Origin of the sequence: Marinobacter algicola DG893 (genome assembly GCF_000170835.1) — a bacterium.
In the GTDB taxonomy this organism is placed as follows: Bacteria; Pseudomonadota; Gammaproteobacteria; order Pseudomonadales; family Oleiphilaceae; genus Marinobacter; species Marinobacter algicola.
Window position 1 is genome coordinate 1 of the sequence record NZ_ABCP01000019.1, and the last position, 57671, is coordinate 57671.

The 57671-nt window shown below is 58.9% G+C and carries 48 protein-coding genes (1 of these 48 running past the window's edge); 37 read left to right on the top strand and 11 right to left on the bottom strand.

What is annotated here, in order from left to right:
* Positions 1 to 16 precede the first annotated feature (16 nt).
* On the bottom strand, positions 17 to 1552 hold the full coding sequence (gene ilvA, locus MDG893_RS12510) for a threonine ammonia-lyase, biosynthetic (RefSeq protein ID WP_007154153.1): 1536 nt from the start codon (positions 1550 to 1552) through the stop codon (positions 17 to 19).
* A gap of 139 nt (positions 1553 to 1691) precedes the next feature.
* Here ilvA and rpiA point away from each other — a divergent pair, with 139 nt between their 5' ends.
* The 3 genes from rpiA (at position 1692) to ppa (ending at position 4358) form a co-directional block, all read left to right on the top strand.
* The gene (rpiA, locus tag MDG893_RS12515; RefSeq protein ID WP_007154154.1) at positions 1692 to 2372 is read left to right on the top strand and encodes a ribose-5-phosphate isomerase RpiA; all 681 of its coding nucleotides are present in this window, start codon (positions 1692 to 1694) and stop codon (positions 2370 to 2372) included.
* A gap of 216 nt (positions 2373 to 2588) precedes the next feature.
* Positions 2589 to 3728: an acyl-CoA dehydrogenase family protein gene (locus tag MDG893_RS12520; RefSeq protein ID WP_007154155.1), complete on the top strand. Its 1140-nt coding sequence runs from the start codon at positions 2589 to 2591 to the stop codon at positions 3726 to 3728.
* Positions 3729 to 3830: 102 nt separating this feature from the next.
* Positions 3831 to 4358, top strand: coding sequence for an inorganic diphosphatase (gene ppa / locus MDG893_RS12525; protein ID WP_007154156.1), 528 nt, complete (start codon positions 3831 to 3833; stop codon positions 4356 to 4358).
* A 77-nt stretch (positions 4359 to 4435) separates the two neighbouring features.
* On the opposite strand, the gene MDG893_RS12530 is transcribed toward ppa, so the two are convergent.
* Positions 4436 to 5485 (bottom strand): DUF2333 family protein, encoded by a 1050-nt coding sequence (locus tag MDG893_RS12530; protein WP_007154157.1) that lies wholly within the window; start codon positions 5483 to 5485, stop codon positions 4436 to 4438.
* Between the two features lie 129 nt (positions 5486 to 5614).
* Positions 5615 to 7603: a bifunctional diguanylate cyclase/phosphodiesterase gene (locus MDG893_RS12535; protein WP_007154158.1), complete on the bottom strand. Its 1989-nt coding sequence runs from the start codon at positions 7601 to 7603 to the stop codon at positions 5615 to 5617.
* Positions 7604 to 7802: 199 nt separating this feature from the next.
* On the opposite strand from MDG893_RS12535, the gene MDG893_RS12540 reads away from it, so the two are divergent.
* The 13 genes from MDG893_RS12540 to MDG893_RS12600 all read left to right on the top strand — a co-directional run bounded on the left by MDG893_RS12540 (position 7803) and on the right by MDG893_RS12600 (position 22041).
* Positions 7803 to 9416, top strand: coding sequence for a diguanylate cyclase (locus tag MDG893_RS12540; RefSeq protein WP_007154159.1), 1614 nt, complete (start codon positions 7803 to 7805; stop codon positions 9414 to 9416).
* 272 nt (positions 9417 to 9688) lie between these two features.
* Positions 9689 to 10129, top strand: a complete 441-nt coding sequence (aroQ, locus tag MDG893_RS12545; protein ID WP_007154160.1) for a type II 3-dehydroquinate dehydratase — start codon at positions 9689 to 9691, stop codon at positions 10127 to 10129.
* Between the two features lie 28 nt (positions 10130 to 10157).
* A complete protein-coding gene (accB, locus tag MDG893_RS12550; RefSeq protein WP_007154161.1) occupies positions 10158 to 10616 on the top strand; it encodes an acetyl-CoA carboxylase biotin carboxyl carrier protein in 459 nt (152 codons plus the stop codon).
* A gap of 16 nt (positions 10617 to 10632) precedes the next feature.
* Positions 10633 to 11979, top strand: coding sequence for an acetyl-CoA carboxylase biotin carboxylase subunit (gene accC / locus MDG893_RS12555; RefSeq protein ID WP_007154162.1), 1347 nt, complete (start codon positions 10633 to 10635; stop codon positions 11977 to 11979).
* A 33-nt stretch (positions 11980 to 12012) separates the two neighbouring features.
* Positions 12013 to 12909 carry a 50S ribosomal protein L11 methyltransferase gene (gene prmA / locus MDG893_RS12560; RefSeq protein WP_007154163.1) on the top strand — a complete coding sequence of 299 codons (897 nt, stop codon included), beginning with the start codon at positions 12013 to 12015 and terminating at the stop codon, positions 12907 to 12909.
* 62 nt (positions 12910 to 12971) lie between these two features.
* On the top strand, positions 12972 to 14225 hold the full coding sequence (locus MDG893_RS12565) for a DUF3426 domain-containing protein (RefSeq protein ID WP_007154164.1): 1254 nt from the start codon (positions 12972 to 12974) through the stop codon (positions 14223 to 14225).
* Between the two features lie 219 nt (positions 14226 to 14444).
* Positions 14445 to 15440, top strand: coding sequence for a tRNA dihydrouridine synthase DusB (gene dusB, locus MDG893_RS12570; RefSeq protein ID WP_244264428.1), 996 nt, complete (start codon positions 14445 to 14447; stop codon positions 15438 to 15440).
* A complete protein-coding gene (gene fis / locus MDG893_RS12575) occupies positions 15437 to 15754 on the top strand; it encodes a DNA-binding transcriptional regulator Fis (RefSeq protein WP_007154166.1) in 318 nt (105 codons plus the stop codon). Before dusB ends, fis begins: the two co-directional genes overlap by 4 nt.
* Before the next feature lie 85 nt (positions 15755 to 15839).
* Positions 15840 to 17420 carry a bifunctional phosphoribosylaminoimidazolecarboxamide formyltransferase/IMP cyclohydrolase gene (gene purH, locus MDG893_RS12580; RefSeq protein ID WP_007154167.1) on the top strand — a complete coding sequence of 527 codons (1581 nt, stop codon included), beginning with the start codon at positions 15840 to 15842 and terminating at the stop codon, positions 17418 to 17420.
* A gap of 21 nt (positions 17421 to 17441) precedes the next feature.
* Positions 17442 to 18728 carry a phosphoribosylamine--glycine ligase gene (purD, locus tag MDG893_RS12585; RefSeq protein WP_007154168.1) on the top strand — a complete coding sequence of 429 codons (1287 nt, stop codon included), beginning with the start codon at positions 17442 to 17444 and terminating at the stop codon, positions 18726 to 18728.
* Positions 18729 to 18772: 44 nt separating this feature from the next.
* Entirely contained in the window at positions 18773 to 19714 is a 942-nt protein-coding gene (locus MDG893_RS12590) for an alpha/beta fold hydrolase (protein WP_007154169.1), read from the top strand.
* A gap of 111 nt (positions 19715 to 19825) precedes the next feature.
* A complete protein-coding gene (locus MDG893_RS12595; RefSeq protein WP_007154170.1) occupies positions 19826 to 21400 on the top strand; it encodes a cation:proton antiporter family protein in 1575 nt (524 codons plus the stop codon).
* Positions 21400 to 22041, top strand: a complete 642-nt coding sequence (locus tag MDG893_RS12600) for a methyltransferase domain-containing protein (RefSeq protein WP_007154171.1) — start codon at positions 21400 to 21402, stop codon at positions 22039 to 22041. Before MDG893_RS12595 ends, MDG893_RS12600 begins: the two co-directional genes overlap by 1 nt.
* Here MDG893_RS12600 and MDG893_RS12605 read toward each other — a convergent pair whose 3' ends face one another.
* The 3 genes from MDG893_RS12605 to MDG893_RS12615 all read right to left on the bottom strand — a co-directional run bounded on the left by MDG893_RS12605 (position 22042) and on the right by MDG893_RS12615 (position 26089).
* On the bottom strand, positions 22042 to 22785 hold the full coding sequence (locus MDG893_RS12605) for a putative 4-mercaptohistidine N1-methyltransferase (RefSeq protein WP_007154172.1): 744 nt from the start codon (positions 22783 to 22785) through the stop codon (positions 22042 to 22044).
* 10 nt (positions 22786 to 22795) lie between these two features.
* Positions 22796 to 24172: a selenoneine synthase SenA gene (senA, locus tag MDG893_RS12610; RefSeq protein ID WP_040474576.1), complete on the bottom strand. Its 1377-nt coding sequence runs from the start codon at positions 24170 to 24172 to the stop codon at positions 22796 to 22798.
* A gap of 102 nt (positions 24173 to 24274) precedes the next feature.
* Positions 24275 to 26089, bottom strand: coding sequence for an SLC13 family permease (locus MDG893_RS12615; protein WP_040474573.1), 1815 nt, complete (start codon positions 26087 to 26089; stop codon positions 24275 to 24277).
* A gap of 194 nt (positions 26090 to 26283) precedes the next feature.
* Between MDG893_RS12615 and MDG893_RS12620 the strand changes: the two genes are divergently transcribed.
* From MDG893_RS12620 to MDG893_RS12630, 3 genes are read left to right on the top strand one after another with little or no spacing between them, the layout of a single operon-like run.
* Positions 26284 to 27606, top strand: a complete 1323-nt coding sequence (locus tag MDG893_RS12620) for a YjgN family protein (protein WP_007154175.1) — start codon at positions 26284 to 26286, stop codon at positions 27604 to 27606.
* Complete coding sequence (locus MDG893_RS12625; RefSeq protein ID WP_040474577.1) at positions 27584 to 28654, top strand: M48 family metallopeptidase; 1071 nt, start codon at positions 27584 to 27586, stop codon at positions 28652 to 28654. Before MDG893_RS12620 ends, MDG893_RS12625 begins: the two co-directional genes overlap by 23 nt.
* A gap of 41 nt (positions 28655 to 28695) precedes the next feature.
* A complete protein-coding gene (locus MDG893_RS12630) occupies positions 28696 to 29190 on the top strand; it encodes an acyl-CoA thioesterase (RefSeq protein WP_007154177.1) in 495 nt (164 codons plus the stop codon).
* A 123-nt stretch (positions 29191 to 29313) separates the two neighbouring features.
* On the opposite strand, the gene MDG893_RS12635 is transcribed toward MDG893_RS12630, so the two are convergent.
* Together MDG893_RS12635 and MDG893_RS12640 are read right to left on the bottom strand one after the other, a co-directional pair.
* Entirely contained in the window at positions 29314 to 30903 is a 1590-nt protein-coding gene (locus MDG893_RS12635; RefSeq protein ID WP_007154178.1) for an isocitrate lyase, read from the bottom strand.
* A 190-nt stretch (positions 30904 to 31093) separates the two neighbouring features.
* Positions 31094 to 33040 (bottom strand): CASTOR/POLLUX-related putative ion channel, encoded by a 1947-nt coding sequence (locus MDG893_RS12640; RefSeq protein ID WP_007154179.1) that lies wholly within the window; start codon positions 33038 to 33040, stop codon positions 31094 to 31096.
* 193 nt (positions 33041 to 33233) lie between these two features.
* On the opposite strand from MDG893_RS12640, the gene MDG893_RS12645 reads away from it, so the two are divergent.
* From MDG893_RS12645 to MDG893_RS12675, 7 genes are all read left to right on the top strand, one after another.
* On the top strand, positions 33234 to 35276 hold the full coding sequence (locus MDG893_RS12645) for a TonB-dependent receptor plug domain-containing protein (RefSeq protein ID WP_040474574.1): 2043 nt from the start codon (positions 33234 to 33236) through the stop codon (positions 35274 to 35276).
* Between the two features lie 28 nt (positions 35277 to 35304).
* Positions 35305 to 36471: an HmuY family protein gene (locus MDG893_RS12650; RefSeq protein WP_007154181.1), complete on the top strand. Its 1167-nt coding sequence runs from the start codon at positions 35305 to 35307 to the stop codon at positions 36469 to 36471.
* 13 nt (positions 36472 to 36484) lie between these two features.
* Positions 36485 to 37582: a hemin-degrading factor gene (locus MDG893_RS12655; RefSeq protein WP_007154182.1), complete on the top strand. Its 1098-nt coding sequence runs from the start codon at positions 36485 to 36487 to the stop codon at positions 37580 to 37582.
* A complete protein-coding gene (locus MDG893_RS12660; protein ID WP_007154183.1) occupies positions 37573 to 38430 on the top strand; it encodes a heme/hemin ABC transporter substrate-binding protein in 858 nt (285 codons plus the stop codon). The genes MDG893_RS12655 and MDG893_RS12660 overlap by 10 nt, the downstream gene beginning before the upstream one ends.
* A complete protein-coding gene (locus MDG893_RS12665) occupies positions 38420 to 39457 on the top strand; it encodes a FecCD family ABC transporter permease (protein WP_007154184.1) in 1038 nt (345 codons plus the stop codon). Before MDG893_RS12660 ends, MDG893_RS12665 begins: the two co-directional genes overlap by 11 nt.
* A 7-nt stretch (positions 39458 to 39464) precedes the next feature.
* Entirely contained in the window at positions 39465 to 40370 is a 906-nt protein-coding gene (locus tag MDG893_RS12670; protein WP_157132836.1) for a heme ABC transporter ATP-binding protein, read from the top strand.
* A gap of 118 nt (positions 40371 to 40488) precedes the next feature.
* Positions 40489 to 41421, top strand: coding sequence for a ChaN family lipoprotein (locus MDG893_RS12675; RefSeq protein ID WP_007154186.1), 933 nt, complete (start codon positions 40489 to 40491; stop codon positions 41419 to 41421).
* A 3-nt stretch (positions 41422 to 41424) separates the two neighbouring features.
* Here the strand turns inward: MDG893_RS12675 and MDG893_RS12680 are convergent, their stop codons facing one another.
* Positions 41425 to 41976 carry a macro domain-containing protein gene (locus MDG893_RS12680; protein WP_007154187.1) on the bottom strand — a complete coding sequence of 184 codons (552 nt, stop codon included), beginning with the start codon at positions 41974 to 41976 and terminating at the stop codon, positions 41425 to 41427.
* 21 nt (positions 41977 to 41997) lie between these two features.
* Positions 41998 to 42981, bottom strand: a complete 984-nt coding sequence (cra, locus tag MDG893_RS12685) for a catabolite repressor/activator (protein ID WP_007154188.1) — start codon at positions 42979 to 42981, stop codon at positions 41998 to 42000.
* Positions 42982 to 43115: 134 nt separating this feature from the next.
* Here cra and ptsP point away from each other — a divergent pair, with 134 nt between their 5' ends.
* The 4 genes from ptsP (at position 43116) to MDG893_RS12705 (ending at position 49459) form a co-directional block, all read left to right on the top strand.
* On the top strand, positions 43116 to 45944 hold the full coding sequence (gene ptsP, locus MDG893_RS12690; RefSeq protein ID WP_007154189.1) for a phosphoenolpyruvate--protein phosphotransferase: 2829 nt from the start codon (positions 43116 to 43118) through the stop codon (positions 45942 to 45944).
* Complete coding sequence (gene pfkB / locus MDG893_RS12695) at positions 45944 to 46936, top strand: 1-phosphofructokinase (RefSeq protein ID WP_007154190.1); 993 nt, start codon at positions 45944 to 45946, stop codon at positions 46934 to 46936. Before ptsP ends, pfkB begins: the two co-directional genes overlap by 1 nt.
* Positions 46933 to 48672 carry a PTS fructose-like transporter subunit IIB gene (locus MDG893_RS12700; RefSeq protein ID WP_007154191.1) on the top strand — a complete coding sequence of 580 codons (1740 nt, stop codon included), beginning with the start codon at positions 46933 to 46935 and terminating at the stop codon, positions 48670 to 48672. The genes pfkB and MDG893_RS12700 overlap by 4 nt, the downstream gene beginning before the upstream one ends.
* A 79-nt stretch (positions 48673 to 48751) precedes the next feature.
* Complete coding sequence (locus tag MDG893_RS12705; protein WP_007154192.1) at positions 48752 to 49459, top strand: SIMPL domain-containing protein; 708 nt, start codon at positions 48752 to 48754, stop codon at positions 49457 to 49459.
* A gap of 8 nt (positions 49460 to 49467) precedes the next feature.
* Here the strand turns inward: MDG893_RS12705 and MDG893_RS12710 are convergent, their stop codons facing one another.
* Positions 49468 to 50541 carry a beta-N-acetylglucosaminidase domain-containing protein gene (locus tag MDG893_RS12710; protein ID WP_007154193.1) on the bottom strand — a complete coding sequence of 358 codons (1074 nt, stop codon included), beginning with the start codon at positions 50539 to 50541 and terminating at the stop codon, positions 49468 to 49470.
* Positions 50542 to 50703: 162 nt separating this feature from the next.
* Between MDG893_RS12710 and MDG893_RS12715 the strand changes: the two genes are divergently transcribed.
* The 7 genes from MDG893_RS12715 to MDG893_RS12745 all read left to right on the top strand — a co-directional run.
* Complete coding sequence (locus MDG893_RS12715) at positions 50704 to 51168, top strand: hypothetical protein (protein ID WP_007154194.1); 465 nt, start codon at positions 50704 to 50706, stop codon at positions 51166 to 51168.
* Positions 51169 to 51250: 82 nt separating this feature from the next.
* Positions 51251 to 52312: a PA0069 family radical SAM protein gene (locus MDG893_RS12720; RefSeq protein ID WP_007154195.1), complete on the top strand. Its 1062-nt coding sequence runs from the start codon at positions 51251 to 51253 to the stop codon at positions 52310 to 52312.
* A gap of 29 nt (positions 52313 to 52341) precedes the next feature.
* Positions 52342 to 53259 carry an alpha/beta fold hydrolase gene (locus MDG893_RS12725; protein ID WP_279625878.1) on the top strand — a complete coding sequence of 306 codons (918 nt, stop codon included), beginning with the start codon at positions 52342 to 52344 and terminating at the stop codon, positions 53257 to 53259.
* A 159-nt stretch (positions 53260 to 53418) separates the two neighbouring features.
* Positions 53419 to 54495, top strand: a complete 1077-nt coding sequence (locus MDG893_RS12730) for a TRAP transporter substrate-binding protein (protein WP_007154197.1) — start codon at positions 53419 to 53421, stop codon at positions 54493 to 54495.
* Between the two features lie 100 nt (positions 54496 to 54595).
* Complete coding sequence (locus MDG893_RS12735) at positions 54596 to 55141, top strand: TRAP transporter small permease subunit (protein ID WP_007154198.1); 546 nt, start codon at positions 54596 to 54598, stop codon at positions 55139 to 55141.
* Entirely contained in the window at positions 55138 to 56433 is a 1296-nt protein-coding gene (locus MDG893_RS12740; protein ID WP_007154199.1) for a TRAP transporter large permease, read from the top strand. Before MDG893_RS12735 ends, MDG893_RS12740 begins: the two co-directional genes overlap by 4 nt.
* Before the next feature lie 286 nt (positions 56434 to 56719).
* On the top strand, positions 56720 to 57671 hold the 5' portion of the coding sequence (locus MDG893_RS12745; protein ID WP_007154200.1) for an SAM-dependent methyltransferase. 368 nt of this gene lie beyond the right edge of the window; the window shows 952 of its 1320 coding nt (coding positions 1-952); its start codon is at positions 56720 to 56722; the stop codon falls past the right edge of the window.

Genomic DNA, 57671 nt, shown 5'->3' on the forward strand with positions numbered 1-57671 from the left:
CCAATCCTGATCCGCGTTACCCAGACTTATTGTTTCCGGCTCCCAAAAACAGCTGATAAGCCTCGTTATCAGTCATGTTCTCGTAGCGGAAGCCAACCTTGTCGAGCATTTTCTCGAAGTCCTTCACTTCGTCGTCTTCCACCTGGGCACCCAGCAGAACACGGCTGTAGGCCGCACCGTGGTTGCGGTAGTGGAACATGGAGATATTCCAGCGGGTGCCAAGCGACATCAGGAACTTCAGCAAGGCGCCCGGGCGCTCCGGGAACTCAAACTGGAAAACCTTCTCGTTGGTTATCGTCGGGGCGTGGCCGCCTACCATATGACGAATATGCTGCTTGGCCAGATCGCTCTCAGTCAGGTCTATGACGGAATAACCGGTTTCCCGCAGATCCTGGATCAGATCTTCACGACCGTGTCCGCCTGCCGCAATCTGGATGCCCACGAATATGGTCGCATTGGTGGCGTCGGCGTAGCGGTAATTGAACTCGGTGATGCTGCGCTTGTGCAGAGCATTGATGAACGTCTTGAAGGCCCCCGGTTTCTCCGGGATGGTCACCGCGAGGATGGCTTCACGCTTTTCACCGATCTCCGTGCGCTCCGAGATATAGCGCAGGCGATCAAAGTTCATGTTGGCCCCACTCAGGGTGGCCACCAGGTTTTCGTTCTCGATCTGCTCGCGCTCGATGTACTTCTTGATGCCAGCCACGCCGAGCGCACCGGCCGGCTCGGCGATGGAGCGGGTGTCTTCGAACACATCCTTGATGGCGGCGCAGATTTCGTCGGTGGAGACGGTGATCACCTCATCCACGTAGTCCTTGCAGATCTCCCAGGGGTATTTGCCGATCTGCTTGACAGCCACGCCGTCGGCGAAGATGCCGACTTCGTCCAGCACCACCCGCTTGCCGGCCTTCATGGCCGCCTGCAGACAATTGGAATCCTCAGGCTCAACACCGATCACCTTGATTTCCGGGCGCAGGTACTTGATGTAAGCCGCCATGCCGGCAATCAGTCCGCCGCCGCCAACGCAGATAAAGACGGCATGAATGGGTTTGCTGAACTGCCACATGATTTCCATGGCCACCGTGCCCTGCCCGGCGATCACGTCAGGATCATCAAAGGGCGGGATATAGGTGTAGCCGTGTTTTGCGATCAACTCCTGGGCATGGGCTGCGGCTTCGTCAAAAGCATCGCCTTTGAGAACCACTTTGGCGCCGTGATCACGCACCGAACGTACTTTGATCTCTGGCGTGGTCTGAGGCATGACGATGACCGCCTTGATGCCCAGGTTCTTGGAAGCCAGGGCCACGCCCTGGGCATGGTTGCCAGCAGACGCACAAATCACACCCTTGGCTTTCTGCTCTTCAGAGAGCTGCGCAATCCGGTTGTAGGCACCGCGAATCTTGAAAGAAAACACCGGCTGAAGGTCTTCGCGCTTGAGCATAATGTTGTTGCCAAAGCGCTTGGAGAGGCTGCGGGCCTCGGTCAGCGGGGTCTCGATGGCCACGTCGTAGACACGGGCATCAAGGATTTTCTTTATGTAGCGTTGCGGCATGGGTCCGTCCAGAGTTGGATTGTCGTTGGGAAAACAAACAGTGTAGAAACTTTGCCGGGGTTCCGTCTATAAGCTCGCCCCACTGAAGGGCTATAATGACGGCTTTAACCACACTTTCCTGCAAAACCGGAGTCGATCGATGAATCAGGACGAACTGAAGAAAGCCGTCGCCAAGGCCGCACTGGACCATATCAGGCCGCACCTGGATCAGGAGAGCGTTATCGGCGTGGGTACCGGCAGTACGGCTAACTGTTTCATCGATCTGCTGGCGGATATCCGCACCGATTTCGATGGTGCGGTCGCCAGTTCCGACGCCACGGCAGAGCGCCTGAAAAGCCATGGTATTCCGGTATACGATCTCAACAGTGCCGGGCCACTGGAGTTTTATGTCGACGGTGCCGATGAAACCAATGAACGCCTGGAACTGATCAAGGGCGGCGGTGGCGCCCTGACCCGGGAAAAGATCGTGGCGGCAGTGGCCAAGACGTTTATCTGCATTGCCGATGGGTCCAAGGAGGTGGACATCCTGGGCGCGTTTCCGCTTCCGGTTGAAGTGGTGCCCATGGCCCGCAGTCATGTTGGCCGCGAAATCGTCAAGCTGGGCGGCGACCCGGTTTATCGTGAGGGTTTTACCACCGACAACGGCAATATCATTCTGGATATCCACAATCTGGATATTTCCCGCCCGATTCAGGTGGAAGAGCAGTTGAACAATATTGTAGGCATTGTGACCAATGGGCTGTTTGCGCGACGGCCTGCGGATTTGTTGTTGCTTGGTACTGAAGATGGGGTAAAGACGATCTCCCGCAAGGATGGCTAACGTCGGAGGAAACCACGAAGAGGTAAACTCATCAGGGGCACGCTGTTAATACGTCCGTGTACGCTCGACAAAAACATCCATGTTTTTGACGTCCCCTGATGAGCCCACCTCTTCGTGGCCCTGACTCTTTTCGGGCCTTCCAGGAACCAAGCGCTTGCTTGGTTCCTTTTTTTGCGTGAGACTGATCTCATGATTTCCGATTGAGGGAGGCTTTCCGTGTCTGATTATTTCAACGATACCCATGAACAGGTTCGCCAGAGTGCCCGCAAGTTCGTTGCCACTCATGTATTGCCCTATATAGACGACTGGGAGGAAGCTGGCGAGTTCCCCAGGGAGCTCTATAAGACCGCTGGGGAGGCCGGACTGCTTGGGGTCGGTTTTCCGGAAAGTCTTGGCGGCATTGGTGAAGGCGATATTTTCATGAAAGTCGCCGTCTCCGAAGAGCTGATGCGATCCACCTCCGGCGGCCTGGTGGCTGGGCTGGGCTCGCTGGATATCGGCCTGCCTCCGGTGGCGAAGTGGGCACAGCAGGACGTAAAAGAAGCGATTGTGCCCTCGGTGCTGCGAGGCGAGAAGATTGCCGCGCTGGCAGTTACCGAGCCCGGCGGCGGGTCCGACGTTGCCAACATCAAAACCCGGGCTGTCAGGGACGGCGATGACTACATCGTCAACGGCAGCAAAACCTTTATCACCAGCGGCATGCGTGCCGATCATTACACCGTTGCGGTACGCACCGGTGGCGAGGGCCATGGTGGCATCAGCCTGTTATTGATTGACCGCGATATGCCCGGCTTTTCCACCGGCAAGAAGCTCAAGAAAATGGGCTGGTGGGCCAGCGACACGGCGGAGCTGTTCTTCGAGGACTGCCGGGTGCCTGCCAACCGCCTGATTGGCGCCGAGAATGCCGGTTTTATCGCGATCATGAGCAATTTCCTGTTCGAACGCCTCAGCTTATCGATCATGGCCTACATGACGGCTGAAATCGCCCTCGAGGCGTCCATGGCCTGGGCCGGCCAACGGGAAGCCTTTGGCCGCCCGGTGAACAAATTCCAGGTCACCCGTCACAAGCTGGTGGACATGGCCACCCAGGTGGATGTGGCGCGGGAGTATACCTATCGCTGCGCCGCACTGATGCAGGCGGGCAAGAACCCCATCAAGCAGGTTGCCATGGCGAAGAACTTTGCGGTGGACGTGTGCGAGAAAGTCACCCGCGAAGCGGTCCAGATTCATGGCGGCATGGGGTATATGCGGGAATCGGTGGTGGAGCGGCTGTACCGGGATGGGAAGATTCTGTCGATTGGCGGTGGCACCGACGAGATTATGAAGGAGTTGATTGCCAAGCAGATGCGGTTGTAGCGGTCAGGCGATACCAACGTTTAGTTTCGATCCACCCCATTGTCCCGTATAATTGCGCCCACTTTTTAAACGCAGTTAAACGCACTTCAGAAAGGATCGATCATGAACTTCGACCATATCCCTGCTGGCAAGAACCCGCCGGAAGACATCTACGTCGCCATTGAAATCCCATCCAACAGCTCCCCAGTGAAGTATGAGCTGGACAAGGACATGGGCGCCCTGCTGGTAGACCGTTTCATGGCTACGCCAATGTTCTACCCGGCCAACTATGGCTTCATTCCCCACACCCTGGCTGACGACGGCGACCCGATCGACGTACTGGTCGTCACCCCGTATCCGGTGCAGGCAGGTTCCGTGATTCGCTGTCGCCCGGTCGGTGTACTGAACATGGAAGACGAAGCCGGTGGCGACGCCAAACTGGTTGCCGTCCCCCACGACAAGCTCACCAAGAGCTATACCGACGTGAAAGATGTGGAAGATCTCCCGCAACTGCTCCGCGACCAGATCCAGCACTTCTTCGAGAACTACAAGACGCTGGAGCCGGGCAAGTGGGTTAAGGTTCAGGGCTGGGCCAGTGCTGCCGAAGCCAAGAAGGCCATCGAAGCGTCTGTGAAAGCCTACAAAGACTGATAGGCGAAGCCTTCAGGCGATAACAAAAAACCGGGCTGAGAGGCCCGGTTTTTTTATGCGGCAATGCTATACCGGCATCAACCCCGGGTCAGCAGGTCACGCATATCGCTGATCGCGGCACTGGCACGAGATAGATACGCCGCCATGGTCAGTGAGTGGTTGGCCAACACACCAAAGCCGCTGCCGTTCAGGATCACGGGGCTCCACATCTCTCCCTGGGTACCTTCCAGCTCAATGATAATCTGCTTGGCACTCGCCAGAGCGTTCTTGTCGTTCAGCACCTTGCGGAAGTCCACTTCGATGGCGCGGAAGATGTGCAGCAGGGCCCAGGCGCTGCCGCGGGCCTCGTAAAACACGTCGTCAATTTTCGTCCATGAGGTTTTGACCTCCTCGCCCATGACATCTTCCGACAGCGGGTCTCCAGGATTGACGTTGGAAACAGCGTCGGACACCGACGCTTTGCCAACGCTCTCACCGAGCGTGCGGGATAGGCTGCCCAGGCGGGTTTCAAGGTCCGCCAGCCAGTTGGCCAGATTGTCGGCTCTGGCGAAGAACTGGGCGTTGGGCTGATCCGGGCGCGACAAGCGGTCCAGGTAGCTGTACAGGGCCTTGATGCCACGGCGATACTCCGCCTCGGTGGATGGAATCGCCCAACTGCCACTGTCAAAGTGGAACTGGGGCTCAGCGATGGTCAGGTCGGGGTCCTCAGCGGACTGGCTCTGGGAGCGGCTGATGTCTTTGCGCATGGCGCGGGAAAAATCGCGAAGCTGGACGAGGGCGCCGTATTCCCAGTTGGGCATATTGTCCAGCCAAAGCCCCGGCGGGAATATGTCATTGGAAACGTAGCCGCCGGGCTTATCGAGAAGAGTCTCTGCAACCCGAATCATGGTCACCGTTGTTGCAAAACCGGCCACCGGCTCCCGCTGCATCTCGTCGGCTACGGTGCGTGTGTGTTCGCGTACAGAGAAAACGTCTGGCTCGCTGCTCCAGATCATGCCTAGCACCAGGGCAACAAGCAGATAGACAACCACAACGGCCAGTATAAACTTGCCGACAACCCCACCACCGGTGTAGTCCCGCACGTCGTCTTTGCGATCACTGAAATACTGTCTGATTTTTCCTGGCATCGGTTTTCAGTTCCCCTGTCTGTCGTTTTATCCCGGACGCTATCCGTTCGCGCACTGCGAATACCATGAAGCAACGGCAACGTTTATGCAATTTGCGGCGTTTTGCGGCACAGTCGCCGCGATCACATACTAATGTCCCGCCTCGAAGGGACGGCCCAGATGGTACCCCATTGCGCCGTCGATACCGACACCCTGCAGTGCCGCGTATTCAGCGGCGGTTTCAACACCTGTGACGTAGACGCGCACGCCGCGGCTGTGGGCAATGGTGGTCACGGATTCGAGGTAGAAGCGGTTGTCGTCGTGGCTATCGATATCATGAACGAAGCTGTTATCAATACGCAGCGCCTGGAACCTCAGATTCCTCAGGTAGCTGAAGGGCACCCCGCCGACACCAAAGCGGTCGACAATCACCGACACCTTCAGCCGGTTCAACCCACGCACCAGGAGCCCCACTGCTGTGCGGTGATGGTGGACGGCCTGCTCGGAAATGCCGATCTGCAATCGCCGGCGCTCCTTTCCGGCAGCGGACAACTGCTCCAGAAGCTCTTTACGGAAGGTCTCACTGGCCACCGAAACCATGCCCAGACTCAATGCCAGGCGGGTGTCCGGTTCCAGACGCAGCAACGCCAGAGAACGTTCAAGGACCCAGCGATCAATGTCCGGAATCATGCCAAAACGTTCCGCCATAGGCACAAAAATACCGGCCTTGATCCAGCCATCCTCCGTTCTCATCCGGGAAAACACCTGGTGGAACAGCACGCCGTCATCGCCATTACTGATCATGGGCTGCATCCACAGCGACATCTGCCCCTGGGCGATTGCTTCGCCAATCATGACTCGCCATTTTTCACTGTCATGGTGCTCATGCCGGTCGCGATCAGCAGCATGACAGGCAGACCCCTCCTCCATCTGTGCTTGCCGGAGCGCTTCGTCGGCCGCCGACATCAGCTCATCTGCTTTGCGGGTTTCGGCGGCTTGGGCAATGCCAGCGTGAACAGCCACATCCATGGGCGCGGAGAGGTCCGAGTAGATGCCGTCCAGTTCCTCGACCAATTGACGACACCAGATCACGCCGTCGGCGCGTGAAACGCCCGGCAGGAAGACCGCAAACCCGGCGCCAGTCAAGCGGCCGGCGAACGAATCGCTGTGGGCGTTAACAAAAGCATTCAGTGCCCCCGCAATGCGAATCAGCAGACGGTCGGCCTCGTCGCGGCCATAACTCTGGTTATACTGGGCGAACGCTTCCAACTGAATCAGGAACAGCACCCCTGGGGCGGACCGCTCTTCCGATTCCACTTCAACCTTTAGGCGCTGTTCGAACGCCCCCCGGCTCGCAAGCCCAGTCAGGTTGTCTTCGTTGTTGACCTTGCGCAGGTGCTGAATCAGTTTGGCCTGCCCCTCAAAGAGTCGACCGAGGTCATCCGCCATCTGATTCATAGCGTGGGTAACCTGGTTCAATTCCCGCGTGGAGGTGATGTCGACCCGGCGCCTGAAGTCCCGTTTACCCAAGGCCTTGGCCTGCTTCTCGACAGCCCTGAGCGGACGCATCAGGCGTGTCATCATCCAGAACAGGCCGATCAGCCCAAGGCCACCAATCAAGGCAGAGCCGGCCACGATTCTCACCGTCACCACCCACAGGTCTTCGTAGGCCCGGCCAGGGTGGCTCACGACCCGCACCTTACCCAACCGGCTCCAGCCGCGTACCACTTCCGCTTCGCCCACCGGCAGGGGCAGATCCGCCAGCGCCACAAACCAGCCCGGCACATCCACCTCACGCAGCGAGGTTCCCCGACCGGCCACTTCCTCACCCTGGTTATTGACGTAAACCACCGAGAGATAACGACCACTGTCGAAAACCGCATCGATCAATGAAGACGAGGCCACTGGATCGCGGCCGTCTATGGCATTGGACAGGGACAAGCCTATGGCCGTGGCCCCATCCCGGGCGTGGCCCTGGAGTTGGTCCGACATGTAATCCCGGAACCGGTCAAAACTGACGCTGGCCGCCGCCACCAGCACGAGCAGCAACATGCCCCCGGTGAACAGCAATAGCAGGCTGCGCAAGGTAATAACACCCTGCTGGTGAGAGATCTGTCGGTCGTTTTGCGTCCGTGCCATCACTGGCAGCCCCTATCTGAAGCAACGATTGTCGGCTATCTGGTGTGATCTGCCCCGCAGAGTTGACAAACATTTACACTGCGTCACCTACGCCGACAACATTAAACACTATAGACTCTGCAAAAAGACTAATGTTGAAAATATCCGCCCGTACCGGAAACGGGCGGCTCAGAACGAGAAAAACACAGGCCGGAGCACAATGAACGACGATAGCCAGAAAGACAAACTCAGGCAGCACTTCGCTCGCCGTGTCACCACCCAGGCGCGCGTCGTCCTGGATACATGGCAGAAGATCCACGAAGACACCGGCCAGTCTGCCGTCTTCAGGGGCGATTTTGCCAGAGCAGCCGACAAACTGGTTCGCTACGCAAAGCGCTTCGACATGGAAAGCCATGCCGATTCCGGGCGCCAGGTGTTCGACCTGATCGGCGAGTGGCCGGAAGGCACCGCGCTGCCCGAAGGGCTGGATCGCAAGCTTCAGGATGCCATTGAACAGCTGTCTCATTGCACGTTGAGACGGACCGACCAGGAAGCCAGCGAGGCCCCCCAGCAATATCGACGGACGCCCGTCTATATTGCTCTGGCCAGTGAGGAAATGGCCGGCCGCCTGATCCGTCAGCTTGAGTTTTTCGGCTTCCGTGCGTCAGCATTCAACACTGCCGACAAGCTGATCGAAGCCTGTGCACTTCACAAACCCGAAACCATTCTGATGGACGTGAACTACGGCGGTGAACCGCTGAGCGGCATTGCCACCATCGAACGGCTTCAGGAGCGACACGACACCCCCATCCCCATCATCTTCATGAGCGACGAGGATGGCACCATCCAAACCCGCCTGCGGGCGTCCCGCTGCGGTGGTGAGGAATTCTTTTACCCGGCGGTGGATCCAGGCCAGTTGATCGAGAAGATCGAGACCTACACCCACGGCAATACCGTTGAGCCCTATAAAGTGCTGGTGCTGGACGACTCCCGCGCTCAGGCCAAGTTCATGGAAACGGTTCTGAAAAAAGCGGGCATGAATGCTCACATCATCACCGACCCGATGGAAATCATTCATGCGCTGGAGTCGTTCTCACCGGAAATCATCATCCTGGACATGTACATGCCCGGCTGCACCGGCATGGAAATCGCGCGGGTGATCCGCCAGCAGGACCGCTTCCACAGCGTGCCCATCATCTACCTTTCCGCCGAGGAAGACGTTTCCAAACAGCTGCATGCCATGAGCCTGGGAGGCGATGACTTCCTGACCAAGCCGATTGATCCGAAACACCTGATTTCCACCATACACAATCGGGGCCGGCGTGCCCGGTCGCTGCTGGCGCTGATGATCCGCGACAGCCTCACCGGCTTGTTCAATCACACTCATACCCTGCACCTGCTCGATCAGGAAATCGTGCGGGCGCGGCAGAAAGACCAACAATTGTGCTTTGCAATGATCGACATCGACTACTTCAAGAAGGTGAATGACACGTTTGGCCACCCCATTGGCGACCGTGTGCTGCGAAGCCTGTCCATGTTCCTGAAACAACGCTTGCGCAAGACCGACCACATTGGCCGATACGGTGGTGAGGAGTTTGCCATTATTCTGCCGGACACCCGCGAGAGCGATGCCCGCAATGTGCTGAACGAAATCCGCGAGCGTTTCTCGGAACTGCTTCAACCGGCTGGTGACCGGGAGTTTAACGTCACCTTCAGCTGCGGTGTTGCCGCCTGGAAAGGCGATACCTCCCAGGCCCTCTGCGAACGGGCGGATAAGGCGCTTTACCGGTCCAAGGCCGAGGGCCGCAATTGCGTGACCGCCGCCGGCGACTGACTCCAACCGACACAGGTTGGTTCTCCCCACCAACGGCCCCGCCCCGCTCTCGGGGCCGTTTTATGAAACCAACGTCTTATAGAACTCCTGATCACCCTTCACGACAATGACCGTGCAAACGACAAAGAGTGCTTTTGCGTGTGCAAGATACTTTTCGACACATACCCGATTGTCAAAAAGTGTTGATCTGAAGACTTCAAGAACGCACCATTGAGGGAAAATGTCGCTAAATTCGGCGATCCTGTAAAAACGTCAGCAAGGCAGACGAAATCATGTCAACCATACTCGTACTTCATGGCCCCAACCTGAACATGCTGGGAACCCGCGAGCCGGAGGTGTACGGCCACGAGACATTGGCGGACATTGACGACCGTTTGCATCGGAAAGCCGCCGAAGATGGCCATCACCTGCTACATTTACAGTCAAACGCGGAATATGAACTGATTGAGCGGATACACGAAGCCAGATCAGAAGGGGTTGATTTCATCATCTTCAACCCGGCGGCGTTCACCCATACCAGTGTTGCACTGCGGGACGCCATGTTGGCCTCGGGCATACCGTTTATTGAGGTCCATCTTTCCAACGTGCATGCGCGGGAAGCATTCCGTCATCACTCATACTTTTCTGATATCGCCGATGGCGTTATCTGCGGGCTGGGCAGCCAGGGGTACGACCTTGCACTCGAAGCCGCCCTGCAACGAATTCATCGATAGAACTGATTAAAACGGGATCGGACTGACTATGGACATTCGCAAGATCAAGAAACTTATCGAACTGCTGGAGGAATCCGACGTCGAGGAGCTGGAGATTCACGAGGGTGATGATTCTGTTCGCATTTCCCGACGCCGTGAACAACTGGCCGCGCCACAGTATATGGCCCAGTATCCGTCGCCAGCACCCCAGCCCGCGTCGCCGCAGCCGTCCGCGCCAGCCGCCGACGAGCCCGCAAAGCCGGCAGAGCCCTCCGGCCATGCGGTGAAGTCGCCAATGGTCGGCACCTTCTACCGCTCACCCTCGCCCACCGCGAAAGCGTTCGTGGAAGTCGGGCAGTCAGTGAAAGCCGGCGACGTGGTGTGCATCGTCGAAGCCATGAAGATGATGAACCAGATCGAGGCAGATAAAAGCGGCACCATCGCCGAGATCCTGGTGGAGAACGGTCAGCCGGTCGAGTTCGACCAGCCGATGATCATCATTTCCTGAACCCGGTGATACTCTCATGGCTATGTTAGAAAAAGTCCTGATCGCAAATCGCGGCGAAATTGCCCTGCGCATCCTGCGCGCCTGCAAGGAGCTGGGCATCAAAACCGTGGCTGTCCACTCCCAGGTCGACCGTGACCTCATGCATGTCCGTCTGGCGGACGAGTCGGTCTGTATCGGCCCCAACAGTGCAACAGACAGTTACCTGAACATCCCGACTATTATCAGTGCGGCAGAAGTGACGGACTCCGTCGGTATCCATCCAGGTTACGGCTTCCTCGCCGAAAACGCGGATTTCGCCGAACAGGTTGAAAAAAGCGGCTTCCGCTTTATCGGCCCCAGAGCCGATACCATTCGCCTGATGGGCAACAAAGTTTCTGCCATCAACTCAATGATTGCGGCAGGCGTTCCCACCGTGCCGGGCTCAGACGGCCCATTGACGGATGACGACAACCGCACCCTGGAAATCGCCCGTAAAATTGGCTATCCGGTCATTATCAAAGCCGCATCTGGCGGTGGTGGTCGTGGTATGCAGGTGGTTCATTCCGAAGCGGCCTTGCTGAAGAGCGTGCAGGTCACACAGTCGGAAGCCAAGAACTCTTTCGGGGACGCTACGGTTTACCTCGAAAAATATCTGGAACGCCCCCGCCACGTCGAAGTGCAGGTACTGGCGGATACCCACGGCAACGTCATTCACCTTGGCGACCGTGACTGTTCCATGCAACGCAGGCACCAGAAAGTCATCGAAGAAGCCCCTGCGCCGAATATCGACCCGGAAGCGCGCGAGAAAACCCTGAAAGCCTGTGTCGACGCCTGCAAGGAAATTGGCTACGTGGGTGCGGGTACGTTCGAGTTCCTGTACCAGGACGGCGCTTTCTACTTTATCGAGATGAACACGCGGGTGCAGGTGGAGCATCCGGTGTCAGAGATGGTGACCGGTGTCGATATCGTTCGTGAGCAACTGCGCATTGCCAGCGGCCTGCCCCTGCAATACAGCCAGGACGAAATCAAGATCTCCGGCCATGCGCTGGAATGCCGTATCAACGCAGAAGATCCGCAAACCTTCGTTCCCAGCCCAGGCAAGGTCAAGCATTTCCATGCGCCAGGTGGCAACGGCATACGAGTGGATTCGCATCTTTATAGCGGCTACACGGTACCGCCGTACTACGACTCCATGGTGGCCAAACTGATCACCTGGGGCGATGACCGGGAAATAGCCCGTCGCCGCATGAAGAACGCGCTGGACGAACTGGTGGTTGAAGGTATCAAGACCAACCAGGCCTTGCACAGGAAACTGGTACGCGATGGCGGCTTTAAACAGGTAGACTTCACTATCCATTATCTGGAAAAACTGATACGGGACTGACCCGTTGATTCGTCTACCAAACAGGACACCCACATGCCCTGGATACAACTACAGATCCCGGCTGATCCCGATAACGCGGACCAGCTTGAGGATCTGCTGATGGAGATGGGCGCTGAGGCCGTCTCCATGGAAGATGCCGCCGACCAGCCCCTGTACGAACCCGACCCGGGCACAACACCGCTCTGGCACCAGACCAGCGTCACCGGCCTGTTCGGGTCCGATCGCGATATCGAAGAGCTCTGCGCCGCCGTTAAGGATGCCTGGCACCAGCAGACACAACAGTCACTGCCCGACATCGACGTTACCCTGGTGGAGGACAAGGACTGGGAGCGTGAATGGATGGACGATTTCAAGCCGCTGCGCTTCGGTGACCGGCTTTGGATTGTGCCCAGCTGGCATGACGCTCCGGACCCGCACGCCGCCAACCTGCTGCTGGATCCCGGCCTGGCCTTTGGCACCGGAACTCACCCCACCACGGCGCTATGCCTGGAATGGCTTGATGGTCAGGACGTGACCTCACGGCAGGTGATCGACTATGGCTGTGGCTCCGGCATACTGGGTCTTGCGGCCCTGTTGCTGGGCGCCGACCACGTTATCGGGGTCGATACAGACCCCCAGGCACTGGAAGCCAGCCGCGAAAACGCGCGCCGCAACAAGGTTGAAGAAGACCGGCTGGACCTGTTCCTGCCCGGGGATGAACCCGATACCATGGCGGACATCATGCTGGCTAACATACTGGCCCAGCCATTGATTGGCCTGGCGCCCAGGTTGGCTGCAAAGGTAAAACCGGGCGGTGATATTGTGTTGTCCGGCATACTGTCCAACCAGGCCCGGGAGGTCATGGAGGCCTACGAGCCCTGGTTCATCATGGACGAGCCGGAACAACGCGAGGAGTGGATACGGCTCACAGGACGGCGCAACGACAGGTGACGAACTCTTACGAACCAACTAAACTCCGTGACTCGTAGCGACGCCGCTTACAGGAAAGAAGCATGACCCAGAGCAGCCTGCAGACACGATGCCCAAAATGTGAAACCCGGTTCCGGGTCACCGACGCACAGCTGAGCGTAGCCAGCGGAAAAGTGCGTTGCGGCAACTGCATGGCGGTGTTCAATGCCGTCGAACACCGGATAAGCGAGGGCTCTTCAGGTGCCTCCAGCCCAAAGAGCGGCCCGGCAGCCCTGGAACAGCAGGATGCTCCAGCGCATCAGGGGTTCGCCTCGGATGATGACCTGATTTTTGCGGACAACCCTGAGGAGGATGCGGCCGAGGGCCCATACGCTGGTACCCGGCTGACCTTCTCCGACGACGAACTGAGCGACAGCTTTCGCACCGTCGACGAGCGCAGCGGTGGCACGTTCGAGACTGACAACGACGACGAAACCGACGAAAAAATCGATGAAAGCTGGGCCGAGGCAATGTTGTCCGAAGAAGACGACACCAGGCGCAAAGCCAAGCCCGCACCCACGGAACCCGAGCCACCAGAAGAACCTGCGGAGTTCGAGCAACCACAACCAGAGCCCCCCGAGAACGAGCCATTTGAGGAGCCAGCCTGGGATGAGCCCGAAGAAACACCACGGCAACCCGAAGACCTGAGCCTGGAGCCCGTAGACAACGCGGATGGTTTCTACGTCGATGAACCTCAATCATCATCCTTCGACTATGACGCTGGCCCGGTGACTGACAACGAACCTCTAGTCGCCGTTTCCCCCTACAGTAACCTGCGCAGGGAACCGGTCTCTGTAGCAGGCAATGGTAGGGGGCGCGTGAGAGCGGCGTTATGGACCCTGATCATACTCGCGCTGCTCGGCGTCCTGGTGGCGCAAGTCACCTGGTTCCAGTTCGACCGCCTGTCCTCCATACCGGAACTGCGCCCCTTTTACGAACAGGGCTGCGAGATCGCCGGTTGCGAACTGAAACCGCTGATCAATGTGGATGCCATCCAAAGCCGTAAACTGGTGGTCAGGACCAACCCGGAAAACCGCAGCCAACTGGTGGTTGATGCCGTCATCATCAACCGGGCCGCCTTTGAACAGCCATTCCCCGCCATTGCCCTGACGTTCTCCAATCTGAATGGTGATGTGGTCGCCCAGAGTGTGTTCACACCGGACGAGTATCTGGCGGGAGACGGCCGTGATCTTGAGGCAATGCCGACTGATACTCCGGTCAGGATTGTCATCAATATCCGCGATCCCGGAAAGGACGCCGTGAACTACAATATCGCCTTCCGAGCCTATCAGGAGTAAGCAAGTCCTCACTCGACAGAAACCAGGGACCGCCACCGAATAGACTGAAAGTCAACCAGAAAGGACGAAAAATAATCAATTTTTTCATGGCTTCGCCCCTTCAATAGGATCTCTGCCAGCGGTATCATTACCGCCCTTCGGATCAGGATCGGTTACTTATTGAGCAGCCGTTCACTTCCGACGTTCGCTTAACCCGCTGTTACACGGATTCAGATCATGCTGCCAACGGCAAAAATCGGGCCGTATACCCTGCCCAGTCCGTTGATTGTTGCACCTATGGCCGGTGTAACAGACCGTCCTTTTCGCCTGCTCTGCCGGCGCATGGGCGCTGGCCTGGCGGTATCCGAGATGGTCATTGCGGACAGCAAACTGTGGCATACGCGCAAGTCAAAAACGCGTATGAATCATGAAGGTGAACCCGAGCCCCGTTCAGTACAGATCGCCGGCGGCGACCCTGAAATGCTGGCCAACGCCGCCAGACTGAATGCCGAGTTCGGCGCCCAGATCATCGATATCAACATGGGCTGCCCGGCCAAGAAGGTGTGTAACAAGGCCGCCGGCTCAGCACTGATGAAAGATGAGGCGCTGGTGCGGGATATCCTGAAAGCGGTCGTGGCCGCCGTGGACATCCCGGTGACACTGAAGATGCGCACGGGCTGGGACAGGGAACATCGGAATGCGCCACTGATTGCCCGCATGGCCGAAGACGCTGGCATCCAGGCCCTGGCCATTCATGGTCGTACCCGTGCCGATGCCTACAAGGGCGAGGCCGAGTACGACACGATCGCCGATGTGAAGTCCCGGGTAAGCATTCCAGTATTTGCCAACGGCGACATCAACTCGCCGGAACAGGCACAGCATGTACTGAAATTCACCGGCGCCGACGGGCTGCTGATCGGCCGTGGCGCACAGGGCCGGCCCTGGATTTTCCGGGAAATCCTGCATTTTCTGGAAACCGGTAGGCACCTTGCCGAGCCGCCTGTGGATGAGGTGGAACAGGTACTAAGCGAACACCTGGACGCCCTGCACCGCTTTTACGGCGAAACCATGGGCGTGCGAATTGCCAGGAAACACGTGGGCTGGTACCTCCAGTCCCACGACGAAGAGAAACAGTTCAGAAAACGCTTCAACGCCATCGACGACGCGATGGCGCAGAAAGACAGCATTCAACAGTACTTTGCAGGCTTACGAAATGGAGAGGTATTCGCAGCATGACCGCTGAGACTTTGGCTAAAGACAACCTGACCCCACCGGCCAACGATGATATTCATCAGTTGCAAACGGTGAACAGCAGCGGCAACACGGTTACCCTGCGCGACAGCGTGGAAGTTGCCCTTAAAAATTATTTTGCCCAACTCGATGGCGCCCCGGTGACCGAGGTCTACCAACTGGTGTTATCGGAAGTCGAGGCCCCGCTGCTCGAACAGGTGATGAAATACACCCGCAACAACCAGACCAAGGCATCGACCATGCTTGGCCTGAACCGCGGCACCCTGCGCAAGAAGCTCAAACAGTACGGTCTGCTATAATCCAGCTACCCGATTGCAACGAGGGCCTCCCGGACATCATTCGCGAGGCCTTCATTCGTTCATACCCAGCAGAAATAAGTGACCCATGGCAAATCAGGCTAATACCCCCGTCCGTCGTGCGCTGATCAGCGTGTCTGATAAAACCGGTATCGTTGAATTCGGCCGTGCACTGACCGATCGCGGCATCGAACTGCTCTCTACCGGTGGCACCTTTCGCCTCCTGAAGGAAAACCAGGTACCCGTCACCGAAGTCAGTGACTACACCGGCTTCCCGGAAATGATGGATGGCCGTGTTAAAACCCTGCACCCGAAAATCCACGGCGGCATCCTGGGGCGTCGCAGCATCGACGACGCGGTGATGGCGGAGCACAACATCAATCCTATCGACATGGTGATTGTAAACCTCTACCCCTTCGAGGAAACCGTTGCCAAGCCGGACTGCGATCTCGCCACCGCCATTGAGAACATCGACATTGGCGGGCCAACCATGGTTCGCGCGGCCGCCAAGAACCACAACGATGTGGCCATTGTGGTGAACGCCTCCGATTACAGCCGGGTTCTGAAAGAGCTGGAGGCCAACGACGGCGAGCTGAGCTACACCACGCGCTTCGACCTGGCTGTAAAGGCCTTCGAGCACACTGCCGGCTATGACGGTGCTATCGCCAATTATCTTGGTGGTCGCACCGCCGATAACGACAACGCTGATTTCCCTCGTACCTTCAATACCCAGTTCCTGAAGGTTCAGGACATGCGCTACGGAGAGAACCCCCACCAGCGTGCTGCCTTCTATACCGAGCGCAACCCCAGGGAGGCCTGCATTGCCACGGCCAAACAGCTCCAGGGCAAAGCGTTGTCCTACAACAACGTCGCCGACACCGATGCCGCGCTGGAATGCGTCAAGCCCTTCGCCGATCCCGCCTGCGTGATCGTCAAGCACGCCAACCCCTGCGGTGTTGCCATCGGTGCCGATATCCTCCAGGCCTATGACCTGGCCTTCGCCACCGACCCCACCTCTGCGTTTGGCGGCATCATTGCCTTTAACCGAGAACTGGACGCGGAAACTGCCAAGGCCATCATTGACCGCCAGTTCGTGGAAGTGATCATCGCCCCAACCATCGCGCCGGAGGCATTGGAGCTGGTTGCCGCCAAGAAGAATGTCCGCCTGCTGGCCTGCGGCGAATTTGATGGCGAGCGCGCCAAGTCCCTGGACTACAAGCGCGTCACCGGTGGCCTTCTGGTTCAGGACCGCGATCTGGGCATGGTGGCGATGGAAGACGTCAAGGTGGTCAGCGAGCGCGAACCGTCCGAGCAGGAGCTGAACGATCTGCTGTTCGCCTGGGAAGTGGCCAAGTACGTCAAGTCCAACGCGATCGTTTACGCCAAGGCCGGGCGCACCATCGGCGTGGGAGCCGGCCAGATGAGCCGGGTATACAGCGCGAAAATCGCCGGCATCAAGGCCGCCGACGAAGGCCTTGAAGTCAAAGGCTCGGTGATGGCCTCGGACGCCTTCTTCCCGTTCCGGGATGGTATCGACGCCGCCGCTGAAGCCGGCATTACCGCCGTGATCCAGCCAGGCGGCTCCATGCGCGACCAGGAAGTGATCGACGCTGCCAACCAGCACGGCATTGCCATGGTGTTTACCGGCATGCGCCACTTCCGGCACTAATCCGACACACAGGAACCGACCATGAATATTCTTGTTATTGGCTCCGGCGGTCGCGAACACGCCCTCGCCTGGAAAGCCGCCCAATCACCGGACGCGGATCGTGTATTTGTCGCGCCGGGCAACGCTGGCACCGCCCGCGAACCCGGCCTGGAGAACATCAACATTGATGTCATGGACCTCAACGGTCTGGCGGACTTTGCCGCGGCCAACCATGTGGGCCTGACCATTGTCGGCCCCGAGGCGCCGCTGGTGGATGGCATTGTGGACCTGTTCGAAGAGCGCGGTTTGCGGGTGTTCGGCCCCAGCGCCGGTGCCGCGCAACTGGAAGGCTCCAAGGCCTTCACCAAGGACTTCCTGGACCGTCAGGACATCCCTACCGCCGCCTACGCCAATTTCACCGACGTGGACCAGGCATTGGACTATGTTCGAAAGCAAGGTGCGCCCATCGTGGTAAAAGCCGATGGCCTTGCCGCCGGCAAAGGTGTGATTGTCGCCATGACGCTGGAAGAAGCCGAAGATGCCATCCGCGACATGCTGGCGGGCAATGCCTTCGGCGATGCCGGTAGCCGCGTGGTGGTCGAGGAGTTCCTGGACGGCGAGGAAGCCAGTTTTATCGTGATGGTGGATGGCGAACATGTGTTGCCCATGGCCACCTCCCAGGACCACAAACGCGTGGGCGATGGCGACACCGGCCCCAACACCGGCGGCATGGGTGCCTACTCCCCGGCTCCAGTGGTCACTCAGGATGTCCATAAGCGAATCATGGATGAGGTAATCTATCCCACCGTTCGCGGCATGGCGGCGGAAGGCCATCCCTATAAGGGATTCCTGTACGCCGGCCTGATGATCGATGGCGAAGGTGCCCCCAAGGTTATTGAATTCAACTGCCGCTTTGGCGATCCGGAAACCCAGCCCATCATGCTGCGGATGAAATCGGATCTGGTGGAACTCTGCGGTGCCGCCATTTACGGCAAGCTTGACCAGTGCCGTTCAGACTGGGACGAGCGCGCTTCCGTGGGCATTGTTCTGGCCGCAGGCGGCTATCCTGGCAGCTATAACAAGGGTGACGTCATTTCCGGGCTGCCAGAATCGGAAACCGAGGGTGAGAAGGTCTTCCACGCCGGTACCCGTTTGAACGGGGAGCAGGTGGTCACCAACGGTGGACGAGTGCTGTGCGCCACGGCCCTGGGCAATACCGTCACTGAGGCACAAAAACGCGCCTACGAGGTGGCGGCGCGTATTTCCTGGGACGGTGCCTTCTATCGCAAGGACATTGCCTATCGCGCCATTGCCAGGGAAAACACCTGATAACCCAGGCCCGAATCTGCCCACTCTTCGCAAGGAACGCTCTGATGGCCCAACGATCTGTCCTGTCGATTATCGCAATACTGATCATCACATTGATGATCAGTGCCTGTTCCCGTCAGGCTCTGTATGACAATGCCATTGGCTGGGAACGTTCCAGCGCCGGGCTGGAGGAATCCAATATCACCGTTGGCGAGATGACCATTGCCTACCTGAGCAATGCAGAGCCAATGGATGGCGACACCCTCGTTCTCGTTCATGGTTTCGGTGCCAACAAGGACAACTGGACCCGGCTGGCGAGGCAATTGACGGGCGAATTCAACGTCTATGCCATCGATTTGCCCGGCCATGGTGACAGCAGCAAGGAGCTGGACCTGGGGTATCGATTCGAGGATCAGGTCGGGCATCTGGCGAGGATTCTCGATGCACTGGGCATCGAGAAAGCGCACATGATAGGCAACTCCATGGGCGGCGCCATCACCGCTCTCTATGCAGCGACCTATCCGGAACAGATCCACACCGCCGTCCTTTTCGATCCGGCGGGCATTTTTGAGTACGACAGTGAGTTGGTGGGCCTGGTCATGGGCGGTGACAATCCGCTAATTCCCTCTAAGGAGGGCGACTTTGAGCGCCTGGTTGATTTTGCGCTGGAAAAGAAACCCTTTGTGCCCTGGCCCATCTACGATGTTATGGAAGAGAAGGCCATCGCCAACCGTGATGTCAACGAAGTGATCTTCGACGCCATCCGGGACACCGGCTACGAGGACGACTTCCGCAACGCCATCACCCGCATCCAGGCACCGGTTCTGGTGATCTGGGGCATGGAAGACCGGGTGATCAACTATCGCAACGCTGATGTGTTCGTCGAGCGAATCCCCGATGCCCGTAAAGTGCTTCTGGAAGGCGTCGGCCACGCTCCCATGGTCGAGGTGCCGGAAGAATCCGCACGCTTGTTCCGCGAGTTCGTGGCAACCGCCACCGGCCAGTGAAACTGATCGCCAACGAGTCGTAACTGGCACGACAAGTCAGTTTTGACTACACGGCCCGACAGAAACACGGTAGCCTTGCCAGAGCCGTATTTCTTAACCGTGACGTGACCCATGCCCGAAGCACTATGGATATCCTTTGCCTTTGTCCTCGGCCTGACGGTCAAAGCCATTGGCCTGCCGCCCCTGGTGGGATACCTGGCAGCGGGGTTTGTGCTGAGCGGCCTCTCTGCCGCCACTGGCCTCGCCATTGAAGCCACCAATGTTCTTGAACACATTGCCCACCTCGGCGTCCTGTTGCTGCTGTTTACCGTCGGCCTGAAGCTGAAGCTACGCACCATCATCAGCCCTGAAGTCATCGGTGGCAGTCTGCTGCACTTTGGCATCACCTGTGCGGTATTTACCCCCGGCCTCTATCTGCTGATGGAGCTCACGTGGCAGACCGCATTTTTGCTCGCCATTGCGCTCTCCTTTTCCAGTACGGTGCTGGTGGCCAAGGTATTGGAGACCAAGCGTGAATTAAGAGCCTTCCATGGGCGCGTCGCTATCGGAATCCTGATCATGCAGGATCTGATTGCCCTCGTGGTGATGAGCCTGGCCGCTGGCCAGACGCCCTCCCAGTGGGCACTGGTCGTCTTCGGCCTGCCCCTGCTCAGACCTCTGCTGTTCAGACTTCTGGACGCCAGTGGACACGATGAGTTGCTGGTCCTGCTTGGACTCCTGCTGGCCCTGGTCCTTGGTGGGCTCGGTTTTGAAGCGGTGGGGCTGAGCTCGGAGCTTGGCGCCCTGGTGCTGGGTGCCATGCTGGCCAATCACCCACGTGCCCAGGAACTGGCCAAGTCGCTTTGGAGCGTCAAGGAAATGTTCCTGGTGGGCTTTTTCCTGCAGATTGGTATCGGCGGCCTGCCGGATGGTGACGCTTTGCTATTTGCAGCCGTAGCGCTACTAGTAGTGCCCCTGAAAGGGGTTCTGTTTTTCTTCCTGTTGCTGGCGTTCCGCCTGCGCTCACGCAGCAGTTTCCTGAGCGCCCTGTCACTGACCAACTACAGCGAGTTTGGCCTTATTGTGGCCAGTGTCGCCCTGCCGGAGTGGCTGGTCCCCCTGGCCATCACCGTAGCACTGTCCTTCGTGGTGTCTGCCCCCGTGAACCGGCTTTCCCACGCGGTCTATGAGCGCTTCAGTGCTCGTTTGGCTCGTTTCGAAAGCCAGCGGCGCCACCCCGACGAGCAACCCATCTCCCTGGGTAACACCAGATTACTCGTGATGGGTATGGGGCGCACCGGCTCAGCCGCCTACGACCAGCTTGCTCATGAGGAGCCACTGATCAAGGCGCTTGACTCCGATCCGGCAAAGGTGGAAAAACACCAGAAGGAAGGACGCAATGTGGTCTTTGGTGACGCGGAGGACATCTCTTTCTGGCAGGGGCTGCACATGCCGGCGGTTGAAGCCGTCATACTTGCCATGGGCGACATTGAAGGCAAACTGATCGCCGCCAGAAACCTTCGAAAAAAGGGGTTCACTGGTTATATCGTGGCGCATACCCTGTACGCCGACGAAGCAGAACGAATTCGTGAAGCCGGTGCGGACGAAGCCTACCTGACGATGAGTGAAACCGGTGTCGCCCTGGCAAGCCAGGTGTTGCATCGCAACCGTCAGGCACCACCACCAATGGAGAACGCAAACGCCTGATGCACGAACTCAAGGTTCCGGACAATGGCATGATGACCCAGATGACCTCCCTCCACGAGGAACGTCTGGATTTCGTATTGCGTACCCTGAAGTCGACCGGGGCAAAGCGCGTACTCGACCTGGGTTGCGGCTCCGGTTCCCTGCTCTACCGCATGCTGGCCGACGAACAGTTCGAGAGCATAACCGGCCTGGAGGATTCCGGCGTTTCTCTGCAGCAGGCCCGTGCTGTGCTTGCTGAGTACCTGCGCGAGGAACCCCCGAGAATCCGACTGGTCCGCGGCTCCTACGCCGAGAGCAACCCGACCCTGACCGGCTTCGACGCGGCCGCCATGGTGGAAACCATTGAACATGTCCAGCCGGAGCAACTATCAAGGGTGGAACGTGCGGTGTTCGGCGAATACCGGCCAGGGTATCTGTTCATGACCACGCCAAATCGGGAGTACAACCCCCTGTTCGACCTGGCGCCGGGGGAATTCCGCGAGGAAGACCACAAATTCGAGTGGGACAGACCCAAGTTCCAGCGCTGGGCCCGTGGTGTGGCCGAGCGCAATAGCTATGACGTGCGATTTGGAGGCATTGGAGACTACGTACCCGACGTTGGGCACCCTACCCAGACGGCCTTTTTTACTCGCCAGGACTGATCACCGGGTTCGACGCCAGGCACTGAGCTCCGCAATGGTGTGCTGAAATTTACGGCGGGTTTCCCGAATGACAAACGGCACATCCCTGGGCGGCTGACTCTCTTCAAAATGGTGTGAGAGTATCTCTTTCATACCCTGATAGACCGTATAGGGCTGGCCATTGCGTTCGTATCCGCCAATCCAGTTGGCAATCGGGGTGAATTCATCCATCAAGGTATAGGGCGAGCTGATCACCAGGGTGCCACCCAGAGCCAGGCGTCTATGGATGTTTTCAAGGAACGCGCCCGGATCCTGAAGACGGTCAATCAGGTTCCCCGCGAAGACCAGGTCATAATCCACGTGTTCCGGCCCCAGATTGCTGGCGTCGCCGGTGGCAAACGATACTTTTTCCGTCGCCCGGTCGAGCCCCAGGGCATTCAGACTCACGGCTACGCGTTCGCCAAGCTCCCCTTCGTCGCGGCGGAAGTAATCGATCTCTCCGGTCTTCTGCAGGGTAGTCGCCGCATCGATAAACCGGCGGGAAAGGTCCACTCCCACCACATGATCAAAGACCCGCCCAAGCTCAAAGGCGGTTCGACCCACCGCGCACCCCAGGTCAAGCGCTCGTCGTTTATCCCGGCCCGCCATCAATTCCTGGCAGATACCGGCACAACGGGCGGGATAATTTCCCACTCCGAAATGGCTTTCACCAAAATGGAACCCCAGGTACTGCCCGAGTAGTTCGTCGGTTTCATAGACATTCATATCAAGATCCTCAGCGTGTACCAGAAGCCGAATCCGACAGCGCACAGGTGCGAAACCCGGTGTACACGTCGTTGCGCAGGGGCAGGTAGGCTTGCCTGTAGGTGCCCCGGATCAGGCATGATGATGTCGCACATCCGCCGCCCCGGGTCACCTTATGATCACCGAACTGCAAAGTCGACATGAAGGGGTACATATCGACCCTGAACCCGTCGTAGGGAAGAAACTGACTGCTGGTCCATTCCCAGACGCTGCCGATCATCTGGCGACAGCCGGAGCGGCTCTCACCCGCCGGATAATCCCATACCGGCTGTTGCGCCATATGGGTGGCGTCGAGATCCGCGTGGTCGGGAGTTGGCCGTTCATTCCCCCAGGGAAAACGGCGAAATTCCTCGCCACTCCGGTTACCCAGTGCCGCAGCCTCCCACTCCACTTCTGTTGGCAAGCGCCGGCCCGCCCACTGGCAATAGGCCTCGGCCTCCCAATAGCTGACGTGGACGACAGGCGCATCCAGATTCAGGGCCTGCCAGCGGTCAAACACACGCTCCTGCCATTCGCCCTCGTGCCGGCGCCAGTAAAGCGGATGCCTGGGCTCCCGCAACATTGGTTGGGCGCTACCATGCACCAGGGAAATATCAGTTTCGGTACTCAACCACTTGCGCCCTCCGAAAGACCAGAGTTCCGGTCGCCGGTAGCCATCATCCTCAACGAACGCCAGAAACTCCCGGTTGGACACAAGGGTGCGGGAGATGGCAAACGGCTCCACCGTGGTTTCGAAACGCGGCTTTTCCCCATCAAAGGCAAAGTCGGTGGTGGCGTAGCAGGCAGACTCGCCCGGCATTCCGATCTGGTAGCGGCCACCTGGGATGAGTGCATCGCCGGACAAAGGCTCCGCGCGTTCTGGCAAGGCGCCAACAAAACCAGGAGGAGCGGGCAGAGCAACCGTCTGCCGACACCACGTCATCGACTCAATGTGCATGTTCTGGTGATAAATGGCGTAACGATAGAGGTACAGGGTTTCGTCGGTCAGTGGTTGCTGTGCGATGCGCGACGCAACGCGATCGTAGATGATGTTGAAATACTGAAGGGTTTTCTCACGACCGGGGAAGAGCTTTCGACTCCAACGGTCTCCGTGATCGATGTGAAACGAATCCCAGAGGTCGTCCATGGATGGATCGTAGCTTGGGGTCCCATCCAGAAGGTTAAAAACGAACACTTCGTAGAAAAAGCTCGCGTGTCCCATTTCCCAAAGGGGAGGGTTTACACCCGGGTGGTAGGGCACTTCAAGCTGCTCCTCACTAAGGGAGCTAACCAGTTCAAAGGTTCGGTGGCGGGTGGCCTCCAACTCAGCCAGAAGTTCTGTTTTCTGCGCCTGTTCGCTCTGCGTCATGTCGGCTCCGTTGATTCCCCGTTTCTCACCTTCAGCATAACAGAGGGACTGGCACAGGGAACGCTCACGATGTTTGCGCCTATCGCCGTTCATCACCGTTCATCACCCCCAAACCAGCATAATCATCGGTACGGCAACAACAGTGACCAGGATCGACAGCGGCAAGCCCAGACGCCAGTAGTCGCCAAACCGATAGCCCCCGGGCTCCATTACCAGCGCATTCGACTGATGACCAATGGGCGTCAGGAAGGCGCAGGACGCGCCGACTGCAACCGCCATCAGCACAGCATCGGACGCCATTCCAAGTTCGGCGGACAGGCTCAGCGCAATAGGCGCCACCAGAATGGCCGCCGCCGCGTTGTTGACCACGTTCGATAACAGCATGGTTCCCACCAGAACCATGACCAGTACGGCCGACGGAGCCAGTCCGTCACCAATTGCCAGCATCTGGCCGGCGATTAGCTCTGCACCACCCGTGGTTTCCAACGCCTGTCCAACCGGGATCATCGCCGCCAACAGCACAATCACAGACCAGTCGATGGCCCGGTAGGCATCGGGGGCGTCGATCAGTTTGGTCAGCACCATGGCCACAGCCCCGGACACCAGTGCAACCGGGGCTGACAGCCAACCGCTGACAATGGCAACGATACTGATAATAAAGATGCCGGATGCCAGCAGGGTCTTGCGGGAAGAACCCAGGCGCAACCCACGTTCGGCCAGGGGCAGGCAACCGATGTTGGACAGCGTAGTGGTTAGTGTGTCTTCGAAGCCCTGAACCAGCAGAATATCACCAGCATTGAAGCGAATATCCCCCAGACGGCGCTTCAGCCGATGCCCCTGTCGGGCAACGGCAACAATATTGAGGCCGTTGCGCTCACGCAGGTTGAGTCGATTGGCTGTCTGCCCCACCAGGGAAGACTCAGGGGTAATCACTGCTTCGGTCAGCTGCACCTCGCCTTCATTCAGTTCCTTTTTACGGCTTTTCCGTGCCGCACTGTCCTCTTCGGACTCCGTGTCGGCGTCATCCTGGCTACCAAGTTCCAGGCCGGTGTTGTCGAGAAACGCCTGCAGGCTCTCGGTGTCCGATTCCACCAAAAGCAGGTCGTTCTCTTGCAGCACCTTGTAGGTTGATGGCGCAAGCTGGCGCTTGTCGTCGCGAATCAGCGCCAGCACCACCACGTCCCGGTCTTCCCCGCTTTCCGCCAGCAGGTTGTGGAGTGTCGCGCCGGCATGGGGAGAGCCTTCAGGGATTTTCAGTTCGGTCAAATAGTCGCCGACGCTAAAAAGCTTGTCGTCATCTCCACTTTCGTCGCCCCTTCTGGGCGTCAATCGCCAACCCATCAGGGCAATGAAGGCGATGCCGGCAAAGGTGATCGCAGCGCCCACCGGCGCAAAGTCGAACAGGCCGAACGCTTCGGTGCCTTCCCGGTAGCTGGCGATGATAATATTCGGAGGCGTACCAATCAGCGTCATGGTGCCTCCAAGCAGCGAACCAAACGCCAGTGGCATTAGCAGCAATGAGGGCGAGCGCCCTGCCTCCCTGGACATCCACACCGCTACCGGCATCAACAGCGCCAACGCACCCACGTTGTTGATAAAACCGGAACAGAGCGCAACGACCGCCGTCAGGGTAAGCACCTGTATGGTGGGGCGGTGCCCTACCTTCCCCAGGAACCGGGCTATGTTGTCCACCACACCGCCATTCACCAGGCCCTGGCTGATCACCAGCACCGCGGCAACGGTCACCACGGCGGGGTGACCAAAGCCGGCAAACAGTTCGTCCGTGGGCACCAGCCCGGCAATGGCAATCGCCAACAACGCCAGCATGGCCACCACATCAAACCGCAGCCGGTTCCAGATGAACAGAGCCAGCGTGGCCCCCAACACTGCGAAGACAATTCCCTGCTCTGTGGTCACGCCTACCCCTCAATTTTACGTCCGACGGTTTATCGTCGGTTTAACATGGATTTTTTGTGCCTGATATCGCGCATGCCGCATGAATTTCTGGTAACTTTCTTCCCGAAGCGGTCTTTCAGGAGCGCAGCAACACCTTTCGATTACAACGGGTGACATGAACACCCCATCAGGGAACAACAGGTACAAGGGACGTCATGACCAAGGAACTCCACAACGAACTCTATCAGATAACGTTTGCCGGGCGGATTCTCGAAGGATTCAACGACGCAGAGGTCAGGGAAAATGTACAAGCCCTGTTCCGGATCTCCGACGAACGCACTGCAAGCCTTTTCAGCGGCGCCACAAAGACACTCAAGTCCGGGCTCAGTCACGCGGACGCCCTGGTTTACCATGAGCGACTGACAAAAGCCGGTGCCGATGTACACATTGCGAAACAGCCGGCCGCTGCTGTAAACCCCAAACCGGAAACCGACGGCGCCCAACCGCCAGCACCGTCAGACGCCGAGCCAGCAACAACGGCCACCCCGACCGGTCCACAACAGGAGACACCGCTGGAGTTCACCGGCAACGGCCGCGAGTATTTCGGAATCTGGATCGTCAATATCCTGCTGACCATTGTCACCCTTGGCATCTATTCGGCCTGGGCCACGGTACGCAACAATCAATACTTCTATGGCAACACCAAACTCGATGGCGCCAGCTTCCAGTACCTGGCCAGCCCGATCACTATCCTCAAAGGCCGATTGATTGCCCTGGCTGTCCTGGTTGTCTACGTGGTGCTTTCAGAGATGTACGTCGAGGCCGCCGTGGTCTTCGCTATTGCATTTATCCCTCTCGTACCCTGGATCATGGTGCGCTCGCTGCGGTTCAATGCCGTCAACAGTGCCTATCGCAACATCCGTTTCGACTTTCAGGGCCGCTATGGCCAGGCCTTCATGGTGGCGTTTGTCTGGCCACTGTTAAACCTGCTGACCCTGTTGCTGCTTACCCCACTGGTGATGAAGAAAACCCACGAATTCATCGCTAACGGCAGCCGATACGGTACGACTGAATTCGCACTCAAAGCCGATACCGGATCCTACTACCGTTTCTTCGGTAAAGGTCTGCTGATCGCTATTGCCTTCGGAGTTGCCGCATTCCTCACCATGCGCTATGTCGGCTTTACCGTCGGGTCGATCATTGCAGCCGCTGGCTACCTGACACTGTTCGGCTATTTCATGGCGGGCATTTCAAACCTCTTCCTCAATGCCGTCCACCTCGACCGTCACGGCTTTGAATCCCGCCTGCAACCGCTGCAAATGGTGTGGATTTACCTGTCCAACAGTTTCTTCGTAGTCCTCACCCTTGGCCTTTTCACCCCCTGGGCCAAGGTGCGCATGGCAAGGTATCGGGCCTCCTGCACGGCCATGATGGTCAGCGGTGACCTGAACCACTTCGTTGCGGCCGAGCAGAACCGCACCAGCGCGTTGGGACAGGAACTGGGAGATGCTTTCGATGTCGACTTCGCCGCCATCTGAAGTCACGATCGAAGGCCAGTTCTATTCAGGTAATGACTCCAGCCGGCGGGGCGCAGTATTGCGCTCCGCCGCTGGCGTGATCATCGTTGATGCGGGAGACACCCGACTGCGCCTCGCGCACGACGATATGACCATATCACCACGGATTGGCAACACCCCCCGCTACCTCCACCTGCCTGACGATGGGGTCTTTGAAACCGAAGACAACGCCGCGGTGGATCAGCTTAGCCGGCAATCCCGGCGGGGGCGTGGCAATCGGCTGCTGCACGCGCTGGAGAATCACCTGGGGCTGATTCTGGTTGCGGTCGTCGTCACGATTGCGACCACCGGCGCTGCGTTTGTTTGGGGCGTGCCCTGGGCGGCCCAGGCCGTGGCCAATGCGCTCCCGGACAGTATAGCGGAGCAGGTGGGCGACTCCACACTCACCACGCTGGACAGCACCTGGCTTGAACCTTCTTCGCTTTCAGAGGAACGCCAACAGGCGTTGCAGGCCCACTTCGAGCCTTTCCTGACGCCAGTGGCGGGCAAGGATCTGAGAGTGATTTTCCGCTCGTCTCCCGCCATCGGCGCCAACGCCATGGCATTGCCGGACGGCACGATGATCTTCACGGACGATCTGGTGAACCTCGCCGAAGATGATAACGAACTGACCGCTATCCTCGCCCATGAAATCGGCCATGTCGCCCATAACCATGGCATGAAAGGCATGGTGCAATCGTCACTGACGTTCTGGCTGATCGTGATGATGACCGGTGACCTGTCTGCGTTTTCCGACGCAACCGTAGTGGTTCCGGCGGTCATGATGAGCCTGTCCTACTCCCGTGACATGGAACGGGAGGCCGACGCCTATGCCCTGAAAGCAATGACGGACCACGACCTGGACCCGACCCACTTCGTTACCATCATGGAGCGCCTGATGGCTGCTCATGGCGAGGACCATTCCCCAGAGGCCGAGGAAGGCACTAGCCGGTGGGACAGCCTTCGCGACATGCTGTCGAGCCACCCGGAAACGGGCGAGCGCATCGAACGCTTTAAACAGACGCCCTGATCGGTATAGTAGCGATATGTTCATCACAGGGAGCACACACGATGCCATCCAGACCCACCCGGCCGGTTGCGGCCTCTGCCATCGACAAACATGTCTACAAGGTTTTTCCCAATGACATGAACGCACACCAGACGGTGTTCGGGGGCATGATTATGGCCAAGTGCGACCGTCTGGCCCTGGTGGTGGCGGAACGACACTCCGGCCATGTCTGCGTCACGGCAGCGGTGGACTCCATTCACTTCCGCGCGCCCGCCAAGGGCAACGATACCCTGCTGTTCAGCCTTGCCCTGAACCGCAGCTGGGGGTCATCCATGGAAATCGGAGCTCGGGTGGAAGCGGAAAACAGCTACACCGGAGAGTCCCGACATATCCTTTCCGCATTTTTCACTTTCGTGGCGCTGGACGAGAACGACAATCCCGTGGACGTGCCTGCGGTAGAGCCGGAAACCGACGACGAGAAACGCCGCTTCAACAACGCCGAAATCCGTCGGGAAAGTCGCCTGGAAACCCGCAAGAAGCTGAGTGAACGCCACTAGGGAATTTCGCTCCCTATCCCCTTGGCCTTACCTCCTTAAACGACAAAAGCCCTGCCGGAATCCCGGCAGGGCTTTTTTGCGGCAGGTCCCGGGCAAGCCCGGGAACAACACCCGAACCGTTATTTAGAACTGGTTCATGGTGTTGTCTTTACCGCCAGCCTTCAGGGCTGCATCACCCGCGAAGAACTCTTTGTGGTCATCACCGATGTTGGAACCGGCCATGTCCTGGTGCTTCACAGTCGCGATACCCTGACGGATTTCCTTACGCTGAACGCCTGCAACGTAAGCCAGCATGCCTTCGTCACCGAAGTAGCCCTTGGCCAGGTTGTCGGTGGACAGAGCAGCCGTGTGGTAAGTCGGCAGAGTGATCAGGTGGTGGAAGATGCCGGCTTCACGTGACCCGTCACGCTGGAAGTTGGCAGTCCACTCGTCGGCCAGCTTGCCAAGGTCGGTTTCGTCGTACTTGGCATTCATCAGGTCGGCGCGCTCATAGGCAGATACGTCCTTGCCTTCTTCTTTCCACGCGTCGAATACCTGCTGACGGAAGTTCAGGGTCCAGTTGAAGGACGGGCTGTTGTTGTAAACCAGCTTGGCATCGGGAACCACTTCCTTGATGCGGTTAACCATGGCAGCGATCTGGCCAACGTGGGGCTTCTCGGTTTCGATCCACAGCAGGTCAGCACCGTTCTGCAGGCTGGTGATACAGTCCAGAACCACACGGTCTTCGCCAGTGCCAGGCTTGAACTGGAACAGGCCAGATGCCAAACGCTTGGGACGAACCAGCTGACCTTTCTGCTTAATCACAACGTCGCCGTTGTTGATGTCTTCAGCCTTCTCGATCACTTCACCGTCGATGAAGCTGTTGTACTGGTCGCCCAGGTCGCCCGGCTCTTCAGTTACGGCGATCTTCTGGGTCAGGCCAGCGCCCAGGGAGTCAGTACGAGCAACGATGACACCGTCGTCCACACCCAGCTCAAGGAAGGCCAGACGAACGGCGTTGATCTTGGACAGGAAGTCGGCGTGAGGAACGGTCACTTTGCCGTCCTGGTGGCCACACTGCTTCTCGTCAGATACCTGGTTCTCGATCTGGATACAGCATGCGCCTGCTTCGATCATCTGCTTGGCCAGCAGGTAAGTCGCTTCGGCGTTACCGAAACCAGCGTCGATGTCGGCAATGATCGGTACAACGTGAGTTTCGTGGTTGTCGATCTGCTTGATCAGCTCGTCAGCCTTGGCGTTGTCGCCAGCGTTTTGAGCTTCTTCCAGAGCGCGGAACAGGTGGTTCAGTTCCCAGGCATCCGCCTGACGCAGGAAGGTGTACAGTTCTTCGATCAGACCAGATACAGCGGTCTTCTCGTGCATGGACTGGTCAGGCAGAGGACCAAACTCAGAACGCAGAGCGGCTACCATCCAGCCAGACAGGTACAGGTAACGACGTTTGGTGGTACCGAAGTGCTTCTTGATCGACAGCAGCTTCTGCTGGCCGATGAAGCCATGCCAGCAACCCAGAGACTGGGTGTACTGAGCCGTATCCTTGTCGTAGTTCGCCATGTCTTCGCGCATGATTTTCGCGGTGAACTTGGCGATGTCCAGGCCGGTCTTGAATTTGTTCTGGGCGCGCATGCGAGCAGCATGCTCAGGCTTGATCGCGTTCCAGGTGGGGTTTTGCTTCAGCAGGGAAGCAATGGCGTCAACGTCTTTTGCGTATGGCATGGTCTCAGTCCTGTTTCTAAGGTTTGAGGTGCTCTTTTATGAAGCATAAAAGCGACTTCAGCGAGCCAGCGTCCGTTCAAAAAACAACCAGGCCGCTGACATTGAGAGTTACTTTAGTGGCTTTGATTTTATAATTGAAATTTATATTATCTATATTCGGCATTTTTCATATGAATGACAAAGCACCCTTTCACGCGTTGCAAAGGACAACGAGGCGATCGGCGCGATTCAGGTCCAGATACTCGTCTCGTGGCGGGCTCAACGCCAGATGCCGCCCCAGCGCGTCGGGCTGTGCTCGCCAGATGCCCAGTGCCACTTCTCCCTCCGCAGCGACCGTTTTCTCCAGTACCTGAAAATCCGCGCTGGCAGGCAAAGGATAGTTCTGGGGGTCCCGGAACTGCACCTCGGCACCGCCCACCGTAAACAGCTCATCCAGCACCACCCTCAGCTCCCGCCGCAGGGCAACCTGGGCGAGCACGTGGCTGATGATCATTGGGCTGATCAACATTTCACTCTGGTAGCCCATTAACAGGTTGCGATTGTCCGGGTCGCTCAGTTCCATGATCAATTGCGGGCGTTTATCGCCCTCACTCAGCAGGTCCTCCAGCTGCAAGTAACCCACCATGGCCCGGGCGTCGGCTTCCTCCCCGGACGCCAGGCGATCACTGCTCAACAACATAATGGAGTCATAGTTGAGCGGCCCAACCCGCCTCAACTCGCCTTCCACCATGTAATCCGCCTCGATGTGGCGACAGATCACGTTCCGCTGCCCCCCCAGGTAGCGATCAATTTCCTGTTCCCGCTCCTTGGCAGGCACCACCGAGACGAGATCCACCTCGAACCGCCGTTGGCTATAGCTGGAAAACTCATCGATCAGGCTGGGTACCCGGCGATTCCATCCCAGCACAAGAATTCGATGAACCCCACCTGAAAGTGGGACAGCGCGGCTTACGGGCTCACCTCGAGCGATAGCAGGCAACGGCTCCGCCTTCGGATCCGACTCGGTTTCGGTGTAGTCCCTCGCCATCATGACAACCCGGTCCCCGGCCTCAATCACCGTGTCTGACGAGGCCGGCATCTTCACCATCCAGGCCTTGCCCGACCGCTTCAGAATACCCAGCACAATTGCCTGGGGCCGCAAAGACGCCAATTCGCCAAGCGACAGTCCCGCCAGGGCGTCGCCGCCACGGATGTAGATTTCGCAGCCCTCACCGGCGGTCAGAAGTTCGTTGTAAATTTCCGACAATCCCGGGTGAAGGATGTTCTGCACCATCAGCCGGCTTATGGTGGCATCACCGGCGACAACTTCCACCTCCCCGGGATAGGCCCGTTCAATCACCGGTAGCTTGCGCACATCCTGTATTTCGGCAATGACAAAGGGCAGCGATGCTCGCAGATGCCGTGCCTGGGCGGCAATGGACAGCAGTGCCTTCACTGTCTCCACGTCCGACGTCACCAGGCTACCCGCCTGATGAGAGGCACTGGGCACAATCACTGCCGCCGCATCCAGGCAGGCAACCCTCTGCAGGGCATCTGGCTGGATGGCAGCGCCGGCCCGCAGGATGATCTGGCGGGACTTGCGCCCGATGCCGGGCTCGTCGCGTAACTCATGCACCTGGGCCGCCGAGGCGTGCTCGGAAAGCACCACCAGCCGCAGGCGGTTGGTTTCACGCTTTTCCAGAAAACGGCGCATGCGACCTGAAGACCCCAGCAACTCGCCCAGCAGCGGCAGGGTCTGGCTGGTCCAGCCCAGAACCACGATGTGATTTCTCAGGGTAACCGGGGTCAGCCCCCGTTCCAGGTCGGTCATCTTGGCGATCAACCAGCGTGTCAGGATCGCCACCAGCGTGCCCATGAAAACCACATAACCGCTGATGGTGAGGATGGTTGACACAAACCGCTGCCAGTTACCCACATCGTCCCCCAGATAGCCCGGATCCGTCAGCCGCAAAAAGGCCCACCAGATGGCGTCGCCGACATCGTCAAACGGCGTTCCAAGGGGGATCACCAGCAACCCGCCCACAAGCGAAATGATGCCTATAAAGACACCCACCACCAACAACTGAAAGCCCGCTCCTTTTACGAGTTGGCGCTCAACGATGAACTTCACGCGGTCAACAAAACGAAAGGGGATCATGATCGTCCTTCTGGCCAGATGGGGAATGTCGCTAGCATAGCGCAGAACGTATGGAATAAAACCGCACTGGACCTGGCAAGCCGGTTTACTGGATCACTCTCACATCAATATACGTCCTTGATGTGTTCATGTTATTGACTAATTATTAATTTAAATTACAATCATTCTCATTCGTATTTGATATGAGAATTCAATGATCCAGCCTGTCGCCCGGTTACCTCGTTTCCTCACTGTCTATTGCACCCTCTTCGCGTGCTCATCCTCTGTCCTTTCCGCCACGACGACGCCAGCATCAATGCCGTCGGGGGAAACACTGTACCTCGACGAAATCGTGGTGACCGGCACCCGTAATCCACGAAAGGTTAGCGATACACCCGTTCGTACCGAGGTGGTCTCGTGGGAAGAAATACGCAACACCCATTCCCGTACCGTTAAGGACGCTCTGCAAAATGTGCCAGGGCTCCTGCTCCGGCAGATTCACGGCAAAGCTGGTTACGAGGTGTGGATGCAGGGACTCAACGCTGACCGCGTGCTCGTACTGATCGACGGTTTGCCGCTGACTGCCACTACCGGCTCGTCCGTTGACGTCACCCAACTTGATACGCTGGATATCGAACGCATTGAAGTGGTGAAAGGGGCGGTATCTGCCCAATACGGAAGCTCCGCCATGGGTGGCGTGATTAACATTATCACCCGCCCGATTTCTGAAGGCGCCGGTGGTGAATTCACTGTGGATGGCGGCACTTACGGTGACCAGAACCCCAGCGGTGAATCCCTCGACTTTTCGAGGCGAAACGGTCAGGCCAGCCTTTCCGTAGGAGGCGAAACGATGCGCTGGCGCCTAACGGCGAGCCAACGGGAAACCGATGGGATTGATCCGGAGCCGGAGACCTGGGCGCGCCCCGGCGATGCCGTGGAACGCACCAATATTGCTAACCGCCTGGAGTGGCTACCCGCCGACGGCCACCGGATATACGCTCAGCTGGGGTACTTCCGGGAGGATGCGGAGTCACATTACCTGCTTGCGAACCCCGGCAACCCTCTCAATGCAGGCAAGAACGAGATTGTCGAACGCCTGCGGGGCGACGTGATTGGACAGCACACACCCGTCGACGGTCCAGCGTGGCACTGGAGTCTGCTGCACGAAAACCTGGAAAACATCACCGACAAATATATTCCCACTGGTCGGTTCGACTTACGCGACTCTACGCATACCCTCTCCAGGGCCTCGGGCTGGACGCAGTTCGAGCCCTTCGCCACCCACCAACTGCAACTGGGCGTCGACCTGAACCACAACAGCCTGGAACAGTACAAGGACGGGAATACAGAACTGACCGAGGACGGCGATATCACCCGGAATGGTAAGGAAATCTGGTTCCAGAATACCTGGTTCGCCGGCGACGACTGGGAGTGGGTCGTGGGCATGAGATACCAGAACGATTCCGATTTCGGCAGCCACACGGCGCCGAAGATCAACGCCCGCTACGATCTGTTCAACACCACATCCACCAACGTGTACCTTCGTGGTGGCTGGGGCATGGGCTACCGGGTGCCCAACCTTAAAGAGCGTCACTATGTATTCGACCACAGCCAACTGGGCTACATCGTAAACGGCAACCCGACACTGGAACCGGAAGAGTCCGACAGCTACCAACTTGGGCTAGGAATCACCTTCACCAACAAGGCCTGGCTGGAAGTGAATGGTTTCTACAACGACGTTAATCAGTTGATCCAGACAGAACTGGACACGGAGGCCACCGCGAGTCGCAACGATGGCGTTCAGATCTTCCGTTACGCCAATGTTGAACGTGCGCGAACCCAAGGTGCTGAACTCACGGCAGGCTGGCAGATACAGCCCGGCTGGAAAATTTCAGCGGGCTACACCTACCTTGACACCAAAGACCTGGATACCGACGAGCGCCTGACCCGTCGTCCCAGACATCAGGGGCAATTGTCTATTGATGGCACAGTGCCTCTGCCCGGTATGAGCTGGCTAGCCCGCGTTCGCAGTCAGAGCGACGAAGTCGTGGATGCCGAGACCGACGCCACCTCCCCTGCCTTCACCACCCTGGATCTGAAACTCAACCAGGACATCGGGCAACACCTGCGCCTGTTTACCGGCATCAACAACGTGACCGACGCCCAACGCAATTTCAACGACGCCAGTGACTTCGGTCCCGTGTCAGGCCGCTTTATTTACGTCGGCCTGACACTGGGCTTCGGCAACAACCTGTAGCACCACTCAATCCACAAGGAACTGAACTATGAACCGTTCATCATCACTTCTTTCAATAGCCGGCGCCAGCATACTGCTGTCCGCCTGTGGCGGCGGGAGCAGCAATGACATTTCTGATTCCGACGACAACAGCGGCGGCAACGGGCTGCCCGATAACGTCAGCGCCCAGCAGATTGATGCCAGCAGCAGCGATACCGCCGCCTATATGAATCTGGAAACCGGCAACGTGCTGACGATGACTGACGAAGAAGCTGCCGCCTCCAGCGACTGGCACCTGGCATTCAAACGCAACAATATTCAGCTCAACAGCGGTGCTTCCGGCCCCGGTCAGGTCGCGGGTGCGGTCGCCGCCGACCAGGCGGACTTCTACACCGGCAGCGGCGAACCTAACAGCAGCGTGTTCCTCAATGCCACAGCCGATAGCGAGTTAGAGCATCTACTTGCCGAAATGTCCGAGCCATCAGCCTGGGCCAATGACGCCTTGGTTAGCCAGTTTGGCGAAGACTGGTACATCTACAATTTCAGCAACGGCAACATGACGGCTAACCCCGAAAATGGCTGGCTGGTGCGCTCCGCCGAAGGCAGTAGCTATGCTCGTGTACAGGTCAACGAGTTTGACTTCCCAACCCGCACTGGAGAAGGAATCAAGAGCTTCCGGGTCGACTTTGATGTGCAACCGCCAGCCCAGTCGACGTTCACTGGCACTGCCACCTTTACCGGTAGCATTCCCGCTACCGGCGGCGACCTCTGCTTCGACTTCGACAGCGACGCTATCGTTGGTTGCGATACTGACAACTGGGATATCAATCTCGGTTTTAGTGGCCGGGACATATACCTGCGCACCAACAGCGGCTCGTCCGGTGATGGTGATGGAGGTGCATTCGGCGCTTTCGAGTGGACTGACCTGGAAGTCTACACCAGTGCGACCGTATCCCCGGGCGGAGAAAGCATCACCCATCACTACGAAGCTGATACAAGCAGTGGCATCTTCACAGATTCCTCCTGGTACGCCTACAACCTCCAGGGGGCACACAAGCTCTGGCCCAACTACCGCGTCTACCTGATTGACACCGACAGCACCGATGACACATCACCCATCTACGCGATGCAGGTCACCGGCTACTACAACGACAGCGGCGAGAGCGGCCATCCGGCCATTCGCTGGATGCCCGTCGAACTGACCACAGCGAACTGAAGAGACCAGACCCATGGCAACTGACACCACCGTTATATCACCAAGAGATCAACTGGCGCAGCGCTGGGCAGTCCTTCGAGAGGACAACCCGAAACTGCGCATCCGCCAGGCCGCCAACGAGTTACAAGTCAGTGAACTGGAATTGCTGCTGTGCCGCGAACCAGAAGATGTCCGCCCCCTTAAGCCCGAATTTCCCGCACTGCTGGAGGCGATGGAAAGCGTAGGCGAGGTCATGATCCTATCCCGCAACGAATCCGTGGTGCATGAAGTCACCGGCACCTTCAAGGACTTCCACACGGCCAGCTCCGGAGCCATGGGGCTAGCGGTCGGGCAGATGGATGTCCGAGTCTTCTTCCGGCAGTGGCACTTTGGCTACCATGTGCAGGAACAGGTCCGTTCCGGGCTACGGGAAAGCCTGCAGTTCTTCGATGCCCACGGCCAGGCCATCCAGAAAATCTACCGTACTGACAATACCGACGCTGAAAGCTGGCAGGCACTGCTGAGGCAATTCCTGGCAGACGGCAGCACCTCGCCTAATATCCAGCCACCGCGCGCTCCCCTGAAACGTGCCGACAGGCAAGGCCTCGACGCCGAAGCCCTACGCCAGGATTGGGCCAGCCTGAAAGATGTTCACCACTTCAATGCCATGCTCAAGCGACATTCCGTCGATCGGCTGACGGCGCTGGAACTGGTGGGGCCCACCTACGCCAGTCGCCTCGACTCCAATGAGAGTGAGGCAACCACGCCGGAACAGAGCGTTCTTGGCCAACTTCTGACACTGGTTAGGGAAAGCCAGTGCCCAATCATGGTGTTTGTCGGCAACCCAGGCATTGTCCAGATCCACACCGGCCCTGTGGGACGTGTGCTTCCCACCGGCCCCTGGCTGAACATCCTCGATCCGTCATTCAACCTACACGCCAACGTGTCGTCGATCCGACAGTGGTGGCGAGTCCAACGGCCCAGCAGCGACGGACCGGTGACTTCCCTGGAAGGTTACGATGCCAACAGCGAACTGGTCGTGACTCTGTTTGGCGCCCGTAAGCCCGGTCAACCCGAAAGCCCCCAGTGGCAACATGAGATGCGAACCCTGGAGAGCCGGCGATGCGATTGATTGCAACCCTGTTTTTCGCCTTCGCAATGACCACCGCCCAGGCGGAGGAGAGCAGAGTCATCAGTGCTGATGGCGCCATCACTGAAACCATCGTCGCCCTGGGGGCCGGCGCGCAGTTGGCAGGCGTGGACACCACCAGCCACTACCCGCCGGAGGTCATCGCGGAATTGCCGAAGGTGGGTTACCTAAGGGCCCTGCCAGTGGAAGGCATACTGTCCCTGAAACCGACACGGTTGATTACCACCGAAGAAGCCGGCCCCGAACAAACCCTAGAACAAATCGCAGCGGCGGGCGTGGACGTGGTGAGATTACCGGTGGTGAGGGACGTCACGTCGGCTCTGGCGCGGATTCGCCGGGTGGGTGAATTGGTGGGCCAACAGGACGAAGCGAAGCGACTGACACGGGACATCGCCGAAGAGGTCGACACCCTGAAGCAGAGCATGGTTCAAAAGCCGCCGGCCCGGGTGTTGATCCTGCTGGCCGCCGGCGACCATGGCGTCATGCTCGGTGGAAAGGACACTGCGGCCGATGCCTTGCTCCTGTCCCTGGGGCTTCAAAGTGCGTTGCCAGATGTAACCGGGTTCAAACCCGCCAGCCGGGAAGCCTTGCTGGCCTCAAACCCGGACGCCATTGTGATCGCCGAAGCCCGGCCCGGTCAGTTCCGGCCGGAGCAGTGGCCCGAACTGACCCAGCTCAGGGCCTGGAGGCAGGGCAACCGGGTAACTGCCAACGCCATGATGTTACTTGGCTTTGGTCCACGCCTTGCAGAGGCATTTCAGACCGTCGCGGCCATCGTTCCGGATGAAACCGTCATCAGTGATGCAGCGTCCGAAACCCATGCACACTGAAGAAGCACGCCGCCTGCCAGCACCACTGGCCTATGGCGCCCTGCTTGCGCTGATCGCCGCCGCGGCCACACTGGCCATATCCAGCGGCGCCTACCCGGTGACACTGCAGGACCTGGCGCGGATGATCTCAGGTGGCGTGCCCAACGATGCCACTGCCCAGTTCGTCCTCTGGGAGGTCCGCCTGCCCCGCCTGCTGCTGGGGTTGCTCACCGGTGCTGCGCTTGCGGTGTCCGGCGCCCTGCTGCAGGGGTTGTTCCGCAATCCCCTGGCTGATCCCGGATTGATTGGCGTTTCCAGCGGAGCCGCCCTGGCGGCGGTTGCGGTTATCGTGCTGGGTGGCAGTGGCCTCGCCGGCTGGACCGCCCTCACCGGGCGCTGGGCCCTGCCACTGGCGGCCTTCATTGGCGGCACCCTGACCACACTGCTGGCCTGGCGTATCGCCCACCGTCAGGGGCAAACCAACGTCGCCCTGCTGCTTCTGGCGGGCATTGCTATCAATGCCATTGCGGTCGCGGGCACCGGCCTGCTGACCTACCATGCGGACGACAACGCTCTGCGTTCACTGACATTCTGGACCATGGGCAGCCTGGCACACGCCCAGTGGCAGGATGTGTGGCTGGCAGGCCCATGGATGCTGGCCACCCTTGTCATCGCCCCACTGCTGGCCCGCCCGCTGGACGCCTTCCTGCTTGGCGAACCAGTCGCGGGCCATCTTGGTTATTCCACCGCCTGGGTGAAACGGAGCGCTATCCTGCTGGTTGCCCTGGGCGTGGGCGCAGCGGTGGCCGTAACCGGGTTGATCGGGTTTGTGGGGCTGGTTGTGCCACACCTGCTCCGGCAACTGTTCGGCGCCGGGCATCGCATTCTCCTGCCCGCCTGTGCCCTCGGCGGTGGTGCATTGCTGGTGCTGGCAGACTGCCTGGCCCGGGTGATTGTTGCCCCCGCCGAGCTCCCGATCGGACTGGTTACAGCGCTGCTCGGTGGCCCGTTTTTCCTCGCGCTGCTGATGCGCAACCGTTTCTCCTGAGGTTATGATGACGTCCTTTGCACACGCTCAACCGCCAGAACATGGAAACCCAAGGCAAAAAAGCTCCCTGTTGGACGTGGACAGCCTCGACCTCTGGCTTGGCAACCGGCAGATTCTTGAGAGTGTCAGCCTTTCACTGGCAAAGGGGGAACTTGTGGCACTCCTGGGCCCCAACGGGGCTGGCAAATCCACCTTGATTCGCACACTGGCCGGAGAATTACCGGCGCCGGCCCGGCGGATACACGTCGATGGCAGAGCCTTGGAGCAATGGTCCAGGGCCGAACTGGCCCGTCACCGGGCCGTCATGCCCCAGAAGGTCGACCTCCAGTTCCCCATGACAGTACAGGAGGTTGTGGCGCTGGGACGCCCACGGGAAAACGCGGCGCAACGCCAGCGCATCATCCGCGCCCTTCTGACACGGCTAGATATCGCACACTTGGAAACCCGCCTTGTCCCCACCCTCTCGGGCGGAGAGCAGCAACGGGTTCAGCTGGCGCGCGTGCTGGCACAGGTTTGGGGAAGACCGGACCCTCGCTTGCTGCTGCTCGACGAATGTACCTCGGCCCTGGACCCAGCGCATCAGCAGCAGGTGTTCCAGCAACTCTGCCAATTGGCCAGGGAAGGGTTTGGATTACTGGTAGCAGTTCACGACCTGAACCTGGCTGCCCAGTACGCCGACCGCCTAATACTGATGAAAGACGGCAAAGTTTTCGCAGACGGCCTGCCTGCTTCGGTCCTGACCGTACCTAACCTGCGAGACGTGTACGGCTTGCACTCCCGGGTAGAGCTGTTGCCTGAAGGTTATCCCCTTGTAATTCCTCAGACACCAATGCGCTCAGATTCAGCCTATCTAACAAGACATGAATTGCCGCAGGAAGGATTGACGGACGAAACGCCCCACAGCATCGTATAGTTTCTTTAACATTCCTGATAATGGCCCTACGGGGCTACCGACTGGCCAACTCTCCATGTCCTACACATCGATCACAGTGTCCCTCCTGACAATACCGCTCATTGCGGGTTGTTCCATGATGACACCGGCACCCAGGCAGGAACCACCGCAAACTCATTACCAGGCTACCGTGGTGGACGCTGCCGACGGCATGCCGGTATCGCTGGCGGACCTGGCGAAGCGGCTTGCTGACACGGACGTGGTCGTGATCGGGGAGTACCACGGCCACCAGGGATCACACCTGTTGCAATCCCGGCTGCAGGCTCACCTTTACCGGCATCGCCCGGAACAGGTGTTGACCATGGAGCAGTTTGAGGTGGACCTGCAGCCGGTTCTGGATCGGTACCTGGCCGGTAAACTCGGCGAAATGGAACTGGTGGAGGATGCCGATGCCTGGCCAAACTACCAATACGCCTATCGCCCCCTGATGGAATTTGCCCGGCGACAGGGCCTACCGGTCATCGCCGCAAACGCGCCGGGTGATATTGTTCGTTGCGTGGGGCGCGAGGGCCCCGACTACCTGGCGGACCTGAACGCGGCTCAGAAGCCCTACATCCCAGACGCGCCCTTCGCAGGCAGCGCGGCCTACCGGGAAAAATTTTTTGGCACCATGGGCAGCCGGCATGGTGCCGCAGGCAATGAGCGGCTGCAGAACACCTATCACGCCCAGTTATTGCGGGATAACACCATGGCTAGCCGGATTTTGGCGGCGCGGGAGCATCATCCTGGCTACCAGGTCATTCACCTGACGGGCACCTTTCACAGTGAGGAGCGCCTGGGCACGGTAGAGGCCCTTTTGCAGCGGAACCCCGAGTTGTCCGTAGCAGTCATAAGCCCGGTTTTTAAGGAAGAGCAGTTCGACAGTGACGAACTTCCGGTCACCGCTAACCGGAACAAGGGCGACTATCTCTATTTCCTGCTACCCCTGCCCCCGGAGTACCGGGACGAAGCACGGGGGCACGAAGCAATGATGGACGCATTCCGGAAGGCGCCCGAAACAACCTGTGACTAAGGACTAAGCCCCATCGGCCTTCGCGAAGGCCGACTCCATGGCACGGGAAAAGACTGCCTCGTCCGCGTCGCTGAAAAGCACGAAACGCACGTACCTTACACTTCCCAGACGCGGTAATACCTGACTGACTGTCGCCATGGCGACCTCTGCAGCCCCTTCCACCGGGTAACCGAAAGCTCCTGCCGAAATGGCGGGAAACGCAATGGATTCAATGGTTTTACTGTCTGCTAACTCGAGGGCATTGCGATAGCATTCCGCCAGCCAGTGATTAGAGGGTTCATCCACCCCGTAGACAGGGCCCAGACAGTGGACGATGTACTGGTTTGGCAGGTTATGCGCCCCTGAAATCACCGCCTCACCCAGGCGGATCGGTGCCATAGGCCGGCACTCTTCAGCCAGCCCTGGCCCTGCCGCTGCATGGAGCGCGCCTGCGACACCGCCCCCGGACATCAATTGGGCATTGGCGGCATTAACGACTGCTTCCAGATCATCCTGGCGGGTGATGTCGCCACGAACGCATTCCACAGTTTTTCCGTTCAGTTCAACCTGTGCCATGGAAACCTCCCAGCCATTGCCTCAGCGTCGCCGCTTCAGCGAGCGGTTGATAATAACGGTTTCCGGCTCGCCGTGACCTGCGATGGCAGCCAGCGCCCGGTCCAGCGTTGCCTCGGCAATGGCTTCGTGTTTTTGGGGTAACGAGTGAACCTTGACCGGCAGGAAATCCAGCAGCCGGTCATCTCCGAAGGTAGCCATTCTGAGAGACTGCGGCAAGCCTCCCGGCTGCTCCAGCAGCACGTCGAGCACCCCTTGCAAGAGGGTGTACGAGGCGGTAATCAACGCATCCGGAAGCCCCTGACCCGCCAGAACCTGCTGCATCAGTCGGGCGCCGGAGGCTCGGTCATAGTGCTCACCACTGTAGACCGCCCATTGTCCACTGCGACTCCGAGCCACCTCCTCAAAGCCCTCGCGGCGCTCCCGTGTCATCGCCAGCGCCGGCACCGCATCAAGCCAGACCACCGACCCGGTGCCCGGCTCCAGCACTGAACGGGCCAGTGTGGCTGCGCCCTTACGATTGTCGCTGACCACGCAACTGATCACACCCGGTGATTGCGATCGGTCCACCGCGATCACCGGCAGGTCTTCCTCCTGCAACTCTTGGTAGAAGGGGTCATTCGGTGGCAGGGCACTCGCAACGATCAGGGCATCGCATCGCCTTGCCTTGAGAGAACGTGCCAGCTCGCGCTCGGTATCCGGGTCATCCCCGGAGCCGGCAATCAGCAATTGATAGCCCCGGGCACGGGCACCCTGCTCCAGCAATTTGGCCAGGCGGGCGTAACTGGCGTTCTCCAGGTCCGGCAGGATAAACCCCAGGGTGCGGCTGGCCCCACCACGCAGCGACGCGGCTTGCGGGTCGATCTGGAAGTGGTTGTCCCTCGCAACCGCCATCACCTTTTCGATAGTCGCCGGCTTGATCCGGCGGGCCGGCCCCTGGCCATTGATCACGTAGCTGGCGGTGGTGCGGGACACCCCCGCCAGGCGGGCAAGTTCTGCAAGGGTCATGGGGCCGATTCCTCCTGAGCACAGATTGCTTGATTTCTGATCATATCTGTTTCATGATTCATTCTATGTTTGCTGACACGATTCAGCAACCCAGATTTTACTGGTATTCACAACAACAAGGCGAGGCTCCCCACATGCTGACGCTAACAGCCAATGATATCCGCCTGGGTTGCACTGCAACCGACTGGCAGGCTGCCCTGAACCAGGCCAGCCAGGAACTGCAGGATGCAGGCCGGACCACTCCCGACTACCACGCGGGCATGCTGGCCAGGGAGCAACAGTCCTCCACCGTCCTTGGTAACGGCATTGCCATCCCCCACGGCACACCGGAAAGCCGCGACGCGGTCACCAGCACAGGCATCCGCGTGTTGCAGTTTCCTGGCGGCGTTACCTGGCATGACAACGCCACTGTGTATGTGTTGGTCGCCATTGCGGCCCAGTCGGATGAGCATCTGGATATCTTGCGCCACCTGACCCGCGTACTGGACAAACCCGGCCTGTCACAGAAACTGGCCGAGGCCGATGACACCGAGGCGCTGGTATCCCTATTGTCGAAGGAGCCAGTGGTGCCAAAATGCGACGCTCAGACCCTGTGCCTGGGCGTTAACACCCGGGCCACCAGCGAACTGGCCATCAGCGCTGCGGCCCGGCTGCAGGGGCTGGGCTGTGTCGACGCCAGCTTTATGAAGGAAATTGTCAGCCAGCCACCCGTCAGCCTGGGCCAGGGGTTTTGGCTGGTTCACCACAGCGTTGGCAGTATCCGGCCTGCGCTGGCACTGGCAACCCCCAAAGAACCCCGCGACGACCTCGCTGGCGTTTTCTGCCTGGCGGGCCCTGGCGACGACTGCCGCGAATTGCTGGAACGTATCGATAATTTCCTGGCCCAGAACATCCCTCTGGAAAACCAGTCCGTGGATACTGTACTTTCCCGGCTTTCCGGTGAGCAGGCCAATGCGGTCAGCGACCGGGTGTGCCTGCTGAATACCCATGGCCTACACGCCCGGCCCGCCAAACAACTGGTACAGGAAGCCCGTCAGCACAAGGCAGACATTCGCATCCGCCTGGAGGACGGCGATGGCAATTCGGTATCGGCGACCAGTCTCACCCGGATCATCGGCCTCGGTGCCCGCAGGGGGCAAACCCTGATCATCTCCGCTACCGGCGACGATGCGGAACAGGCGGTAGCAGCCGTTTGCCAGGCCATCAATGACGGGCTCGGAGAAACCGTCTCCCCGCTTCGACAACAACAGAGCCAGCCGGCGCCTGCCGAGCCGGAACCCGAACCTCTGGCCGATGACGAACCCTTGAAAGCGGTCGCCGCCTCACCGGGCCTCGCTCTGGCACCCGCCTTCGTCATGCGCCAGCCAACATTGGACTACCCCGCCACCGCCAGCGATGCCGGTGAACAGACCAGCCGACTGGGCCGGGCCATCGACGAAGCCGACGGACAACTGCGCACGCTGATTCGCCAGGCCGAAGGCGGTGAGGCAGCGCCGATTCTGTCGGTGCATGTGGAAATGCTCCAGGATGACGATCTCTACCAGGCCGCCCTGGAAGCCATCAACGAAGGCGCGTCCGCCGAAGCCGGCTGGTGGCTCGCCATTGATACCGCCGCGCGGGCCCAGGAAGCACTGGCAGACCGGCTTCTGGCAGAACGGGCGGCAGATTTGCGGGATGTTGGCCGGCGCGTGCTGGCCAACCTCTGCGGGGTGGCCATGCCGACACCGCCGGACGAACCCTATGTCCTGGTGGCGGACGACCTGGGCCCTTCTGATGTGGCAAGGCTGGACACCCAGCGCGTTCGCGGCCTGATCACAGCCCGTGGTGGCGCCACATCCCACAGCGCCATCCTGGCTCGGGCGCTGGGGCTCCCTGCCGTGGTCGGGGCTGGTGATCGTATCCTGACCATCAGCAGCGGAACGGTCCTGGTGGTCGACGGCGAACGCGGCTGCCTGGTGCCCAATCCCGGCGCCGAGCGCCGCGACCGCATTGACCGTCGCCTCGACCAACTCACCCGCCTGCAGGCAGACGCCCACGAGTGCCGGAACGAGCCGGCCACCACCACCGATGGCCACACCATCGACGTATGCGCCAACCTTGGCAACACTGCCCACACCCCGGATGCTGTCGACCGGGGCGCCGATGGCATTGGCCTGCTGCGCACCGAGTTCATTTTCATGGAGCACCCGGACGCGCCTGACCTGGACACCCAGGTGAAGGAATATCGCCATGCCTTCGACGCCCTCAATGGTCTGCCACTGGTCGCACGAACCCTCGATGTAGGCGGCGACAAGCCACTGGATTACTGGCCCCTTCCCCACGAGGACAACCCCTTCCTTGGGCTGCGCGGTATTCGCCTGTCGCTGACCCGACCGGAGATCCTCGAAACCCAGGTGCGCGCGCTGCTGACGGCTGCCGACAACCGCCCACTGCGTATCATGTTTCCCATGGTCAAGGACCTGGAAGAGTTTCGGGCGGCAAAGGCCATCGTCGAACGGGTCCGCGCCGAGATTCCCTGCCAGGGCCTGCAGGTGGGCGTGATGATTGAAGTACCTTCCTGTGCCCTGCTGGCCCACACCCTGGCACCGGAAGTGGATTTCTTCTCGGTAGGCACCAATGACCTTACCCAGTACACCCTGGCCATCGACCGTGGCCACGGCCAGCTTTCGGCCGAGTCCGACGGGTTGCACCCCTCGGTGCTGCAACTGATCCGCATGACCGTCGAAGCCGCCCATGCTCACCAACGCTGGGTAGGTATCTGTGGCGAGCTCGCCTCCGACCCCCAGGCTATTCCGGTATTGTTGGGCCTGGATGTGGACGAGCTGTCGGTGACCAGCCGGCGAGTGCCACTGGTCAAAGCCTGTATCCGCGGGCTGAGCCGGGAAAACGCCCGTGAACAGGCGAAACTGGCGCTGGGCAAAGCCACCGCGGCCGAGGTGCGCGACGCCCTGGAGACACTGTAATGGCCCGCGTACTCACCATCACCCTGAACCCGGCGCTGGACCTTAATGCCGAGACCGACTCAATGCGGCTGGGTAACGTGAACCGCTCTCGGTCCACACGCCTGGAGGCTGCCGGCAAAGGCATTAACCTGGGCCGTGTGCTGACACGCCTCGGCCATACCGTGACCGTGTCCGGGTTGCTGGGAGACATCAACGCCGCGCCCTTCGATCGGCTGTTCTCGTCTGACATTCTGGCAGACCACTTTGTCCGCATCCCCGGGCAGAATCGCATTAACGTGAAAATTGCCGAGAGCGGTGGTCGTGTGACCGACCTGAACGGGCCCGGATTTGACGTACCCGCTGATGCCCTGGATCGATTGAAGGCACGTCTGGGAGACCTGAAGAGCAGGTTCGATGCCGTTGCCATTGCCGGCAGCCTTCCCGGCGGCTTTCCGCCAGAGGCCCTGGCGGAACTGGTCACCCTGGCTCGCGAAGCGGACATCCCGGTGTGGCTGGATACCAGCGGCGCAGGCCTCACAGCCGGGCTTAAGGCGCTGCCAGACGGCATCAAGCCCAATATGGAAGAGCTGGCCGAATGGGCCGGGCACCCTTTGGAGAGCCTGGACGCCATCGCCGAGGCAGGCCGCTCACTTCAGGCCACCGGCATCGCCAATGTGGTGATTTCCATGGGCGAGAAAGGCGTGCTCTGGCTGTCGCCGAAGGGCAACTGGCAAGCGTTGCCACCGCCCGTGACCGCCACGAGCACGGTCTGCGCCGGCGACACTTTGCTGGCCGGAATGATTCACGGCTTGCTCGAACATCATCACCCGGAACAGGTGCTGTCAACCGCCACCGCGCTGTCGGCCGAATGCGTTCGCCACATTGGCGTTGGCGATCCAATGGCCGACGACTTTATCCAACTGATTCAGCAAACCCGCGTCACTCTCTTCACCTCCTTCACCTCCTTCACCCCCTGGCCCGGGCACAACAACAATGGGGAGATACCATCATGAAACTGATCATTGTAACCGCCTGCCCTCAGGGCGTGGCCACCAGCTTCCTGGCGGCCCGGGCTCTGGAACGGGCCTCGCAGCAAAAGGGCTGGGAGGCCCGAACAGACATTCGCAGTCCACAGCAGCCACTGTCATCTCTGCCCGTGGATGTCATCGCCTCGGCGGACCTTGTCGTTGCTGCAACAGGAACACCAACGGACCTGAACGCCTACGCCGGCAAACGCCTCTATCAGATCCCGGTAACGGCGGCATTGCCCGATGCCGCAGCGGTGCTGGACCAGGCCGAAAAACAGGCCGAGCCCTATCAACTAACAGAGGCTTCACAGCCCGAACCGGCCGCCTCAGGTAACGCAGGTCAACGCATTGTGGCCGTCACCGCCTGCCCCACCGGTGTCGCTCACACCTTTATGGCGGCAGAAGCCCTGACCGCCGCCGCGACCGCTGCCGGCCATCAGATCCGCGTGGAAACCCAGGGCTCCGTGGGCGCACAGGACCCGCTGACCGCCGAGGAAATCGAGGCGGCGGATGTGGTTATCCTGGCCTGCGATATCGAAGTCGACCCCAGCCGTTTTGCCGGCAAACGCCTTTGGCGCACATCCACCGGCAGCGCCCTGAAAAAGCCGGGGCCCACCATTGATGACGCCATGACCAATGCCTCCGTTGAGGAAGGCCAGAAAAAAGCGACCTCAGGAGGTGGTGGCGAGAAACGCGGTCCCTACAAGCATTTGCTGACGGGCGTTTCTTTCATGCTGCCCATGGTGGTGGCCGGCGGCCTGCTGATCGCCCTGTCATTCGTGTTCGGCATTGACGCGTTTGAAGAGGAAGGCACCCTGGCAGCCGCGTTGATGCAGATCGGCGGCGGCGCAGCTTTCCAGTTGATGATTCCTCTGTTGGCCGGCTATATCGCCTGGTCCATTGCCGACCGGCCAGGCCTGGCGCCGGGCATGATCGGTGGCTATCTGGCCAGTACCCTCGGTGCCGGCTTTCTTGGTGGCATCATCGCCGGCTTCCTGGCCGGCTATGTGGCGCGCTTCATCAGCCAGAAACTGCCAATGCCAGAGAGTGTCGAATCCCTCAAACCCATTCTGATCATTCCGCTGCTGGCCAGCCTGGTCACAGGCCTAGCTATGATCTACGTGATCGGCGAACCCGCCGCCACCCTGATGGATGGGCTGACCAACTTCCTGGAAAGCATGGGCACCACCAATGCCATATTGCTGGGGGGCATCCTCGGAGCCATGATGTGCTTTGACCTGGGCGGGCCGGTGAACAAAGCCGCCTATACCTTCGGTGTCGGTTTGCTATCGGAAGGCAGTGGTGGCTCAGCCCCCATGGCAGCGATCATGGCTTCTGGCATGGTGCCTGCCATCGGCATGGGTGTGGCGAGTTTTATCGCCCATACCAAGTTTGCCGAAGCGGAACGGCAGGCCGGGCGGGCCTCCTTTGTGCTGGGACTGTGCTTTATCTCGGAAGGCGCGATCCCTTTCATGGCCAAGGACCCCCTGCGGGTTATCCCGGTGTGCATGGTAGGGGGCGCCATCACCGGCGCCCTGTCCATGCTGTTCACCGTCAAACTCATGGCACCCCACGGCGGTCTGTTCGTTCTCGCCATTCCCAATGCCGTAAGCGCGGTACTGCCCTATGTGGCCGCCATAGCCATCGGCTCACTGGTGATCGGGTTTGGCTACGCCATGATCAAGACTGGCAAGGCCGAGGTGGCAACCGCCTCCTCCTAGAAGATGTTCCTGGGGGCGCTTGACGCCCCTGGCATTTGCGGCGATGGTATCCGCCAGATCCACACACAAGGACGCCGTGATGAAAATCCTGTCTACCCTGATTCTGGCGATTGCCGCCATTGTTTCCGCTTCGCTCATCGCCGATGGTCTGACCGGACTGCGTACCGGAGACCGGTTCGTCACCGTCAAGGGCGTTGCAGAACGGGAGGTACAGGCAGACCTGGCGCTATGGCCCCTGCGTTTCGTTGCCACCGGCAACAGCCTGGACGAAGCCCGCGAGAAGGCCCGTAGCAGCCGTGAGGCCATTATGGCGTTTCTCAAACTGCAGGCAATCGACACCGACGCGGTGGAACTGCAACGTCTGGATGTCACGGACACCCGCGCCAATCCCTATCAGGAGAGCAACGGTCAGAAGTTCATCATCAACCAGACCCTGATGGTACGCAGCGACAATATTGATCGCATTCGCCAGGCCGCGCAGTCTGTCAGTGAACTAGTGGATTCCGGCGTGATTCTGTCCTCCGATTATGGCCCAGGCGGGCCGACCTACCTGTTCAATCGGCTCAACGACATCAAGCCAGAGATGATTGCAGAGGCCACTGCGGCCGCCCGCGAGGCCGCTGCACAGTTTGCCAGGGATGCAAAAACTGAATTGGGGAACCTGCGCCGCGCCAATCAGGGCGTGTTCCAGATCCTGGCCCGCGACCAGGCACCGGGAGTCAGCGAGGGCCAGCAGCCGATTAAAACCGTACGGGTGGTGACCACGGTGGAGTACTACCTCAAATAGGCCATTGGCTACTGGGTCTGTACCATTTCATCAGTGACCTGATAGCTGCCATCCAACCAATGCAGGATCTCCCTGGCGGCCGGATGATCGAAGCGGCGATAACACTCCGTGAGCACCTGATGGCGTTCGGCACTGATCCTGTGCAAGCCGGCATCCTGCAACAGCAGTAAATCTGTCTGCACCTGTTGCGCCAATTCTTTGCCCAACACCTCCTCGGCGGCCAACTGGAATGCCTTGCCGTACTGATAGCTGAGCCCCTGCTCGTAACTGCCGGCCAGGGTGATGGCCGGAATCGCAGAGAGCGTTGGCTGTAACGCAGGATTAATGGCGTGGCCCGATAGATACGGACCGTTGGCCGCTGGCCTGCCGGTAAATGCCCGCAGGTGAAGATGGCGAGACATGCGATCACCGTCGTTCACAGGATAGTTGTCCCACAATACCGGCTTGCGCCCCAGGACTTCCGAAACACACTGGAGGTGGCCCGGCGATATTTCCCGTGAACATACCTCCTCGCCGGTCCAGAACACCTGTACGGACGGATCCAGCGCCTTGCCCAGATCTTCAAGGTAATGCTTGGGACGGGGACCAAACACCCGGTCCAGAACCGGATCGTCGGAGTAGTAGGTGGGGCAGACTGTGAGTTGGTCCGCTGAACTGTGTTCCGCCACCCAATGAATGATGTCCGCCTGTCGAGCCGCCAGTTCCGGCGTATCGCTTTTCATGTCATCAAACAGGATGGCCAGATCGGTGATGCCCAGTTGATCAAACGCTGCCAGCTTTTGCGTCAGCGCGGTTTTCGCCGAGCTATCGAAATTATTGAACACCTCGAACGGGCTCAGGCCAATTCCGAACCTAACTCCGTGACTGCAACAAAACCGGGCGAAGTCGGCCAGCTCATTGGCTTCCTCTTGCGGATGCGGCTCGCTCCACCGACGCCTGAGAAAGGCATCCGCCTTGGGTGCATACCAGTAGTTCCGGTAACCGTGGGGAGCCAGTGCCGCAACCAGCTCCCGACGCTCTTCCCAGCTCCACAACGGTCCATAAAAGCCTTCAATGATTCCCAGCGGGGGTTGCTCTGCCATTGGCGTTTCCATTTCGCGAGTACACAGATGGTATACCGTCCAGAGGGTATCTCACCAGACTGTGGGGGTCACCGGGCAAGTTTAGCAATGTCGGCTAGACTTCTCGTAGTGATGCTTCACATCCGTTCTCCGATGACCCATGTGGATAAGGAGCCTGGCAAAATGGACATAAAAAGTTTTGAGGACTTGATTGAGTGGGCTCGCGAGCTCCACGCCCACCTGTCCCGATGTTTGTCGGAATGCTCAACAAAGAACAAGGAGGAACGAGCCCGTGCGCTACTGACTTACCTCGCGGATCATGAAGCTGAACTGGAACGCATCACAGCAGAGTTCGAGAAACAGGCCGATTCACGGGCCCTGAAAACAAGACTCTACGACTATCTGAACGACGAACACAAAGCCATCAGAACCCACCGAACCTGTGATGATCATTACGCCAATCTCGACTTCGACAGCATTGTCAGAGAGGTGTTTAGCTTCCATGACCAACTGATCGACCTGTATGACAGCCTGGCCGGCAAGGCCGAGATTCCGGAAGCTAAAGAACTCGCTGAATCCCTTCGCGCCATGGAGGAACACGAAGCCATGAGGATGGCGAGGCAGATTGGCATGATGGATGACGTCTAGGCACGTCCATTCACTGGGTATAAAACTGGAAATCGCGAACTCTCAAGAGTACTGTATATAAAAACAGTACCGAGAATTTCACATGAAGACTCGCGCGACCCCGCTCAACCCTCAGAATCGTTTCCAGCCCATCGTGACAGACCGGCAATACGACGATGGCTGGTATCAGGACCCGGCCGATGACACCTGCCCGGATTCCCTGGCAACCGAAGTGGTAGATGAGCAGGTGCGCACGATCATCAGCCGCAACCAGTCGCCGGATGTACCGTTTGACCAGTCCATCAATCCTTACCGTGGCTGTGAGCATGCCTGCATCTATTGCTTTGCCCGGCCCACCCATGCTTACTGGGACATGTCGCCGGGACTGGACTTCGAAACGCGGCTAATCGCCAAGCCCAATGCTGCGGAACAGCTTCGGAGGGAGCTCGATAAACCCGGTTATCGGGTGTCGCCCATCGCCCTTGGCGTAAATACTGACGCCTATCAGCCGGTCGAGAAGCACCGGGAAATTACTCGTAACATACTCAAGGTACTGGCCGAGTACCGCCACCCGGTTTCCATTATCACTAAAGGCGCGTTGATCCTCCGTGATCTGGACTTGTTGTCAGAATTAGCCGGCCAGGGCCTCTGCTCCGTCCGGGTCAGCCTGACCACACTGGATAACACCCTGAAACGGCAGATGGAGCCGCGCACAGCAGCGCCGGCCACACGCCTGAAAATCATTCGTGAATTGGCGGCCGCCGGCGTTCCGACCGGCATCATCCTGGGGCCGGTTATTCCGTTCATCAACGATCATGAAATCGAGAGTATTCTGGAGGCCGCAGCCGAGGCGGGCGCGGAAAGGGCCAGCTGGATCATGCTGCGCCTACCCCTGGAGCTGGACGAGCTGTTTCAGGATTGGTTACAGCGACATTTTCCGGAACGGGCCAGCCACGTCATGAACCGCATCCGTGATTTGCGGGGCGGCAAAAGTTACGATTCCAGATTCGGGCGTCGAATGACGGGAACGGGCCCCTATGCGGATCTGGTCCGCCAGCGCTTTGCAAAACGCGCCAGGCAACTTGGCCTAAATCTTCATGAAGCCGAGCCCCTCAGGGTCGACCGGTTCAGGCGCCCGGCTGGCGAACAGATAGGATTGTTCTGAATCAAACCGGACGAGCGGAGATACGGATCATCGCTGCCAACAGGAATCAAGAACATAGTCTCACCCTCAGTGACGGTCGCCGGCTTGCCTACACCGACCTTGGTGATCCAACAGGCTATCCGCTGGTATTCGGCCACGGTATGCCCGGCTCCCGGCTGGAGGGGCATTTTTTCCATGACCGGGCCCTCCGCCATGGTTTCCGTATGATCACGCCAGACAGGCCGGGAATCGGCAGATCCGACTTCCAGCCGCACCGCACTCTGTTGGACTACACCGACGACATACGGCAACTCGTCGATGCGCTCGAACTTGGCCGTTTCAGCCACATTGGCTGGTCCAGTGGTAGCTCCAGAACCCTGGCCTGCGGATTCGCCCTGCACTCGCGCATGGACCTTGGCGTCTGCCTGTCCGGATACACCCATTTCGCAGAATATGAAGGCGCGCACCCCCTGCTGGCAGCCACTCGTTGGCCCGGCCCAATGCTCGCTCGTCATAGCAAGCTGCTGTTCCGGCTCGCGGTTGGCATTGTTGTCTGGCTCTCACGACAATATCCCGGCCCCTATCTGCGTGAAGCCAAACAGCTGGTCAGCGATGAGGACAAATACATCCTCCGTGCCTGCCTGGCAGAAGGACTGTTCCGGCAGGATCAGCTTGCCTGCCTCAATAGTGGCGGGCAAGCCGTTGCCACCGACCTGCTGACGGAACTGGAGGACTGGCAGTTCAGGCTAAAAGATGTACCTATCCCCGTCTGGATATACCAAGGTGACAAGGACCCCTTCGTACCCGTGGACTACGCGAACCATCTTTCAAACCGGTTGCCCAACGCCAACCTGAGCCTGATACCGGATGCCGGCCACCTCTATCCCCTGACCGACGATTTTCAGGACACGCTGTTCAGGCGGCTACATCGACATCTCCAATCTTCAGAGAACCCGCGCGTACAATAGAATACAAGCGGCAACAGGTAAGACCTACGTCGTACAAACGCCGGTTTTTCGTTCCGTTTCTTAACGTTTGTTGATAACTTGAACTAGAATTAGGAGTTACTGTCCCTGACAGAGGGAGAGGCTCTCAACACAACAACGACAAAAGAGGCTAGAAGAGCAATGAAGATCCGTTCTGTTCTATCCGCGGCTGTGCTGGCTGTAGCAACTACCTTTGCTTCCACACAAGCTCTCGCTCAAGACACGTTTACCCTGCGCCTGGCCGAAACCTGGGGGCCCAACTTCCCGATTTTCGGTGATACCACCAAACGGTTCGCTGAAACTGTCGAAAAAATGTCTGACGGCCGCCTGAAGGTCCGCATAGACTCGTCAAACAAGCACAAAGCGCCCTTCGGCGTCTTTGATATGGTCAAGGCCGGTCAGTACGACATGGGGCACTCTGCGTCCTACTACTGGAAAGGCAAAGTACCCAACACCCTGTTCTTCACCAGCATGCCTTTCGGCATGAACGCGATGGAACAATACGCCTGGTTCTACCACGGTGGTGGTATGGAACTGATGCAGGAGGTTTACGAACCTCACAACATGCTGTCGTTCCCGGGCGGTAACACCGGCGTTCAGATGGGCGGCTGGTTCCGCAAGGAAATCAACACTCTCGAAGACCTGCAGGGCCTGAAGATGCGTATTCCGGGCTTCGCCGGTGAGGTGTTTGCGGAAGTAGGCGTTAATCCGACCAACATCCCACCGGGCGAGCTATACACAGCCCTGGAGCGCAACACCATTGATGCGGTTGAGTGGGTTGGCCCTTCCCTGGATCTGCGTCTTGGTTTCCAGCAAATTGCGGACTACTACTATACCGGCTGGCACGAGCCCGCCACCGAGCTGCAGTTCCTGGTGAACAAGCAGGTATGGGAAAAGTTGCCAGCCGACTTGCGGGAAATTATGCGCGTCGCCATGCGCACAGCCTCCTATGACATGCTGGTTCACTCTCAGCACGCAAACGCGGAAGCCTGGGCCAGCATCAAGGAAGAGTACCCCAACGTACAGATCAAGAAGTTCCCTGAGGAAATCTTCCAGGCCATGCACGAGGCCAACGAGAAACTCCTGAAAGAAGCCGCAGCGAGCAATGAGCAAGCTGCAAAGATTGTAAAATCCCAACAGGAATATCTTGAGAAGAGCCGGGCCTACACGGACATCTCCGAACGGGCCTACCTGAACACGATGGCAGAAGTCGAGTAACATATCGGCAGTAACTGAGCCGGGATCGCTCCAGCAGTGATCCCGGTTTTGTCGTTTATAGCAATTGAAAAATCGCCGGTTTCCCGGCGGAGGACAATCAATGCGTTGGATTATCAAGCTGGACGAGGGCCTGGCCACCCTGTCCATTTTTTGCGGCTGGGTGGCCTGTGCCGCAATGATTCTGATGGCCGGTAACGTCTTCTACGACGTGGTGGCCCGCTACGCTTTCAATGAAGTTTCGATCGGTATGCAGGAAATGGAGTGGCATCTCTATTCCGTGGTGTTCCTGCTGGGCATCCCCTACGCATTGCGCACGGACGGCCATGTTCGCGTAGACGTTTTCTACACCCGCTGGCGTGACAAGACCAAGGCCTGGGTCAACATCGTTGGTGCTGCTATCTTTGTCATCCCCTTTGCCTACCTGATCTGGAACTACGGCTACAATTTTGCCGTTGAGTCCTACAGCATGGGTGAAGGCAGCGGCGATCCGGGCGGGCTGCCCCATCGCTGGGTAATCAAGAGCGTGATCCCGATTTCCGCAGTGTTTACCGGCATCGCCGGATTCAACATGGTGACCTTCGCAATACGGGTTATTGCTGGCGACAAGACCTATGAACCCAAGCACGGCGCGGAGGGTCTCGCATGATCGGTATGATTATGTTCGGAGCAGCCCTCCTCCTGCTGATGTTGGGCTTCCCGGTTGCCTTTACCTTTGGCGGCGTTGCCCTGTTTTTCGGGATCTATGCCGAAGGCATGGATCTGTTCGCCTTCATGCCTTATCGCATCATGAGCGTCATGCAGAATACGGTGTTGATGGCGGTGCCGTTGTTCATTTTCATGGGTGTGGTTCTGCAACGCACGCGGCTGGCCGAACAATTGCTGACCTCCATGGGCAGACTGTTCGGTGGACTGCCAGGGGGCCTGGCCATTTCCACCATCCTGGTGGGTGCCCTGCTTGCGGCGTCGACGGGGGTTGTCGGTGCCAGTGTGGTCGCCATGGGCCTGATCTCTCTCCCCGTGATGCTGGCCCATAATTACGACAAGCGGCTTGCTACGGGTACCATCTGTGCTTCCGGCACACTGGGCCAGATCGTACCGCCTTCGATTATCCTGATTATCCTTGGCGATGTGCTTGGGCTGCCGGTTGGCGACCTCTTCAGGGCAGCGGTTATCCCGGGTGTGGTCCTGGTCGGTCTGTACATCATCTACATCCTTGTTCTCACCCGCTTCAAGCCTGAAACCGGTCCCGCCATGCCGGACGACAGCGGACTGTCACGGGGCAAGGAAATCCGTGCAGCGCTGCTGGCGATTATCCCGCCGTTGGCGTTGATCATCGTCGTATTGGGCTCCATCTTTGCCGGTATTGCCACTCCCACGGAATCTTCCGCACTCGGTGGTGTCGGTGCCGTGGTGCTGGCGATCATCTACCGCCAGTTCTCCTTCAAAATGGTGTGGGACGCCTCGAAGGACACCGTGAAGGTCACGGCCATGGTGTTCGCCATCCTGGTGGGTGCAACCGCGTTTTCGATGGTATTCAGCTACACCGGTGGCGATTACCTGCTGGAAGAATGGCTACTGCAGCTTCCCGGCGAAAAATGGGGCTTCATCATCCTGGCTATGCTGGTCATCCTGGTGCTGGGCTTCTTCATCGACTTCGTGGAAATTTCGTTCATCATCGTGCCGATTCTGGCACCGGTGGCGGAAGCCATGGGTATCAACATGCTGTGGTTCGCGATTTTGATTGCCATGAACCTGCAAACCAGTTTCCTGACGCCCCCGTTCGGGTTCAGTCTGTTCTATCTCAAGGGTGTATCGCCACCCAGCGTACAGACTACCGACATCTACAAAGGGGTCTTGCCGTTTATCCTGATGCAGGTACTGGTGCTGGCGATGATCGTCATTTTCCCGGAATGGTTTGGCATGAGTTCGACCTACTGACGCCGGCTCCAGCTGACCGCACACCGACAAACCGGGGCCTTGCAGCCCCGGTTTTTTCGCCCGCCACTCCCGCTTTTACCCCTTTTACCTATTGCCCCAATAACACCCCTCCATTCTTTGGTGTGTGGTGGGGGATATGACAAAACACGCTTGTTTTCTATACTGAAGACGAAGCAGGCGATTCTCAGTTGTGATATCGGGACACGCCCTGATGCTGAATCACTGTCGGCCAAACCCGCCGACTTCAGTCCGTGATTAACCAGCTGAAAAAGGGAGATATGTATCCATGAGCCAAAGCACCGCCCGGAAGACCCCAGCGCCCACCAACGACCGACCGGAGAACAGGCCTCACGTCCTGACGCTGCCCCTCGAAGAGCAGCAGGCGGACCGCGAGCCTCACAGTTATGAGCGCTGGCTGATCGCCAAGCTGATGCGCATGGCCGGCTCACCACCGCTACGCTTCCAGTTGTGGAACAATGAGTTTATTGATCCCGAAGAGGGCAGTGCCCGCTTTACGCTCAAACTGACTGACCCCAAGGCGCTGTTTACGCTGGTCACCAACCCCAATCTGGCGTTTGGAGATCTATACAGCGCAGGCAGGTTGCAAATAGATGGCGATCTTTCGGAGCTGATGGAGACACTTTACCGCTCAATTCACAACGCCAGACAGAAATGGCCCAAATGGCTGGAGGCACTGTGGCGCAACCACAACCCACGCTCAACCGGCGTCTCAGAAGCCAAGGAAAACATTCACCATCACTACGATCTGGGCAACGAGTTTTACCGGCTCTGGCTGGATCATGCCGAGATGCAGTACACCTGCGCCTATTACGAAACACCGGATTTGACCCTGGAACAGGCCCAACTGGCCAAGCTGGAACACGTTTGCCGCAAGTTACGGCTGAAACCCGGTATGACGGTTGTGGAAGCCGGCTGCGGCTGGGGCGGTCTGGCGCGCTATATGGCGAGGCATTATGGCGTGAAGGTGCATTCCTACAACATCTCGAAAGAACAGCTGACGTACGCCCGGGAAGAAGCCAGGCGTCAGCAGCTGGACCACCTGATTGAGTACGTTGAAGATGACTACCGCAACATCAGCGGCCAATACGATGCCTTCGTGTCCATCGGCATGCTGGAGCATGTCGGAAAGGACAATTACCAGGCGCTGTCGGAGCTGATCAGTCGCTCCCTGAAGCCGGGCGGCCTGGCGTTACTGCACAGCATCGGCCGCAACCGGC

What these genes read in the sequence shown, in the direction of transcription:
- ilvA (WP_007154153.1), bottom strand. Translation starts at nt 1,552, where the DNA reads ATGCCGCAACGCTACATAAAGAAAATCCTTGATGCCCGTGTCTACGAC.
- rpiA (WP_007154154.1), top strand. Translation starts at nt 1,692, where the DNA reads ATGAATCAGGACGAACTGAAGAAAGCCGTCGCCAAGGCCGCACTGGAC.
- ppa (WP_007154156.1), top strand. Translation starts at nt 3,831, where the DNA reads ATGAACTTCGACCATATCCCTGCTGGCAAGAACCCGCCGGAAGACATC.
- MDG893_RS12530 (WP_007154157.1), bottom strand. Translation starts at nt 5,485, where the DNA reads ATGCCAGGAAAAATCAGACAGTATTTCAGTGATCGCAAAGACGACGTG.
- MDG893_RS12535 (WP_007154158.1), bottom strand. Translation starts at nt 7,603, where the DNA reads ATGGCACGGACGCAAAACGACCGACAGATCTCTCACCAGCAGGGTGTT.
- MDG893_RS12540 (WP_007154159.1), top strand. Translation starts at nt 7,803, where the DNA reads ATGAACGACGATAGCCAGAAAGACAAACTCAGGCAGCACTTCGCTCGC.
- aroQ (WP_007154160.1), top strand. Translation starts at nt 9,689, where the DNA reads ATGTCAACCATACTCGTACTTCATGGCCCCAACCTGAACATGCTGGGA.
- accB (WP_007154161.1), top strand. Translation starts at nt 10,158, where the DNA reads ATGGACATTCGCAAGATCAAGAAACTTATCGAACTGCTGGAGGAATCC.
- accC (WP_007154162.1), top strand. Translation starts at nt 10,633, where the DNA reads ATGGCTATGTTAGAAAAAGTCCTGATCGCAAATCGCGGCGAAATTGCC.
- prmA (WP_007154163.1), top strand. Translation starts at nt 12,013, where the DNA reads ATGCCCTGGATACAACTACAGATCCCGGCTGATCCCGATAACGCGGAC.
- MDG893_RS12565 (WP_007154164.1), top strand. Translation starts at nt 12,972, where the DNA reads ATGACCCAGAGCAGCCTGCAGACACGATGCCCAAAATGTGAAACCCGG.
- fis (WP_007154166.1), top strand. Translation starts at nt 15,437, where the DNA reads ATGACCGCTGAGACTTTGGCTAAAGACAACCTGACCCCACCGGCCAAC.
- purH (WP_007154167.1), top strand. Translation starts at nt 15,840, where the DNA reads ATGGCAAATCAGGCTAATACCCCCGTCCGTCGTGCGCTGATCAGCGTG.
- purD (WP_007154168.1), top strand. Translation starts at nt 17,442, where the DNA reads ATGAATATTCTTGTTATTGGCTCCGGCGGTCGCGAACACGCCCTCGCC.
- MDG893_RS12590 (WP_007154169.1), top strand. Translation starts at nt 18,773, where the DNA reads ATGGCCCAACGATCTGTCCTGTCGATTATCGCAATACTGATCATCACA.
- MDG893_RS12595 (WP_007154170.1), top strand. Translation starts at nt 19,826, where the DNA reads ATGCCCGAAGCACTATGGATATCCTTTGCCTTTGTCCTCGGCCTGACG.
- MDG893_RS12600 (WP_007154171.1), top strand. Translation starts at nt 21,400, where the DNA reads ATGCACGAACTCAAGGTTCCGGACAATGGCATGATGACCCAGATGACC.
- MDG893_RS12605 (WP_007154172.1), bottom strand. Translation starts at nt 22,785, where the DNA reads ATGAATGTCTATGAAACCGACGAACTACTCGGGCAGTACCTGGGGTTC.
- senA (WP_040474576.1), bottom strand. Translation starts at nt 24,172, where the DNA reads ATGACGCAGAGCGAACAGGCGCAGAAAACAGAACTTCTGGCTGAGTTG.
- MDG893_RS12620 (WP_007154175.1), top strand. Translation starts at nt 26,284, where the DNA reads ATGACCAAGGAACTCCACAACGAACTCTATCAGATAACGTTTGCCGGG.
- MDG893_RS12625 (WP_040474577.1), top strand. Translation starts at nt 27,584, where the DNA reads ATGTCGACTTCGCCGCCATCTGAAGTCACGATCGAAGGCCAGTTCTAT.
- MDG893_RS12630 (WP_007154177.1), top strand. Translation starts at nt 28,696, where the DNA reads ATGCCATCCAGACCCACCCGGCCGGTTGCGGCCTCTGCCATCGACAAA.
- MDG893_RS12635 (WP_007154178.1), bottom strand. Translation starts at nt 30,903, where the DNA reads ATGCCATACGCAAAAGACGTTGACGCCATTGCTTCCCTGCTGAAGCAA.
- MDG893_RS12640 (WP_007154179.1), bottom strand. Translation starts at nt 33,040, where the DNA reads ATGATCCCCTTTCGTTTTGTTGACCGCGTGAAGTTCATCGTTGAGCGC.
- MDG893_RS12645 (WP_040474574.1), top strand. Translation starts at nt 33,234, where the DNA reads ATGATCCAGCCTGTCGCCCGGTTACCTCGTTTCCTCACTGTCTATTGC.
- MDG893_RS12650 (WP_007154181.1), top strand. Translation starts at nt 35,305, where the DNA reads ATGAACCGTTCATCATCACTTCTTTCAATAGCCGGCGCCAGCATACTG.
- MDG893_RS12655 (WP_007154182.1), top strand. Translation starts at nt 36,485, where the DNA reads ATGGCAACTGACACCACCGTTATATCACCAAGAGATCAACTGGCGCAG.
- MDG893_RS12660 (WP_007154183.1), top strand. Translation starts at nt 37,573, where the DNA reads ATGCGATTGATTGCAACCCTGTTTTTCGCCTTCGCAATGACCACCGCC.
- MDG893_RS12665 (WP_007154184.1), top strand. Translation starts at nt 38,420, where the DNA reads ATGCACACTGAAGAAGCACGCCGCCTGCCAGCACCACTGGCCTATGGC.
- MDG893_RS12670 (WP_157132836.1), top strand. Translation starts at nt 39,465, where the DNA reads ATGACGTCCTTTGCACACGCTCAACCGCCAGAACATGGAAACCCAAGG.
- MDG893_RS12675 (WP_007154186.1), top strand. Translation starts at nt 40,489, where the DNA reads ATGACACCGGCACCCAGGCAGGAACCACCGCAAACTCATTACCAGGCT.
- MDG893_RS12680 (WP_007154187.1), bottom strand. Translation starts at nt 41,976, where the DNA reads ATGGCACAGGTTGAACTGAACGGAAAAACTGTGGAATGCGTTCGTGGC.
- cra (WP_007154188.1), bottom strand. Translation starts at nt 42,981, where the DNA reads ATGACCCTTGCAGAACTTGCCCGCCTGGCGGGGGTGTCCCGCACCACC.
- ptsP (WP_007154189.1), top strand. Translation starts at nt 43,116, where the DNA reads ATGCTGACGCTAACAGCCAATGATATCCGCCTGGGTTGCACTGCAACC.
- pfkB (WP_007154190.1), top strand. Translation starts at nt 45,944, where the DNA reads ATGGCCCGCGTACTCACCATCACCCTGAACCCGGCGCTGGACCTTAAT.
- MDG893_RS12700 (WP_007154191.1), top strand. Translation starts at nt 46,933, where the DNA reads ATGAAACTGATCATTGTAACCGCCTGCCCTCAGGGCGTGGCCACCAGC.
- MDG893_RS12705 (WP_007154192.1), top strand. Translation starts at nt 48,752, where the DNA reads ATGAAAATCCTGTCTACCCTGATTCTGGCGATTGCCGCCATTGTTTCC.
- MDG893_RS12710 (WP_007154193.1), bottom strand. Translation starts at nt 50,541, where the DNA reads ATGGCAGAGCAACCCCCGCTGGGAATCATTGAAGGCTTTTATGGACCG.
- MDG893_RS12715 (WP_007154194.1), top strand. Translation starts at nt 50,704, where the DNA reads ATGGACATAAAAAGTTTTGAGGACTTGATTGAGTGGGCTCGCGAGCTC.
- MDG893_RS12720 (WP_007154195.1), top strand. Translation starts at nt 51,251, where the DNA reads ATGAAGACTCGCGCGACCCCGCTCAACCCTCAGAATCGTTTCCAGCCC.
- MDG893_RS12730 (WP_007154197.1), top strand. Translation starts at nt 53,419, where the DNA reads ATGAAGATCCGTTCTGTTCTATCCGCGGCTGTGCTGGCTGTAGCAACT.
- MDG893_RS12735 (WP_007154198.1), top strand. Translation starts at nt 54,596, where the DNA reads ATGCGTTGGATTATCAAGCTGGACGAGGGCCTGGCCACCCTGTCCATT.
- MDG893_RS12740 (WP_007154199.1), top strand. Translation starts at nt 55,138, where the DNA reads ATGATCGGTATGATTATGTTCGGAGCAGCCCTCCTCCTGCTGATGTTG.